The following is a 56,856-nucleotide window of genomic DNA, read 5'->3' as shown; positions in this document are numbered from 1 at the left end:
TTCGAGCCGCTGCCCCCGCCGGAGATCCCGCGCGCCGAGGTCATCGATGAGCTTCATGCCGCCGTGATGCATGGCCTGCCCCCGCTGCACAGCGGCGAATGGGGCCTGGCGACGGCCGAGATCTGCCTCGCATTGCTGGAATCCGCCCGAAGCGGGCGGGACGTGACGCTGAAGCATCAAGGGCCGGCACACACGGCCATGACACACTGGGAGGAAAGCTATGGCCATCGGAACCTGGAAGCGTCGTGACGCGCTCCGCCTCGCCGCCGCAGCGGCGCTGGGGCTGCCTGCCGCGGCCCAGGCCCAGGGCGGGCGGAGCGTCGCGCGGCTGATCGTGCCCTATGCGCCCGGTGGCACCACCGATGTCACCGCGCGCCTGCTGTCCAGCCGCATCGCGGAAGGGCTGGGCCAGACCTGGGTGATCGAGAACCGCTCCGGCGCCAATGGCGCGATCGGGGCGCAGGAAGTAGCGCGCTCGGCGCCGGACGGGCTAAACCTGCTTTATTCGAACGAGGTGCATCTCGTTCTGAAATTCGTGCAGCGCGGCGTGCCCTTCGATGCCCTGGCGGATTTCACCCCCATCGCCCGCACCGTCCGCATTCCCTATGTGCTGGTGGGCGGCGCCAACCATATCCGGCAGCCGGATGCGAAGGCGCTGCTGGCGGCGGTGAAGCAGGACCCCAACCGCTTCAGCTTCGCCGGTTCCACCCTCGGCTCCGTCGGCCAGCTCGGGGCCGCCGCCCTGGGGCAGAAGCTCGGCGCGGAATTCACCATCGTCGCGTATCGCGGCTCCGGCCCGGCGGTGAACGACCTGGTCTCGGGCGCCGTCAGCCTCATGTTCGCGCCGCTCGGCGCCGTGCAGCCGCTGATCGAGGGCGGGCAGCTCAAGGCCTTCGCGGTCACCGCCACAGAGCGCGTGCCGCTGCTGCCTGAGGCGCCGACCATGGTGGAGCTGGGCTACCCCGATATGGTCTTCGAGGGCTGGACCGGCATCTGGGGCCCGCGCGGCCTGCCGGCGGAGAAGGTGGCGGCGGTGCATGATGCCACGGCGAAAGCACTGCGCGACGACGAGGTCGTGCAACGCCTCGCGGCCCTCGGCTGCACGCCCATCCTGGAAAGCAGCGGGGACTTCGCGCGCCTCACGGAGAAAGAACAGGCGCGGAATGGCGAAATCGCCAAGGCCGCCGGCATCCGTCCCGAATAAGGAAGTTCAACCATGCCCCTGATCCGCATCGAGCCTGTACGGGACGAGCGCTCCGGCCGCTACTTCCTGGAGATCTACAATCCGCATGACGCCCCGGCTCCATATGTGACAACACAGCCGCGCTACCAATCCGCCGCGGCGGCCGAGAATGACCTGGTGGCAATTCTGGCAGCCGCCGCCAGCAGCGCCCGCAACAGCTAGGAGCCGCGTATCTTGTCCCTTCTGCCCTTGTCCCTCGCCATCGGCGATTACGACCGCATCCGCCCGCTGGTGGATGGCACCGTGCGCATCGATGGCGTCGACCCGGTCTTCTCGATCCTGGACCCGGAGGAGATCTTCTTCCGCGCCTTCAAGTATGCGGATTTCGATATCTGCGAGCTGTCGCTTTCCTCCTTCACGGTCAAGACGGCCAACGGGGACTGCCCCTACGTCGGCATCCCGGTCTTCCCCTCCCGCGCCTTCCGCCACACCTCCGTCTACATCCGCACCGATCGCGGCATCGCACGGCCGGAGGATCTGAAGGGGCGGCGCATCGGCCTGCCGGAATACCAGCTCACCGCCAATGTCTGGGTCCGGATGATCCTGGAGGAATACGGCGTCCATCCCTCCGACGTGACCTGGGTGCGGGGTGGCTACGAGGACCCGTCGCGGGAGGAGAAGATCACGCTGAAGCTGCCGCCCGATGTGCGGCTGGAAAGCCTGCCGCCCGGCGCCACGCTCTCCTCCGCCCTGGCGGATGGCACGATCGATGCCGTGGTCGGCCCGCGCGCGCCCTCCTGCTTCGACCGCGGGCATCCGCAGGTCGGGCGGCTCTGGCCTGACCCGGTCGCCGCTGCCTCCGAATGGTACGGCAAGCACCGCATGTTCCCGATCATGCATATCCTGGGCGTGCGCAAGGATGTGGTGGAGAAGCATCGCTACCTGCCCGGCGCGCTCGTCAAGGCTTTCGAGGAAGCCAAGGAGGTCGCGATGGCGAAGCTCTCCAACACTGCCGCCACCAAGGTGACGCTGCCCTTCGTCGAGGAGCGGTTGCAGCATGCGCGGCAGCTCATGGGCCACGACTTCTGGTCCTATGGTCTGGAAGGGAACCGGCATGTGCTGGAGGCCTTCCTGACGGCGCATCACCAGCAGGGGCTTTCCTCGCGGAAGCTGGCGCCGGAGGAACTGTTCCACCCGGCCTCGCTGGAAACCTTCAAGCTCTGAGATAAGAAAAAAGGGAAACGACCATGAAAGGCTTCCTCAACCAGGTTCCGGACATCATGGCCTCCTCCACCCGCCGCGGCCTGCCGCGGAAGGTGGAGCACAAGCCGGCGAGCACCGCCGACTACATGAAGGGCGTGGACAATTTCTGCCGCGTCATGGCGATCCGCCCTGGCGACCATGTGGTGATGCTGACCGACCCGCTGATCGACCCGCGCGTGGTGCAGGCGGTGCAGGGGCTGGCGCGCGGGCGCGGTGCCACCTTCATCTCCTACATGGGCGATTCCACGCGCTACGTCACGGTGCCCGAGGAAGCCAAGCCGCTGCTGGAGCGCGCGACCTTCGTGGTCTCCACCTGGTTCGCCTCGGTGCTGGACCCCTATTGCATCGGGCTGCGGCGCAACAAGGGGCAGCGCTGGGTCAAGATCACCTTCTTCCGCGACCTGGACCTGCTGCACACGCCGCAGGCGCAGTTCCCGGTGGAACTGCTGGGCGAGATCATCCGCGCCACCGGCCGCATGTTCCCCGAGGCCGGCGACTTCACGCTGCGCGTCACCGACCCGCGCGGCACCGATTTCCGCGTGCCCTTCAGCGAGAAGATGCTGCAGCACCTGCGCCGCCACAACCGCTGGCGCGGCCACAATGTGGCGGATGAGGATGGCTGCTACGTCCATTACCTGCCGACGCATGGCCCCAATCTCTTCGAGCCCAGCATGGTCGGCCTGCAGCCCGAGGAAAAGATCGGCGTCACCGGCACCATCTGGCCACAATGGGCCGTGGGTTTCGACGAGCCGTTCAAGGAGCCTGTCGGCGTCGAGTTCGAGCAGGACGTGGTGAAGGCCGTGCATGGCGACAGCTGGGAAGCGCAGGTGATGCGCGACTACCTGATCGGCGGCACGCTGGAAGAGGTGGGCTGCGGCCACAACCCCAAGGCGCCGCGCTTCGACATCTACCCCGCCGGCCCGAATTCCCCCGGCGCGCTGCATTTCGGCATCAATGCGCTGCAGCCCTCGGAATATCTGCGCCGGGTGATGCCGAACTGGGAGGAGCCGCATATCCACATGGACCTCGTCACCTTCGACAGCACCGTGGTGGCCGGCAACCGCACGCTGGTGGAGGATGGCTACCTGATGTCCCTGCGCGACCCCAAGGTCCGCGCCCTGGCCGAGACCTATGGCGATCCGGTCGAGCTGCTCGAAGCCTATCCGGTCTGACGCGCCGCGAGGGGAGGGGCGTCCATGAAGAACATAACAACCAAGCGGCGGAGCCTGTTGGCGGCGGCGGCGGCGCTGGCCGCCACCTCCGGCACCGCGCGGGCGCAGGGCTGGCCTGACCGGCCGATCCGGCTCGTCGTGCCCTTCGCCGCCGGCGGCGGGGGTGACACGCTGGGCCGGCTTTCCGCCCAGGCGGCGCAGGCGCATCTGAGCCAGCCGCTGGTGGTGGAGAACCGGGTGGGCGCGGGCGGCAATATCGGCGCCGAGGCCGTCGCCCGCGCGGTGCCCGATGGCTACACCCTGCTCTACGGCACCAACGGCACCCATGCGATCAACGAGGCGCTCTATCCGAAGCTGCCTTTCCGCCCCGATGCCGACTTCATCCCGGTCGCGGCCCTGTCCCGCATCGCCCTGGTGGTGGTGGTGCGCAAGGACCTGCCGGTGGAGACGGTGCCGGAGCTGATCCGGTTGCTGAAGGCGCAGCCCGGCAAGCTCACCTATGCTTCCGCCGGCAATGGCACCACGGGGCATATCGCCTCGGAGATGTTCCGGGGCGCGGCGGGGGTGGAGCTGGTCCATATCCCCTATCGTGGCAATGCGGCGGCGATGACCGACCTTGCCGCCGGGCGCGTGGATATGGCGATCGACCTGATCCCCGCCGCCGCGCCGCTGCTGCAGGGCGGCGCCGTGCGGGCCCTGGCGGTGACAAGCCGTGAGCGGCTGCCCACGCACCCGGACCTTCCCACCGTCGCCTCCGTGCTGCCCGGCTTCGAGGTCGCGGCCTGGGACGGCATCTTCGCACCGGCCGGCACGCCCGCGCCGGTGGTGGCGGCGGTCAATGCCGCCTTCCGGAAGGGCATGAGGGAAGAAGGGACTGTCGACCGGCTGCGCCAACGCGGCGCAGAGGTGGTGCCGCTCGAATCCCCCGGCGATTTCGCAGGCTTCGTCGCGGCGGAGCGGGAGAAATGGTCGGCCGCCGTGCGCGCCAGCGGCGCCCGGATGGACTGACGTTCTGGCGGAGGCTGCGGCAGCCTGGCCCGCATCCTCCTGCCTGCTACCTGGGGGCAATCAGGCCGCCGAGTCAGCCCGATGGCCTGCCCAGGGATTGGTCCCCTCCGCCAGCCAGGCCAGGCTATCCACCCAGAAGCTGCCTTCGAAGCGCGCGTGGAAGAGGCCGAAATGCCCGATCCCGGCCACGCCAAGATCCGCCGGGGCGATCACCACCTCCTGCCGCGGCGCGTTGCGGTAATAGCCCAGGCCACGGCGGATGGCCGGCGCCGTGCCCAGCGGGTCATCCGCGACAATGACGGCCAGAACCGGTGCCTTGACCGCCGCGAAGCGGGCCAGAACCGGCTGGCGCTGCTGCGGCGGCAGGCTGAGTTCCATGCGCGCGCGGCGGAAGCTCCATTCATGCGCCACCCCGGCCGGAAGGTCCTCCAGCCAGCCGAGACGGCGGCCGGGGAAGTAGCCGCAGAGCGCCGTCATCAGCGGCATGGCCAGGTGCCACTTCAGGAAAAGGCCGGCCCGCTCGGCGGCGCGGTAATCGCGCCAATAGGCATATTGCGCGCCCACGGTGAGGATGCGGCCGATGGCCCCCGCGCTGGCCGCGAAGCCCGGCAGGAAGCCGCCGATGCTGTGGCCCACCAGATGCAGCGGCAGGCCCGGCCGGTGCTGCCGCATGAAGCGCAGCGCTGCGTCGCAATCCAGCGTGCCCCATTGGTGCCAGCGATAGCCGCAGCCCCGCAGTCTGGCGGGCCGGGAAGCGCCGATGCCACGGTAGTCGTAGGTCAGCACCTCGAAGCCATGAGCGGCCAGGAAGCGGGCATAGCGGTGGTAGTAGCGCGCCAGCACCCCCGTGGCGGCATTCACCACCACCGCGCCGCGTGGCACGCCCCGCGCGGGCCAGACATGGCCGCCCAGCCGCACACCATCCGCGCAGGCGATCAGGACGGCCTGCTCCACGGTCGCGGCGCTTACCAAGGCATCCCGTCCTTGTGGCAGAAGCGCCAGGCGCCATCCTCTCGCAGGGCCATCAGGTCGTCGGCGGGGTAGGTCACGGTGTCTCCCTCCGTGCGGTCGCCGATCTCCAGGTATCGCACCGGCTTATCCGTGCGGTTCTCCAGGTGGTGCGCCGCGCCGCCGGCCGGGAAGCCGGCGCAGTCGCCCGGGCGCAACAGGCTTTCCACGCCGTCGCCGGTGACCAGCACGGGCTCGCCCTCCAGCACGAAGATGAACTCGTCCTGCCGGCTATGGGCGTGGTGCAGCGCGGAGCAGGCGCCGGGCCGCAGTTCCGTCAGGTTCACGCCGAAGTTGCGCAGGCCAAAGGCATCGCCCAGCACGCGCTTGATGCGCCCTTCCATACGTGCCGCGAAAACGGGTGGGTAGTTGGAAGGCCTACCGCGCGGCGCGGCCGCGGCGGCGGACAGGAAGACAGGATGGTCCATGGCGCTCTCCTTGCTGGCCATGCTGCTCACAACCCGCCCGTCACGCGCAGCACCGTTCCGGTGGCATAGGAGGCGGCGCCGGAGAGGAGCCAGGCGACCGCCTCGGCGATCTCCTCCGGCTCACCCACGCGGCCCATCGGCACACGGGGCGCGATACGGGCTGGGCGGCCGGGATCGCCAGCCAGGGCATGGATGCCGGTCTGCACCGTGCCCGGCGCCACGGCATTCACGCGGATGCCCTGCGCCGCCACCTCCCGCGCCAGCCCGATGGTCAAAGCCTCCACCGCAGCCTTGCTGGCGGCGTAATGCACGTATTCGCCCGGGCTGCCGCTCTGCGCCGCGACGGAGGAGATATTGACGATGGAGCGGCCCTCGCCCTCCGCCGCATCGAAGCAGCGCAGGGCCGCCTGGGCGCAGAGCATGGTGCCGATCAGGTTCACCTCGGTCACACGGCGCATCCAGCCGGGGTCCAGGTCGCGGAAGGCGCCGAGAGGGCCGGTGATGCCGGCATTGTTCACCAGTGCATGCAGCGGCCCCAGGCGCTGCTCCGCCGTGGCGAAGAAGGTGGCCACCATCTCCTCCCGTGTCACGTCCAGCGGCAGGGCCAGCGCCTCGCCGCCCTCCCGCGCGATGGCGGTGAGCAGCGGCGCGGCTTCCTCCACCTGCCGGCAGCCGATGGCGATGCGGAAGCCTTCCCGCGCCAGGCAGCGCGCGATGGCGGCGCCGATGCCGCGGCTGCCGCCGGTGACAATGACAAGACGCGATGCGGGCAAGGGCGGCCTCCGCTCATGGCTCCAGCATTGACGGCACCGCAGGATGCCCGATCCGGGCCGCGATGAAAGCCCGGGATGGGCAGCGGCCGGCGCTCACGACCACCAGATCGGCACCACCGTTGCCGCCAGCAGGGCACCGAGCAGGCCATTCGCCAGGGCCCATTGCCGCTCCGTCCGCAGCCGCCGCCCCATGGCGCCGCCGGCGGCGCACCAGGCGGAAAGGGCCAGCAGCGCGAAGCCGGTGAAGGTGCCGCCGAGCAGCAGCGCCAGCCCCAGGGGGCTCGTGGCCAGGCCGGAGAAGGAGGCCGCCGCGCCCAGGGTCACTGCCCAGGCCTTGGGGTTCTGGCAGGTGAAGAGCAGGCCCAGCACCAGCCCGCCGGGCGCTGCCGCCCCTCCCTGGCGCGGCGGGCCGCTGCGCGCGATGCGCCAGGCCAGCCAGAGCAGATAGGCCGTGCCCGCGACCCGCAACGCGACCTGGGCCGAGGGCAGCAGCAGCAGCACCGCGCCCAGGCCGCCCGCCGCCGCAGCAGCCATGGCGCCGAGGCCAAGGGCCAGCCCCGCCACCAGCGGCAGGGAGGGGGCGAAGCCGAAGCGCGCGCCGGAAGCCACCGCCATCACCGTGGCGCTGCCAGGCGTGGCGGTGGAGATCGCCGCGAAAAGCAGCAGCGGCCAGATGCCGTCCATGGCCGATCCTCCGGAACCGGCGCCTATCCTCCGCCCTCGCCATGCGGGCACGCCAGCCACGCCGCCCTCGAACTGTGCCGTTGTTTGGCCGGCACAGTTCATGGGCGCGCCAGTCATGCATGGCCTTGCCGCCCACCCCTCCGGCAGCCGATGCTCCGGCGGCACGCGATCCAGGGGAGGCGCCGCCATGGCCCAGAGTCCCGTTCCCGCCGCGCCCGGCCGGCCGGACCTCCGGCTTGTCCTGGGCGGGCATGCGCGCCTTTCCGTGGAGATCGACCGCCAGGCCCCGGTGCCGCTCGCCGACCAGATCGCCAGCCGGCTGGCGGAGCTGATCCGCGCCGGCACGCTGCCGCATGGCACCAGGCTTCCCTCCATCCGCGCCCTGGCTGGCCGCGCCGGCATCGGCGTGCACAGCGTGGTGGAGGCCTATGCGCGGCTCGCGGCCATGGGCCTCGCCGTGTCCCGCTCCGGCTCCGGCGTCTACGCCATCCGCCCGGCGGAGCTGCCGCCGGCGCCGCCGCTCCCCAGGCCCGACCCCACGGCGGCCGAGGGCATCGCCCTGGCCATGCTGGAAGCGCGGGAGGATGTGCTCTGCCCCGGCGGCGGCGTCCTGCCGGAAGCCTGGACGGAAAGCGCCTGGCAGGGCGGTGTGTTGTCCCGCTTCCACCGGGGCCTGCCGGCGCATCTGCGGCGCGTGGCGCCGCCGCAGGGCGGTGCGGCGGTGCGCGAGCATGTCTGCCAGCGCCTGGCGATGCGCGGCATCAGCGTGCCGCCGGACGGCGTGCTGATGACGGCGGGCGGCACCCAGGCGCTGCAACTGGTGGCGCAGACCTTTCTCTCGCCCGGGGACACGGTGCTGGTGGAGGACCCTGGCTATTTCATGCTCTTCCCCATGCTGGAGCAGCGCGGGCTGCATCTGGTGCCGGTGGAGCGGCGGCCGGACGGGCCCTGCCTGGAGGCGCTGGAGCGGGCCTGCCGCGGGGAGGCGCCCAAGGCCTTCTTCCTGCAGCCCGTGCTGCACAACCCGACGGGCTGGACCGCTTCCGCCGCCAATCTCCACCGCCTGCTCCGCATCGCCGAGCGCCACAACCTGCTGCTGGTGGAGGATGACGCGCATGGCGACCTGCATGGCGGGGAGCCGGTGCGGCTGATGCAGCTCGACGGCGGCGCCTCCGTCATCCATGTCGGCAGCTTCACCAAGCTGATCGGCCAGGGCACGCGGGTCGGCTTCCTGGCGGCCTCGGCGGAGCGCCTGCAGGCGCTGCTGCGCACCAAGGTCACCACCGCCCTGACCGGCTCGGGCGTGGAGGAGCAACTGGTGCTGGAGATGCTCTGCTCCGGCCAGTACCGCCGGCACCTGGAGACGCTGCGGGCGCGGCTTTCCGCCGCGCGCGGCCTGGTGGCGGGGCGGCTGCGCGTGCTCGGCTTCACCGTGGCGGGCGGGGAGGAAGGGATGTTCCTCTGGGCCGAGGCGCCGCCGGGGGCGCGGGAGGACCTTGTTCTCGCCGCGCGGGACCATGGGCTGGTCCTGGCGGGCGGCACGCTGTTCCGGCCTGGCCGGCAGCCCAGCCGGCATTTCCGCTTCAACATCGGGCACAGCACGGACCCGCGCATCGCGGAACTGCTGGGCCTGCTGCTGAAGGAAGACGGGGCATGACCTGGCGTAGCGGGCGCGCGATGCCCGTCATCCTGGCCGGCGGCGCCATCATGAGTGTGGCCATGGGCGCGCGGCAGAGCTTCGGCCTTTATCTCGACCCGCTGGCGAGCACCTATGGGCATTCCCTGGGCCTGATTGCCTTCGCCATCGCGCTGCACAACCTGGTTTGGGGCATCGCCCAGCCCTTCGCCGGCGCCGCCTCCGACCGCTTCGGGCCGGCGCCGGTGGTGATGGCGGGAGCGCTTCTCTACGCGGGCGGCCTGATGCTGGTCGCGCTTTCAGCCTCGGCCGCCGCGCTGGTCATCGGCATGGGCGTGCTGGTGGGGCTGGGCATGAGTTGCGCCAGCTTCGGCGTGGTGATGGCGGCGCTGGGGCGCGCCGTGCCCGCGGCCCAGCGCAGCATGGCCATGGGGCTGGCCAGCGCCGGCGGCTCACTGGGCCAGGCGCTTTGCGTGCCGCTGGCGCAGGGGGTGTCGCAGCATGCCGGCATGGCGGCCTCCCTGCTGGTCCTGGCCGGCTGCCTGCTGGCCGCCGCGCCGCTGGGGCTGCTGCTGCGCCACAGGCCCGACCCCGGCGCGCTGGCCGAGCCGCCCATGCCGCTGGGGCAGGCGCTGGAGCAGGCCTTCGCCCACCGTGGCTATTGCCTGCTGACGCTGGGCTTCTTCGCCTGCGGCTTCCAGCTCGCCTTCATCGCCACGCATCTTCCCGCCTATCTGCTGCTCTGCGGCATGCCGGCCGCCGCGGGCGCCTCGGCGCTGGCGCTGATCGGGCTGTTCAACATGATCGGCAGCGCGCTCTGCGGCTGGCTGGGCGGGCGCTTTCCCCAGCAATGGGCGCTGGGCTGGCTCTACCTGCTGCGCAGCGCCGTGATCCTGGCCTTCTTCCTGGCGCCGAAGACGGGACCGGTTCTCTTCGCCTTCTCGGCCGCCATGGGGCTGATGTGGCTGGGCACCGTGCCGCTGACCAGCGGGCTGGTGGCGAAGCTCTTCGGCACGCGGCATCTCGGCACGCTCTTCGGCCTGTGCTTCCTCAGCCACCAGATCGGCTCCTTTCTCGGGTCCTGGTCGGGCGGCATCGTCTTCGATCTCACCGGCTCCTACGGCGCCGTCTGGCTGGCCACCGCCCTGGTGGGCCTCATCGCCGCCGCGCTGCACTTTCCCATCGACACGGCGCCGCGCGGCGCCGGGGCGTTGGCGCCGCCGGCTTTCGCCACGCCGGAGCCGCTTGCCGCCCCGAGGAAGGCCCCGGAGGCATAGCGCGCCTCACGCCGCCAGCCGGCTCCGCAGGTCCAGGATCGCCGCCGCGAAGGCCTCGGGCATTTCCTGCGGCAGGTTGTGTCCGCCGTCCCGCAGCACCCGGTGCTCATGGGGCCCGGTGAAGCGCGGCGCGTGCTTCGCGGTGCCGCCCAGGGCGAGCACGCCATCCGCATCCCCATCAAGCGTGACGGTGGGCACGGTGATGGGCGGCTGCGCGGCCAGTTGGCGCTCGACCGGCGCCAGCGCCGGGTCCCCCGCCACCAGCCCGAAGCGGTGCCGATAGGAGTGGATGACAACCTCCACAAAGTCGGGATTGTCGAAGCTTTCGGCCGTTCTGTCGAAAGTGGCATCGTCGAAGCGCCATTTGGGCGACCAGAGGCGCCACAACAGGCGGCAGAACTCGCGCCGGTTTTCCGCCAGTCCGCTTCGGCCGCGTTCGGAATGGAAGTAATACTGGTACCAGAGGCGCATCTCGTTCTCCGGCTCCTGCGGCTGGCCGGACCGGGCGATGTCCTGGATATTGTAGCTGTTCTGCGAGACCAGCCCCTGTACGCGCTCCGGCCATAACGCGGAAACGACGCAGGCCGCCCGCCCGCCCCAGTCATACCCCGCCAGCAGGGCGGAGCGGATCTGGAGCGCATCCAGCAGATTGAGCAGGTCCTGGCCCAGCGCCGCCTGCTCGCCGGAGCGTGGCGTCTCCGGCGAGAGGAAGCGCGTGGGCCCATAGCCGCGCAGCCAGGGCACGATGACCCGGGCGCCGGCCGAGGCCAGGATCGGCGTCACCGCATCATAGGCCCGCACGTCATAGGGGAAGCCGTGCAACAGCAGCACGGGCCATCCATCCGGCTTCCCATGCTCCTCGAATGCGACATTCAGCACACCGGCATCGATGGATCTGAGCATCATGGCCCTCTGCTGCCCTGGTTCAGGCACTATAGCCCTGGCCGGACGTCACGTGAGCCGCGATGTGGTGAAGCCGCCGCAGCCCGTCACCGGGCTCCCATGGCACCGCGCGCCCGGGCGACCCGGGAGGCCGTCTCGCGTCCCAGGGCGGAGGAGATCATGGCCCCGGCCTCGCAGAGCCGGTCGAGGTCCAGCCCTGTCTCGATGCCCATGCCATGCAGCATGTAGACCACGTCCTCCGTCGCCACATTGCCCGTGGCGCCTTGCGCATAAGGGCAGCCGCCCAGGCCGGCCACCGCGCTATCGACCACGGAGACGCCGCGTTCGAGGCAAGACAGGATATTCGCCAGGGCCTGCCCATAGGTGTCATGGAAGTGCAGCGCCAGCCGCTCGACTGGCACTTCCGCGGCAACCATCTCCACCATCCGGCGGGCCTTCAGCGGCGTGCCCGTGCCGATGGTGTCGCCGAGCGAGATCTCGTAGCAGCCCATGCCCGCCAGGGCCGCCGCCACCCGCGTCACCGCGGCGGCATCCACCTCGCCCTCATAAGGGCAGCCCAGCACGCAGGAGACATAGCCGCGCACCCGCAGGCCATGTGCAAGTGCCTTCTCCACCCCCGGCGCGAAGCGCCGCAGGCTTTCGTCGATGGAGCAATTGATGTTCCGCTGCGAGAAGCTCTCCGAGGCGGCGCCGAAGACCGCGATCTCCGCCACCCGGCCGGTGGCCATGGCCTGTTCCAGCCCTCGCAGGTTCGGCACCAGCACGGGATAGCTGATGCCTTCCCGCGCCGGCAGCATGGCGAGCAGTTCCGCCGTATCCGCCATCTGCGGCACCCATTTGGGCGAGACGAAGCTGCCGGCCTCGACCGTGGTCAGCCCGGCCGCCACCAGCCGCTCCACCAGCGCCGCCTTGGCGGCGAGCAGAATGACCGCCTTCTCGTTCTGCAAGCCGTCGCGCGGCCCGACCTCGACCACGCGCACCCGTGCCGGATAGCTCATGGCGTGGCGGCCTCCATCTCGAAGGTGACGAGCTCCGTGCCTTCCTCGACCATCTCCTCGGCCTGGTGGGGCACGCTCTCGACACGCCCATCCATCGGGGCCCGTAGCGTCAGTTCCATCTTCATGGCCTCGATGACCACCAGCGGCGCGTTCTTGGCCACCACTTCGCCGGGGCGTACCAGCACGCGGCTGACTCGGCCGGGCACCGGCGCCCGGACGCGGTCATGGCCCGCCGTTTCCGTCCGGGGCGGCGCCAGCGGGTCGCTGCGATGCAGCAGGTGGTTGCGCCCAGCCAGCACCACCGTCAGCTCATCCCCCCGCCGCACCAGCCGCAGGCGGCGGGAGACGCCATCCAGCAGCAGGAGCGGGCCGGCCTCATCCTCCGCCAGCTCCCCTTCCACAAGGCCGCCGGGCAGGTCGAGCCGGAAGCGGCCTTCGCCCAGCGGGAAAGCGCGGATGGTGACCGGCTCACCCTCGCCATGGCGGAAGCGCAGGTCCTGGTAGCCTTCGCCATTCATGCGCCAGGCATCGGCCTGGGCCCAGGGGGACCAGCGGTCGCCTGTCTCCCGCGCCTGTGCCGCCGCCTGCTCCTGCTGTTCCCGCAGCGTCGACAGGGCCGCCGCGGCCCAGGCGACCGCTGCCTCGGCTTCCGCCGGGCTGCCCCCCATGAGGCTCCCGGCATGGCGGGCAATGAAGCCGGTATCCAGTTCCGCCGCCGCGAAGGCCGGGTGGCCGGCGATGGCGCGCAGCAGGTCGAGATTGGTCTGTGGCCCGACCACCTCGTATTCCGCCAGGGCGGCGGCGAGGCGCCGCACGGCGGCGGCGCGGTCCTCACCCCAGACGACCAGCTTGGCGATCATGGGGTCGTAGTTCGGCGTGATGGTGTCGCCCTGGCGGACGCCGGTATCCACCCGCACATAACCCGGCGCCTCCCGCGGCTGGCGCAGATGGACCAGGGTGCCCACGGCGGGCATGAAGTCGCGCGCCGGGTCCTCGGCATAGACGCGCGCCTCGATGGCATGGCCGTGGAGGGCGAGCTGTTCCTCCGGCACCGGCAGGGGCTCGCCGGCGGCGACGCGGAGCTGCCATTCCACCAGATCCAGCCCCGTGACCATCTCCGTCACGGGATGCTCGACCTGCAGGCGGGTGTTCATTTCCATGAAGTAGAAGGCATCGCCTTCCGCGATGAATTCCACCGTGCCGGCGCCGACATAGCCCACGGCCCGCGCGGCGGCGACGGCGGCCTCGCCCATGGCCTGGCGCCGCGCGGGGTCCATGCCGGGGGCGGGCGCTTCCTCGATCACCTTCTGGTGCCGCCGCTGGATGGAGCAATCGCGCTCGAACAGCGAGACGGTTTTGCCGAAGCCGTCGGCGAAGACCTGGATCTCGATATGCCGTGGCTTGGTCAGATACTTTTCGATCAGCACGCGGTCGTCGCCGAAGGAGGCGAGCGCCTCGCGCTTCGCGCCCTCGATCGCCGCCTCGATCTCCTCCGGCCCGCCGACCACGCGCATGCCCTTGCCGCCGCCCCCGGCCGAAGCCTTGATCAGCACGGGATAGCCGATCCGCGCCGCCTCCGCCGTCAGCAGCGGCAGGTCCTGCGCCTCGCCGTGGTAGCCCGGCACCAGCGGCACGCCGGAGCGTTCCATCAGCGCCTTGGATTCCGCCTTGGAGCCCATGGCGCGGATGGCCGAGGCCGGCGGGCCGATGAACACGATGCCCGCCGCCGCGCAGGCCGCCGCGAACTCGGCATTCTCCGAAAGGAAGCCATAGCCGGGATGGATGGCCTCCGCGCCGGCGCGGCGGGCGACCTCCAGGATGCGCTCGCCCACCAGATAGCTCTGGCGCGCGGGGGCCGGGCCGATGGGCCAGGCTTCGTCGGCCAGCCTTGTGTGGCGCGCGCCGGCATCGGCCTCGGAATAGACGGCCACCGTGGCGATGCCGAGACGCCTGGCCGTGCTGATCACACGGCAGGCGATCTCGCCCCGATTGGCCACCAGGATCTTGCGGAACATCCTGCTCTCCCTCAGCCCTGGTGCCGCCACGCGGGCGCGCGCTTGTCGAGAAAGGCGCCGATCCCTTCCTGCCCCTCGGTGGAGGCGCGCCGCTGCGCGATGCGCCGCCCTGTCTCGGCGGAAAGCGCCGCATCCACCGGCCGCCCTTCGCAAAGGAAGACCAGGTCCTTGGCATCGGCCTGGGCGCCCGGGGCGCCCTGCAGCAGGGCCTGGATGATTTCCTCGCCCCGCGCCGTGAGCCCTTCCGCCGGCATTACCTCATGCACCAGCCCGATCTCCCGCGCACGCGGCGCGTCGAAGACCTCTGCGGTCTGGAAGAGCCGGCGGGCCCAGCGTGGCCCGATGGCATTGACCACATAGGGACTGATGGCGGGGGGGGTGAGCCCGAGCTTCACCTCGCTGAGGCAGAAGCTGGCGCCCGCAGCGGCCAGGGCGATGTCGCAGCAGGCCACGAGCCCGACGCCGCCGCCATAAGCGGCGCCCTGCACCAGGGCGATGGTCGGCTTCGGCAGCCGGTCCAGCGTGTGCAGCAGGCCGGCCAGTCCCGCCGCGTCGGCGAGATTGTCCTCAAAGGAATGGCCGGCCATCCGCCGCATCCAGCCGAGATCGGCTCCTGCCGAGAAGGAACGGCCGTTGCTGGCCAGCACCACGGCCCGCACCGCGCCATTCCTGCCCAGCCGGTGCAGGGCGGCGGTCAGTTCCGCGATCAGGCTGTCATCGAAGGCATTGTGGCTGTCAGGCCGGTTCAGGGTGAGCGTGGCGATGCCGCGCGCGTCCACCGTCTCCAAGACATTGCTGCTCATCGGCCTGCCCTCACATCCGGAACACGCCGAAGCGTGTCTCCGGAATGGGTGCGTTCAGGCTGGCGGAGAGGCCGAGCGCAAGCACGCGCCGCGTATCCGCCGGGTCGATCACGCCGTCATCCCAGAGCCTGGCGCTGGAATAATAGGGATGGCCCTGCCGTTCATGCTGCTCCCGGATCGGCACCTTGAAGGCTTCCTCCTCCTCCGCCGGCCAGGTGCCGCCACGGCCCTCGATGCCATCGCGCCGCACGGTGGCCAGCACCGAGGCCGCCTGCTCCCCGCCCATCACGCCGATGCGGGCATTGGGCCACATCCAGAGGAAGCGCGGGGAATAGGCGCGGCCGCACATGCCGTAGTTGCCGGCACCGAAGCTGCCGCCGATGATGACGGTGAACTTCGGCACGGCGGCCGTGGCGACGGCCGTGACCATCTTGGCGCCATCCTTGGCGATGCCGCCCGCCTCGTACTTCTTGCCGACCATGAAGCCGGTGATGTTCTGCAGGAAGACCAGCGGAATGCCGCGCTGGGCGCAAAGCTCGATGAAATGCGCGCCCTTCTGCGCTGATTCCGAGAAGAGGATACCGTTATTGGCGACGATGCCGACCGGGTAGCCCCAGATATGCGCGAAGCCGCAAACCAGGGTGGGGCCGTAGAGGCGCTTGAATTCATCGAACTCGCTGCCATCCACCAGGCGCGCGATCACCTCCCGCACGTCATAGGGCGTGCGCGGGTTGGCAGGCACCACCGCGTAAAGATCCTCCGCGTCGTAGAGCGGCGGCACGGGCTGGCGGAGCGCCAGGGGCGGCTGCTTCACACCGTTCAGGCTGGCCACCACCCGGCGGGCGATGCCAAGGGCATGGGCGTCGTTCTCCGCGAAGTGGTCGGTGACGCCGGAGATGCGGCTATGCACATCGGCGCCGCCCAGTTCCTCAGCGGAGACAATCTCGCCCGTCGCGGCCTTCACCAGCGGCGGGCCGGCCAGGAAGATGGTGCCCTGGTTGCGGACAATGATGCTCTCGTCGCACATGGCCGGCACATAGGCGCCGCCGGCGGTGCAACTGCCCATCACCACCGCGACCTGGGGTATGCCCTTGGCGGATAGATTGGCCTGGTTGAAGAAGATGCGGCCAAAGTGGTCCCGGTCGGGAAAGACCTCATCCTGGTTCGGCAGATTGGCGCCGCCGGAATCCACGAGATAGATGCAGGGCAGGCGGTTCTGCTCGGCGATCTCCTGCGCGCGCAGATGCTTCTTCACCGTCAGCGGGAAATAGGTGCCGCCCTTCACCGTGGCATCATTCGCCACGATCATGCATTCCCGCCCCGAGACGCGGCCGATGCCGGTGATGATGCCCGCCGAGGGAACCTCGCCCCCGTACATCCCATGCGCGGCCAACTGCCCGACTTCCAGGAAGGGAGAGACAGGGTCGATCAGCGCCCGGATGCGGTCGCGCGGCAGCAGCTTGCCGCGCCCGACATGCCGTTCCCGCGAGGCCTGGCCACCGCCGAGGCGGACCGTCTCGGCCTGGGCGCGCAGGTCATCGACCAGCAGGCGCATCTCGGCCGCATTCCGCGCGGCCTCCGGCGAGCGGGCATCCAGGGCCGTTTGCAGCACCGCCATCAAATCTTCTCCGCCATGACCCACCAAGCCTTTCTCGCTTTCCCGTGCCGGGCGCGGCCATATGGGATCATCGCTTCGCGCCCCTGTCGATGACGCCCCGCTCGCCAAGCTCCCGGATCTTCTCGTCGGAATAATGCAATTCGCGCCGCAGGATCTCGGCCGTGTGCTGGCCGAGCACCGGTGGCGCTTCCAGCGGCACCTGGGCGCTGCCGGGGAACTTGATGGGCCGCCCCAGCACCTGAACCGGGCCCAGGCGCTCATGCCGCACCTCCACCACCATCTCCCGTGCCTGGGCATGCGGATGGGCCAGCGCCTCCCGCACGCCCAGCACCGGGGCATGCGGGATGTCATGCGCCTCCAGGATGCGCCGCCATTCCGCGACGCTGCGGCTGCGGGTGATGGCGGCGATGCGGGGCTCGATCTCCCCCCGTCTTTCCCGCCGCTGGGCCATGGTGGCGAGGCCAGGGTCGGCGCCGAGGTCGGGGCAGTCCAGCGCCGCGCAGAGGCGCGGCCAGAAATGATCCGCGAGGCAGGCGATGACAATGGAACCATCCGCGGCGGGGAAGGAATCATAGGGCACCACGCTGGGATGCGCCGAGCCCATCGGCTGCGGGTCCTGGCCCGTGATGAAGGCGAGCTGCGACAGATAGCCCAGCAGCGACATGGTGCCGTCATAAAGGCTGGCATCCACCAGCCGCCCGCGCCCTGTCACCGAACGCTCATGCAGGGCGGAGAGGATGCCGAGGGCGCCGAAGATGCCGCCGGACATGTCGCCGATCGGCAGCCCGAGCTTCACCGGCGGGCCGCCCATCGCGCCATTGACGCTCATGACCCCGGTCATGGCCTGGGTCACGATGTCGAAGGAGGGCGCGCCGGCCAGCGGCCCCGTGAGCCCGAAGCCGCTGATGGCGCAATAGATCAGCCGGGGGTTGATCGCCATCAGCGCCTCGGCGCCCAGGCCAAGGCGCTGCATCACGCCGGGGCGGAAGTTCTCGATCAGCACGTCAGCACCGGCCACCAGCCCGCGCAGGATCTCCGCCCCCTCGGGCTCGCGCAGATCCACCACCATGCTGCGCTTGCCGCGGTTCAGCGCCAGGAAATAATGGCTCTCCCCCTCCAGGAAGGGGGCGAAGCCACGGGTCTCGTCGCCACGTTCCGGCGCCTCCAGCTTCAGCACCTCGGCTCCCAGATCGGCCAGGAACTGCGTGGCCAGGGGGCCGGCCAGCACCCGCGTCAGGTCCAGCACCCGCAAGCCGGCCAGCGGCCCCTTCCAGGCGCCGGCCTCCGGCGCCGGAGTGGGCGATTGCTGCATCACTTGATCCATGGCGGCGTCCTCCCGGCCTCAGGCTACTGCGCGGTCAGCCCCAGGTCTCGCACAATGGGCTCCCAGATGGCCCGGTCGCGCCGCATCAGCGCCGCGAGGTCGGCGGGCGTCCCGCCCAGCGGATCGGCACCGTCCTGCACCATCCCGGCCCGGACCACCTCATCGCCCAGGGCCGCGTTGACGGCGCGGTTCAGCACCTGCACCACCGGGGCCGGCGTGTTGCGCGGGCCATAGAGCGCATTCCAGGCCTCCAGCGTCACATCCACGCCGGCTTCCTTGAGCGTCGGCACCTCCGGCAGGGACTCCGAGCGCCTGTCGGTGGAAATGGCGATGGCGCTCACCTGCCCCTGGCGGATTGGGCCAAGGGCGGCGGTGATGGTGTCGATCGAGGCCTGCACGTCGTTGCGCAGCAGGCCCGTCAGCGCCTGCCCGCTGCCATTATAGGGCACCGCCAGCAGGTCCACGCCCGCCTTCTCGCGGATCATCTGCACCAGCACGCGGGCCGTGGTGCTGGGGCAGCCCACCGAGACCTGCCCCGGCCGCTGCTTCGCGGCGGCGACCAGCTCGGCCACGCTGTTGTAGCGGCTGTTCCTGTTGGTGTTGAGCACCATGCCGAAGCGCAGCACGCCGGCGACGGGCTCGAAATCCTTGACCGGATCGAAGCCCAGCGAGGCATACATGAACTCATTGCCCGCATGGGTGCCATTGGTGCCCCACAGCAGCGAATAGCCATCCGGCTCCATCCGCGCCGCGGCGGCCGTGCCGATATTGCCCCCCGCACCGGCGCGGTTCTCGACCACGAAGGGCTGGCCGAGATGCTTCTGGAAATATTCGGCGAAGCGCCGGGCGAAGAGATCGGAGCCCTGGCCGGCGGCATAGGGCACGATGATCTTCACGGGGCGGCTGGGGAAATTCTGCGCGCTGGCCGCGCGCGTGATGACACTCGCTCCCGCCAAAAGTGCCAGCGGGCCAGCAAGCATGGTCCTCCTGCGCATGACGTGTCCTTCCCTGTGTTTTCTTCTGGTTCTTGGACGGTCGCGAGGCCGGGGGCGGTGTGCCGCCCCCGGCCGGTCATGGCTTGCGCCCCGCGCCGGGGCGCCGCCAGGTCAGGCGCCGCGGCTCGGCAGGGCCACGGTGCCGGTGCCCAGTACCGACAGCTCGCCATCCTGGTTGACGGCCTGCTGCTCGATATCCACGAGATGGCGGCCGCCTTCCTGGCGCTTGCCGGTCACCTTGCCATCGATGAAGAGCAGGTCGCCTTCCGGGTTGTGGCGGCGCAGCTTGCTGGTAGCGCGCACCAGGAAACCATCATCGCCCATCCAGTTGGTCATCTGATGGGTCAGCCAGGAACAGCGCTCCGGCCCGTAGTCATAGGCGCCGGGCGCGCCGACCATCAGCGCCATCTCCGGCTCCCAATGCACACGCTCGGGGCAATCGGGGATGCCGAAGCGGTTCTTGATGCCCAGGCCGGGATGGTTGCGGATCTGCCGCCAGGCCAGCTTGTTGGCGCGGATGTAAAGCCCGCCCCAGCCCTGGGCGAAGGCAACGAAGCCGGTGACGGTCATCGGGCCCTTGGCCATGGTCGGCAGGGCTTCGCCAACCTGCACGTCTTCCCAGTAGCGGGGCGTGGCGCCGCGCACTTCCTCGGCCTCATAGAGCTTGTAGACGCGCTGCAACTCTTCCTCGGTATAGACGCGGGGCGGCTTGTTCTTCACCTCGCGGTACTTGGTGCCCTGCTCGCGCGCGGCGTCGCGGTCAGTGCGGAAGCACCAGCTCTCGGCCTCGGCCACCTTGTCGCCACCATCGCCGTAGAAATCGACATGATAGACCTGGCGGATGGCGCGGCCGGCGAAGCCGGTCTCATGCTCCACGAGATCGGCGAGATGCGCCTCGGTGCGAATGGTCTCGTTGCGGCGCACCCAGCGGTGCCAGCGCCAGTCGGCACCAGACCACATGGCATGCACGCCCGGCAATCCGCCCACATAGCCGGAGATGATGCGGCTGGTGGTGAAGAGGAAGCTCGGCAAAGCGACGATGCCGCCCTGGCTGCTCCGCCCGGCATAGTCCGGGTCGCACCACAGCGGGTTGTCGTCGCCGATGCCATGGGCGTAGTGGCGGATATTGTCCCGCGTCGCCTCATGGTTCCAGGGCTCGACGGTGTTCTCGATGGGCTTGCCGATGCGGGCGCGCAGATCGTCGAGCGCCTGCTGGGTGATCTTGGGGAAGAGCCGGGTTCCCGGCTGCTCCAGCACTGAGGCGGACATGCGTGTTCCTCTCTAGGTCTTTGCTGTTCAGGCGGTCACGCGGCGCGCGGCTTCGGCGTCGCGGATGGCCTTGCGATTGATCTTGCCCGCGGGGGTCTTCGGCAGTTCCGCCGTGAAGGCGACCTGGCGCGGATATTCGTGCTGGCTGAGGCGGGCGCGGGTGAAATCCTGCAACTCCCGCGCGAAATCCTCGTCGCCCTGGCGCGGGCTGACCACGAAGGCCTTCACCACCTGGCCGCGCACCGGGTCCGGCACGCCGATGGCGGCGGCCTCTCGGACATCGGGGTGCTGCATCAGCACATCCTCGATCTCCACCGCGCTCATGGTCCAGCCGGCGGAGATGATGACATCGTCGGCGCGGCCGGCATGGTAGAAATAGCCTTCCTCGTCGATGCGCCCGAGATCCTTGGTGGGCACCCATTCGCCCCGGCGCAGCAGGCGGATCTCGCCGATCTCGCCGGGCGCGGCGGGGCTGCCATCCGGCCGCTGCACCTGCACCTCCAGCCCCGGCACCGCCTTGCCCAGCGAGCCGGGCTTGACCGTGAAGTCGCTGGCGCCTGGGTAGTTCACCAGGGCCACGCCAACCTCGGTGGTGCCGTACATGCTGCAGGCCGGCACGCCGAAGGTCTCGTCGATGAAGCGCAGCGTCTCGGCATCGATCGGCTCGCCGGTATAGGAGAGCTTGCGGATGGCGAAGCGGAAGCGGCTGGCGGCACCGCTGGTGCGCATCATGCGATAGTGGGTGGAGGCGGCCGAGAGATTGGTGATGCCGTAATCCTGCAACGCCTGCATCAGCCGCACGGGGTCGAAGCGGCCAGCATAGGTGCCGGTGGTGACGCCCATCGCCAACGGCGCCAGGGTGCCATGCGCCAGCCCGTGCCCCCAGGCGGGGGAGGAGGGGCAGAAGAACTCGTCGCCCGGCCGGATGCCCGTGCCATAGAGGGCCGCCAGCATCAGCACCACCACCGAGCGATGCGTGTGCTTCACCGCCGCCGGCAATTCCCGCGTGGTGCCCGAGGTATACTGGAACAACGCCAGGTCATCCGCCCCGGTGTCAGGCTCATAGGCCGTGGGGAAGGCTACCAGCGCCTCCATGAAGCCGGCATCGGCAATCACTGTCTCGGTGCCTTCGATGCCGGCGGCGGCCGGCGCCTTCTCGGCATTGGTCAGCAGCACGCGGGGGGAGCAGTCGGCGACCCGCAGCCGCACGCCATCCGGGCCGAAGAGGGTAAACAGCGGCACCGCGATGGCGCCGCATTTCATGGCGCCGAACATGGCGGCATAGAAGGGCAGGGAAGGGTCCAGCATCACCGCCACCCGGTCCCCGGGCCGGACGCCCCGCGCCCGCAGCCAATGCGCGATGCGGGAGGATGCCTCGGCGATGGCGCGGAAGGTGATGAACTCGTCGCGGCCATCGGCATGCGCCACGCGCACCGCCAGGCGCCGCGGGTCCGCCGCGTGCCGGTCTATGCATTCATGGGCGATGTTGAAGCGCGTGCGGTCACCATCAAAGAAATCCCACAGCCGCTGCGGCGTGTAATGGGCCTGCGCGAAGGCGTAGTCACAGCTATCGGCGAGCCGTGTCATCGGACGTGTCTCCCTCGGCTCTCTGGCCGTTGGGGCATTCAGGCGCGCCCACTCACGTGTTGTCAAATAGATTCATGCGTTGTATAGAGACAACATGAAGGCCCCCGCAGTTCCGCCCTCCGAATCATCCCGGCCGGATGCCATCCGGGCCGTGCCCGCCGTCACCCGGGCCGTGGCCATCCTGCGCATGCTGTCGCGGAGCGAGACGCCGCTGGGTGTGCAGGCCATCGCGCGGGCGCTGGGAATCGTGCCCAGTACCTGCCTGCATATCCTGCGGGCCCTGGTGGCGGAGGAGATGCTGATGGTGGACCCCGCCACCAAGCGCTACGCGCTGGCCAGCGGCGTTGTCGCCCTGGCGCGTGGGATGCTGCGGAACGACCCCTTCAGCAATCTCGCGCAGCCCGTGCTGGACCGGCTGGCGGCGGAATACGGCACCACGGCCATCGGCGTGGAGGCCGCGCGGCTGGACCATATCGTGGTCCTCGCCCTGGCCCGGCCCAGCCAGGCGCTGCGCCTGCAGGTGGATGTGGGAAGCCGCTACCCCGCGCTGATCAGCGCCACCGGCCGCTGCATCGCGGCCTTCGGTGGCCATCCCTGGCCGGAGATGGAGCGGCGCTTCCACATGCTGCGCTGGGAAGATCCGCCTTCCCTGGAGCAGTGGCGCGCCGATATCGAGGCAACACGGCAGAGTGGCTATGCCGTGGATGAAGGGCGCTATATCGCGGGGGTGACGGTGGTCGCGGCGCCGGTGATGCTGCGCGGCCGCGTCTCGCATTCCATCGTTCTTGTTGGTGTCAGCGAGCAGCTTCGCCGCCAGGGGCTGACGGAGGTCGGCACCGCATTGCGGAAGGAGGCCGCCGATCTGTCTCAGCGGCTTCAGGGCCTTTAGGCGGTTTTTGCCATCAACAGGAATGATGCCGCGGCGCCGGTCTGGCCCCGCGGCATCAGGCCGTCCTCAGCCCTGCTGCTCCATGCGGTCGTCATGCAGCACGGTGCTGGGGGTGGGCACGCTGGCTGCCTGGGCCACGGGCAAGCAGCCTGTCGGCATCATGGCAGGCTCCTGCGCCCAGACGTGGTTGTGCACCAGGCCGTCGTCGAAATTCTCTTCGGACATGGCTGCTCTCCTTACTTCGCCGGCGCCATCTCGGGCGCGGCAGGGGTGTCGTGGAACTGCGCTGTTTCGGTGCTATGGGCCATGGCAGTGGTGCTGGAGCGGCCGCCGGAGGCGGTGGTGGCCACCGCGTCGAAATAGCTGACGCCCACTTCTCGCTGGTGCCGTGTGGCGGTGTAGCCCTCGGCCTCGGCGGCGAATTCGGCTTGTTGCAGTTCGGAATAAGCCGCCATGCCGCGTTCCTTGTAGCCGCGCGCGAGCTGGAACATGGAATGGTTCAGGCTGTGGAAGCCAGCCAGGGTGATGAACTGGAACTTGTAGCCCATGGCGCCGATCTCACGCTGGAACTTCGCCGCGGCTTCCTCGCCCATCTTCCGCTTCCAGTTGAAGGAGGGCGAGCAGTTGTAGGCCAGCATCTTGCCCGGAAATTCCTTGTGGATCGCTTCCGCGAAGGCGCGGGCGTCATCCAGGTCAGGATCGGAGGTTTCCCACCACAGCAGGTCGGCATAGGGCGCGTAAGCCAGCCCGCGCGCGATGGCATATGGCTTGCCGACACCGGGCTTGATGCGGAAGAAGCCCTCGGGCGTGCGCTCGCCGCTGATGAAGGGATGGTCGCGTTCGTCCACGTCGCTGGTCAGCAGTTGCGCGCTTTCGGCATCGGTGCGGCAGAGCAGGAGGGTGGAGACACCTTCCACATCGGCGGCCAGTCGCGCGGCATTCAGCGTGCGGATATGCTGCGAGATCGGCACCAGGACCTTGCCGCCGAGATGGCCGCATTTCTTCTCGCTGGCGAGCTGGTCCTCGAAATGCACGCCGGCGGCACCGGCCTCGATCATGGCGCGCATCAGCTCATAGGCATTCAGCGGGCCGCCGAAACCGGCTTCGGCATCCGCAATGATCGGCGCCATCCAATGCGTGGTGTCACCGGCATTCTCCAGATGCGCGATCTGGTCGGCGCGGCGCAGCGCGGCATTGATGCGGGTGATGACCCTGGGCACCGAATCAACCGGGTAGAGCGACTGGTCCGGATACATCTGCCCGGCGGAATTGGCATCCGCCGCCACCTGCCAGCCGGAGAGATAGATGGCCTTCAGCCCCGCCTTGACCTGTTGCAGCGCCTGATTGCCGGTCAGCGCGCCCAGCGTATTCACATAGGGTTCGGTCTGCAGCAGGTGCCAGAGCCGGCGGGCGCCCATCTCGGCCAGGGTATGCTTCACGCGGAAGGACCCGGCGAGGCGCTCCACGTCCTCGGGCGCATAGTCGCGCCGGATGCCGGCGAAACGCTCGGGGCCCGGCCCGGCGGCGATCCCGTCAGGCAGCATGGTCGGGGTGGGGGCAGGGCGCATGGGACTCTCCTTTGGCGTTTCCACGAGTCAAATATTCACATTGCACCCGCGTTCTGCACGGCTCATTCTGCCTAAGTCATTGCAATGATGTGCATTCTTTGACAGCGGAGGCCGCCGATGTGTGAAGCTTGTAAATGTCCCGCCCGCTGATTGGCCGCACCATCCGCCGGTTTCGGCAGGACAAGGGAATGACCCAGCAGGCGCTGGCGCAGCGCCTCGGCATCTCCGCCAGCTACCTGAACCTGATCGAGGCCGATCAGCGCGGTGTCACGGCCTCCCTGCTGTTGAAGCTGACGGCCATCCTGCAGGTGGATCTCGCGGCGCTTTCGGGCCAGTCCGAGCGGCAGCTCGAAGCCGCCCTGCGGGAGGTGATGACCGATCCGGTGCTGGGGCTCGAAGCGGTGCCGGAGGCGGAGTTGCAGGCCATGGCCGGCAGCGCGCCCAATGCTTCGCGAGCCGTTCTCGCCCTCTACCGCGCCTGGCGGGTGGCGCGCGAGGATGCCAGCGGGCTGGCGCTGCCGAGCGGCCGCCGCCTGCAACTGCCGGCCGAGGAAGCGCGCGACTTCTTCCAGGACCGCGCCAATCATTTCCCGGCGCTGGAGGCCGTGGCCGAAGAGATCGGCGCCGGGCTGGCCGCCACGCCGGCGGAACTGAACCATGCCATCGCCCAGCGACTGCGACAGCGGCATGGCCTGGTGGTGCGGGTGGGGCCGCTGGAGGGCAGCCTGCGGCGCTTCGATCCGGCGGCCCGGCTGCTGGAACTATCGGAATCCCTGCCGCGCGGCAGCCGTGGCTTCCAGATGGCCTTCCAGCTCATGCTGCTGGAAGCACGGGGCGTGGTGGAGGAGGTGATGGCCCCCGCCGCGCCATCGTCACCCGAGGCCGCCGCATTGATCCGTATCGGTTTGCTGAACTACGGCGCCGCGGCGCTGCTGATGCCCTATGCGCCTTTCCTCGCTGCCGCCCGGGAGGTCCGCCACGACATCGACCGCCTCCGCGCCCGTTTCGGCCAGGGTTTCGAGCAGGTGGCGCACCGCCTTTGCACCTTGCAACGGGAAGGGACGCGGGGGCTGCCCTTCTTTTTCCTGCGCACGGACCCGGCGGGGAACGTGGACAAGCGCTTCTCGGCGGCCGGCTTTCCCTTCGCGCGCTTTGGCGGTTCCTGCCCGCGCTGGCTGCCGCATATCACCTTCGCCAGCCCGGAGCAGCTCCAGGTCCAGATCGCGGAACTGCCCGATGGCGCCAGCTTTCTTTGCTTCGCCCGCACGGTCACCGGCCCCGCGATGCGCTGGGGGGAGCCGCCGCCCCGGCATGTCGTCACGCTGGGCTGCGATATCTCGCATGCGGCGGAGGTGGTTTATGCGGATGGGATGGATCTGCAGGCCTGCCGCGTCGGCATCGGCCTGTCCTGCCGCCTTTGCGACCGCGCCGATTGCCGCAGCCGCGCCTTTCCGCCGCTGGAGCACCGGCTGGCCCTGGACCCGCATGAGGAACGCATGGCGCCCTGGACCTTCTCCGGCCCGCGGCAGGCCGACCCGCGATCTTGAAGCGCCGTGGCCCCGGCAGGGCCACGGCCAGTTCGGCTAGGTCGCGACCGCTTCCCGGACGATGGTGCCAGGGCGGTCCTTCAGCCCCGGCGCCAGCCGCGTGCCGAGGCCGGGGGCCTCCGGGGCCGCGATCATGCCCTGGCGCAAGGCCGGCAGGTCGGTGACGAGGTCGCGGTACCAGGTGCTGATCGCTGCCCGCACCACTTCCTGGAAGATCGCCGTGGGCGCGTGCAACGCCAGGTGCAGCCCGGCCCAGAGCGCGACGGGGCCGGTGCAGTCATGCGGCGCCAGCGGCTTGGCATGGGCCTCGGCCAGGGCGGCGATCTTGCGCGCCTCGGTCAGCCCGCCGCACCAGGACAGGTCTAGCATCACGATATCCGTCGCTTCAGCCGCCAGCAGGTCGCGGAAGGCGCGCTTACCGCCAAGCGTCTCGCTGGCGCAGATCGGCACGCGGGTGCGGCGGCGCAGCTCGGCCAGCGCCTTGATGTCGTCCATCTTCCCGATGGGGTCCTCGGCCCAGTAGATGCCGAAGGGCTCCAGCGCCTGGCAGATGCGCTCGGCGGCGGGGGCGGACCACATGGAATGCATCTCGCACATGATCTCGATGCGGCCGCCCACCGCCTTGCGAACCTTCTCGAAGGGCTCAAGGCCTTTCTTCAGTTCCTCCAGCCCGATCGACTGCCCCTGCGTAGCGGCGGCGAAGGGGTCGAAGGGCCAGATTTTCATGGCGCAATAGCCCTCCGAGAGGAGGGATTCGGCCAGCACGCCGGCATCGCGGTTGAAAGCCACCTGGTCGTCATAGGGGCCGGCCAGGGCGTCCCCGGCGCCGATGACGCGCTGGGCGCCACGGCTGTTGTAGTCATAGCCGGCGCAGGTGTTGTAGACGCGGATGGCATCGCGGCTGGCGCCCCCCAGCGCCTCGTGCAGCGGAATGCCGTGGCGCTGCCCGGCGAGGTCCCAGAGCGCGATATCCACTGCCGCCGCCGCCCGCGTCTCGGCCCCCGAGGCGCCGAAGCCGACATAAGGCGTCAGCAGGTGGCGCGAGACCTGCTCGATCCGCCGCGCGTCGCGGCCCAGCAGCCAGGGCGCCACCTGCTCGTGCAGCACGGCCTCGACCGCCTGGGCACCGCGGAAGGCCTCGCCCAGGCCGGTCAGCCCGTCCTCGGTCTCGATTTCCACCCAGATCAGGTTGGGGCGCTCCGGCAGCCGGATGGTGCGAAGCTTGGTGATGCGGCTCATGCTTGTCACTCCGCGCGGATGCCGTTCTGGCGGATCACCTCGGCCCAGCGAGCGATCTCCGCATGCATGTGGTCGGTGGCCTGTTGCGCGCTGCCGCCGAGCGGCGCCACGCCCAGTTCGGTGAAGCGGCGGCGCAGGGCCGGGTCGGCCAGCGCCTTGCCGAAGGCGGCGTTGAGATCGGCCAGGGTGCCCGAGGGAACCTGCGCCGGCGCGATCAGGCCGAACCAGCTTTCGATCACCACGCCCGGCACGCCCGCCTCGGCGAAGGTCGGCACCTCCGGCAGCTCTGGCGCGCGCTGTGCCGAGAGCACGGCGATGGGCCGCACGGCGCCGCTGCGCAGATGTGGCAGGATGGAAGGGACATTGTCGAAGAAGACATCCACATTGCCCGCGATCAGGTCCGTGGTGGCAGGTCCGGAGCCGCGATAGGGCACATGCACCCAGTCCAGCCCGAAGCGGCTGCGCAGCATCTCCGGCCCCAGGTGGTTGGAGGCGCCGACGCCGGAGGAGGCGAAGCTGATCGCCCCCGGGCGCGCCTTTACCAGCGCCAGCACATCCTGCAGCGTCGCCGCCGGCAGGCCGGGCCGCACGGTCATGACATTCTGCACCGATCCCACCAGGATCAGCCCGGCGAAGTCCTTCTTCAGGTCGAAGCCCTGCTGCGGATAGAGCGAGGGATTGGCGCCACAGGGGCCGAAGGCGCAGAGAAAGAGGGTGCTGCCATCGGGCGCCCCGCGCGCGGCCTCGGCCAGGGCGATATTGCCATTGGCGCCGGGCTTGTTGTCCACCACCACGCCCTTGGCCAGATGCGGCGCGGCGGTCTCCGCCAGCAGGCGGGCGACGATATCGGCCGTGCCACCGGGCGGCGATGGCAGGACGATGCGGACCGGCCGGTCAGGCAACTGGGCCTGGGCAACGCTGATCAGCCCGCAGAAGAGCAGGGCCGCGAGGCGCAGCATGGCGCGTTTCTCCCGTTTATTGTGCCTGGCAGGCTAGGCGAGGTCCTGCGGCCTGGGAAGATCTGCAATAGCAGATAGTGGCGGATGGCTTTGTCTGGCCGCTGGGTTCGGCATCAGCGCCTGGGGGCGCTTTTCTCTCGCCTGCGATGCACGTCGAAGCTCCGGCTCATCATGATCTGGCCTCCAGCAAAGCTCTGGAAGGCTACCTTCCTATCGATCACGAAACTGTGAGAATTTGGTTGACCCGTGTGTGCCCGGGTCCGTAAATCAGCCCGGCTGCCCCGGAGCAGGCCGCCATTGACCCTTGGGGCAGGGGTCGAGGAACTGTCTGTTGAACAACGTCGCTGTTGGCTTCGATACGCCTGAATTCCGCCTGCTGCAGAGCGGCCAGCTCCTGTCCCGGCCCGGACTTTCCACTGAGTGGTGGCGCGGGGCGGTGATTTATCAGGTCTACCCGCGCAGCTTCGCCGACGGGAATGGCGATGGCATCGGCGACCTGCCCGGCCTGCTCGCGAAGTTGGACTACATCGCCGGCCTGGGCGTCGATGCCATCTGGATCTCGCCCTTCCAGCGCTCGCCGCAGGAAGACTATGGCTACGACGTGTCCGATTATCGCGATGTCGATCCGCTCTTCGGCACGCTGGAGGATTTCGATCGCGTCCTGGCCCGGGCGCATCAGCTCGGGCTGAAGGTGCTGATGGATCAGGTCTGGTCGCATTCCAGCAACCAGCACCCCTGGTTCCTGGAAAGCCGCGCCTCCCGCCACAACCCCAGGGCCGACTGGTATGTCTGGGCCGACCCCGCGGCGGATGGCACGGCGCCGACCAACTGGCTTTCAGTCTTCGGCGGCCCAGCCTGGAGCTGGGAGCCCCGCCGCCGCCAATATTACCTGCACCATTTCCTCAGCAGCCAGCCTGCCTTCAACCTGCACAACCCCGCGGTGGTGGAGGCGCTGCTGGAAGCCGGCCGCTTCTGGCTGGACCGTGGCGTGGATGGCTTCCGCCTCGATGCCGTGGACTGGATGTGCCATGACCCGGAACTACGGAACAATCCCAGCGTCCATCAGGCGGGCCAGCCCATCCCCGCCAAGCCCTTCGGCATGCAGTTGCACCAGCACGACCTGCTGCACCCGCACACGCTGGAGGTCATCCGCAGCATCCGCGGCCTGCAGGACGAATATCCCGGCGTGACGACCCTGGCCGAGATCTCCAGCCAGGACGGCGCCTTCGACCGGCTGCGGCGCTATACCGGCGAGGGCATGCTGGACATGGCCTATACCCTGCGCTTCATGAAGGGCAACCTGAGCCACGAGACGGTGGCCTCGACCCTCCATTGGATGACGGAGCATCAGGAGGGCTGGCCCTGCTGGTCCTTCAGCAATCATGACGTGGAGCGGGTAGCCTCCCGCTGGAGCCCCGCCGGGGAAGAGCCGGGCCAGCCCCGCCCGGAATTCCTGCGCCTGCTGATGGCCCTGCTGCTGAGCCTCCGTGGCAGCATCTGCATCTACCAGGGCGAGGAGCTTGGCCTGCCGGAAGCGGAGCTGCGCCAGGAGGACCTGCGCGACCCGTTCGGCATTGCCTTCTGGCCGGACTACAAGGGCCGCGACGGCAGCCGCACCCCCATGCCCTGGCGGCAGCATGGCCCGCATCTCGGCTTCTCCGAGGCGCAGCCCTGGCTGCCGCTGCCGGAAACGCACCGCGCCCTGGCGGTCGAGGCCCAGGCGCGGGAGCCGGGCTCGACCCTGAACGCATGGAAGGATTTCCTCCGGTTCCGGCAGAACCATCCCGCCCTGGTGCATGGCATGTTGGAGCATGTCGGAACGCCCACGCCGCTGGTGTGCTTCCGGCGCCTGCTCGATGGAGAGGCGCTGCTCTGCGTCTTCAACCTCAGCGCGGTGCCGCAGGAACTCGGCAGGCCGGCGGGCGAGACGCTGGAGCCGCTCTGGAGCCATGCGGCGCGGCTGGAGGATGGCTTCGGCCGCATCCAGCTCGGGCCCTGCGGAGCGATGATCTGCCGCCTGAGCCAGCCCTCCGGGGGCTGAACGGGATCGCTCGACCGCACCGGCCGAGGGCACGGATGCCTCCTTGACGCAGGGCTGAGGCTTTCCTGAAGGCCGAGGCGCAGGGGAGGGAACGTCAGGCCCGGTTTCCGCCACGCCGGGCGCTGGTGCCCAGCCACCGACAAGATCGCTGCGCCGGCGGATGCCGCCGAAGCAGCCTCATCGCTGCCCTGCTTGACCTCTGTGACGCCCCCGGTTCTCATGGATGCAACGGCGTTCTGTACAATGGAACAGTACACCTCCACCCACCATGCCTAGTGCAGGGACCGAAGCGATGACCGAAGCCACCGTCCTGCCACTGTCCGGCATCCGTGTGCTGGACCTGACCAATGTGCTGGCCGGCCCTTTCTGCACCTACCTGCTCGCCCTGATGGGCGCGGAAGTGGTGAAGATCGAGCAGCCCGGCCGGGGCGACCTGGCGCGCCGCCTGGGCGCCGACCCGGAGGCCGCCGCGCGCGGCATGGGGGCCTCCTTTGTCGCGGTGAATGCCGGCAAGCAGTCGGTGACGCTCGACCTGAAGCACCCCGAGGGCAAGGAAGCCTTCCGGCGCCTTGTCGGCACCGCCGATGCGGTGGTGGAGAATTTCCGCCCTGGCGTCATGGACCGCCTGGGCCTGGGCTGGACCGTGCTGTCGGAATGGCGGCCCTCGCTGGTCTATTGCGCCATCTCCGGCTTCGGTGCCGATGGGCCGATGGCGGGGCGCCCGGCCTATGACCAGATCGTCCAGGGCATCGCAGGGGTGATGAGCGTCACCGGCGATGCGCATTCCGCGCCGCTGCGCGTCGGCTATCCCGTCAGCGACACGACCGGCGGGCTGACCGCCGCCTTCGCGCTGGCCTCGGCGCTCTTCGGCGCGCGTGCCACGGGGCAGGGCCGGTATCTGGATGTCTCGATGCTGGAGGCGACCCTGGCCAGCATGGGCTGGGTGGTCTCGAACCACCTGAATGCCGGTGTCGATCCGGTGCCTATGGGCAATGACAACTTCACCGCGGCGCCTTCCGGCACCTTCCGCACCGGCGACGGCCTGCTGAACATCGCCGCCAATGAGGACAGGCAATATGCCGCCCTGTGCCGCCTGATCGGGCGGGAGGATCTGGTCACCGACCCGCGCTTCGCCGCCCGCCAGGCGCGCAAGGTGAACCGCGCGGCCCTGACCGAGGCGGTGGAGGCCGCCCTGGCCGCCCGTGGCGCGGCGGAATGGGAAGCGCTGCTGGTCGCCGCCGGCGTGCCCGCCGGGCGCGTGCTGAGCGTGCCGGAGGTGATGCAACAGCCGCAGTTGCGGGACCGTGGCTTCGTGACAGAATTCCAGACGGAGGAGGGCGCGCAGCGCGTCACCCGCGCCGGCTTCCGCTTCGGCGATGGCAACCCGGCCCCCCGGGCGCCGGCGCCGCAACTCTCGGCCGATACCGACCGCTGGCTGTCCCGGCTGGGCTATGACGCGGCCGAGATCGCACGGATGCGCCGGGACGGGGTGGTCTAGGCGCCACCGGCTTCCCCCGCCATGCCGAGGAAATCGCAGCACCCTTCCCAGGCCGAAGCCAATGCCGCCCCCGGCGGCACTGCCGCGGTGGACCGCGCGCTCAGCCTCCTCTGTGCCTTCACGCCGGAGCGGCCGCAGCAGGGGCTGGCCGAGCTGGCCTCGCGCACCGGCCTCTACAAGAGCACCGCGCTGCGGCTCCTGGCCTCGCTGGAACACGCGCAATTCGTGCAGCGCCTGCCGGATGGCGTCTATTGCCTCGGGCCCGCCTTCAGCCGGCTCCAGGCCGCCTATGCCGCTTCCTTCCGGCTGGAGCGCGTGGTGCTGCCGGTGCTGGAGGAGCTGGTCCGGCGCACCGGGGAAAGCGCTGCCTACCATGTGCTGAAGGGCAGCGGCGCGGAGGCGGTGCGGATCTGCCTCTACCGGGTGGATTCGCCGCACCCCATCCGCGACCACATCCGGGCCGGCGACGTGCTGCCGCTGCGCAGCGGCACCGGTGGGCGGGTGCTGCTGGCCTTTTCCGAACCCTTCCTGCCACTGGCGCCGGAGGAGCAGGAATTGCTCGCGGAGATCCGCCACCGCGGCTACCACGCGGCGGTGGGGGACAGGCTCGCGGAAGTGGCCGGCATCTCCGCCCCCGTCTTCCGCGCCGATGGCACCCTGGCCGCCGCCGTGACGCTGACCATGCCCGGCAGCCGCTACCGGGAAGCCTTCATCGCGCCCGTGCTGGAAGCGGCGCGGGCGCTGGGCCGGGTTGTCTGACGCGCGGGCTCAGCCCGCCTCGCGCAGCACATAGCCCAGCACCGCATCCCCCAGCATCTGCTTGTGGCGGCGCTTGAGCCCGGCATCCTCCAGGTCGCGCCCGAAGAGGCGGCCAAAGGTGTGGCGGTTGGAGACGCGGTAGAAGCTCACCGCGCTCATCATCAGATGCACATCCACCGGGTCGATGCCCGGCTTGAACAGCCCTTCCCGCTCCCCGCGCCGCAGGATGGCCTCCAGCACCTCGATCACCGTGCTGTTGAGGTTCCGGATGATCTCGGACTGCGCGATGTAGCGGCCGTGGTGGATGTTCTCGATGCTGACGAGGCGGACGAAATCCGGGTGCTCGTCATGGTAGTCGAGGGTGAATTCGGCGATGCGCCGGATCGCGTCCAGTGGCGAGAGGGATTGCAGGTCCAGCTCCCGCTCCAGCGCCCGGATGCCGGCATAGGCCTGGCCCAGCACCTCCAGGTACAAGCCCTCCTTGCTGCCGAAGTAGTAGTAGATCATCCGCTTGGAGGTCTGCGTGCGCGCCGCGATGGCGTCCACGCGGGCGCCGCTGAGCCCGTGCTCGGCGAATTCCTCCCGCGCCACCCTCAGGATCTCCTGCCGCGTCCGCTCCGCATCCAGCTTGCGGGACCGTGGGGGAGGGGGCGCGGTGTCCTGGTTCGGCGGCAACTGGGGGTATCCTGCAGCGGGCACGAAGCCACAGGATACCACCGGCGGCGCGGGCTGTCGCGCCGGCGCCATCCTCCTACTCCGCGGTGATGCCGCGGGTGCGGATGACTTCACCCCACTTGGCACTCTCGGCCTCCAGATAGGCGGGGAAGTCCTCGGGCGCGCTGGGGGTCGGGAAGTTGGAGGCCTGGCGCAGGCGGCCCAGCACCCCTTCATCCTTCATCGCGGCGGTCAGGGCGGCGTGCAGCTTGCGCACGATGGGCTCCGGCGTGCCGGCCGGGGCCAGCAGCGCGAATTGCGAGGAACACTCGAAGCCCGGCAGGCCGGATTCCGCGATGGTCGGGATCTCCGGCACCAGCGGATTGCGCTGCAGGCTGCTGACGCCGATGGCCAGCGCCTCCTTGGACTGGATCAGCGGCAGCGCCGTCACGGCATCCACAAAGGCCATCTGCACATCGCCGGCCAGCAGCGCCTGCACGGCCGGCGCGCCGCCGCGGTAGGTGACGTTCATCACATTGATGTCCGCCATCTTCAGGAAAAGCTCGGTGGCCAGATGGGCGGAGGAGCCGGCGCCGGAGGAGGCATAGCTCAGCTTGCCCGGCTCCGCCTTGGCGCGGGCGATCAGCTCCTGCACCGTCTTGATGCCAAGCTGCGGGCGGACGCAAAGGAAGATCGGCGTCTCGGCGATGCGGCCGATCGGCGTGAAGCTCTTGGCGTCGTCATAGCCCTTCTGCGGGAAGAGATGCGTCGCCATGGCGTAGGTGCTGTTGACGCCCATCAGCAGCGTGTAGCCATCCGGCCGCGCGCGGGCGACATAAAGATGGCCGATGGTGCCGGAGGCGCCGGCGCGGTTCTCCACCACCACCTGCTGGCCGAGTTCCTTAGACATCTGCTGCGCCAGCAGGCGGCCCACGAAATCGGTGGAGCCGCCGGGGGCCCAGGAGACGACGATGGTCACGGGGCGGTCAGGATAGCTGCCGGCCCCCTGCGCCCGCGCCGCGCCGCGCGGCACCAGACCCGTGGAGGCGGCAAGGGCGGCCAGGGCGGCACCGCCAAGCTGACGTCGATTCATCGGAACGTTCCTTGTTTTCTCCCGGATGCGGCGTTGAGTCCGCATCGCGCCGCGATGCTTCAATCGCGTTGACGAGTACGTACTAGTTAGTTCATGAATTTGGCAAGCCAGAAATTCCGGACCCACGATCGTGTCAGCCAGCAGCCTCCAGCCCACCTCTGTCACGACCCGCGTCGCCCGCCCCCAGCTGCTGCTGGGGCTGATCGGCGCCGGCATCCAGCTCTCCCGCACGCCCGCGATGCATGAGGCTGAGGGCACCGCGCAGGGCTTCAACACACTCTACCGGCTGATCGACCTCGACCAGCTGCACCTGGGGCCGGATGCCTTGCCGGAGCTGCTGACGGCCGCCGAGCGGATGGGCTTCAACGGCCTCAACATCACCTATCCCTGCAAGCAGGCGGTGATCCCGCATCTGCATGAACTCTCGGAGGAAGCACGGGAACTGGGCGCGGTGAATACCGTGGTGCTGCGGGAAGGGCGGCGGATCGGCCATAACACCGATGCCTCCGGCTTCGCCGAAAGCTTCCGGCGGCAATTGCCGGGGGTGCCGCTGGGCCGCGCGGTGCAGCTTGGCGCCGGTGGGGCGGGCGCGGCCGTAGCGCATGCGGCGCTGCGGCTGGGTGCCGGGCAATTGCATCTCTTCGACCAGGACCCCGCGCGGGCGGAGGCCCTGGCGGCCAGTCTGGTCGCGCATTTCGGCCCCGGCCGCGCCCGGGCGGGCGGCGAACTGAAGGCCGCCCTCGCGGCGGCCGACGGGCTGATCCATGCCACCCCCACCGGCACCGCCGAGCATCCCGGCCTGCCGCTGCCGGCCGAATGGCTGCACCCGGCCCTTTGGGTGGCGGAGATCGTCTATTTCCCGCTGGAGACGCCGCTGCTGCGCGCCGCCCGCGCCCTGGGCTGCCGCACCGCGCATGGCGGCGGCATGGCGGTCTTCCAGGCCGCCGATGCCTTCCGCCACTTCACCGGCCGCGAGCCGGACGCGGCGCGCATGACCGAAACCTTTCTTTCCTTCGACCGATAGGCGGAACCGTCCCGATGCCCCATGCCGCGCGCCGCTTCCCCCGCTCCATCGCCACGGTCTGCCTCAGCGGCACATTGCTGGACAAGCTGGAAGCCGCCGCGGCGGCCGGCTTCGACGGGGTCGAGATCTTCGAGAACGACCTGCTGACCTTCGACGGCTCCCCCGCCGATGTGCGCCGCGTGGCGGAAGGGCTCGGCCTCGCCATCACGCTCTTCCAGCCCTTCCGCGACTTCGAGGCCATGCCGGAGCCGCAGCGCGCCCGCAACATGGACCGTGCCGAGCGCAAGTTCGACGTGATGCAGGCGCTGGGCACCGATCTCGTGCTGGTTTGCAGCAATGTGCAGGAAGCCGCGATCGACGACGACGCCCGCGCCGCCGCCGACCTGGCGGAAATGGCCGAGCGCGCGGCACGCCGGGGCCTGCGCGTCGGCTACGAGGCCCTGGCCTGGGGACGCCATGTGCGCCGCTGGGGCCATGCCTGGAAGATCGTGCGGGAAGCCGGGCATGATTCACTCGGCCTGATCGTGGACAGTTTCCACACCCTGTCCATTGGTGACGACCCCGCCGGCATCGCCGATATCCCGGCAGAAAAGCTCTTCTTCGTGCAACTGGCGGATGCGCCGCGCCTGAGCATGGATGTGCTCTCCTGGAGCCGGCACTTCCGCAACTTCCCTGGCCAGGGCGAGCTGGATGTCGGCGGCTTCCTCGGCGCCGTGGTGCGCTCCGGCTATCGCGGCCCCATTTCGCTCGAAGTCTTCAACGACGAGTTCCGCTCGGCGCCGGCGCGGTTGAACGCGCGCGACGGGCTGCGGTCCCTGGCGCTGGCGGAGGCGCAGGCTGGCGTGCTGGAGTTGCCGGCGCCGCCGCGCAGCAGCGGCTTCGCCTTCCTCGAATTCGCCGTGGACCCGACGGCGCGGGCCAAGCTGGCCGCCTTCCTGGAGACCCTGGGCTTCCGCCTGGAAGGGCAGCATCGCAGCAAGGATGTGCTGCTCTACCGCCAAGGCGATGTCAGCCTGGTGCTGAACAGCGAGCAGGACAGCGCCGCCGCCGAGCATTTCCAACTTCACGGCCCTTCCGTCTGTGCCATGGCGGTGCGGGTGGACGATGCCGCCCGCGCGCTGGAACGCGCCCGCGCGCTCTTCTGTTCCGAATGGCAGGAGCGGCGGCGGCCGGATGAATGGCCCCTGGCCGGCATCCGCGCCTCCGACGGCACGCTGGTGCTGCTGATCGACGAGGCCGAGGCCGCGACCTCCTGGGAAGACGACTTCCTGCCGCTGCCGCATGGCGCGGAAGGGCCGCTGACCCGGGTGGACCATGTCGCCCATGCCCTGCCCACCGGCAGCATGGACAGCTTCGTGCTCTTCTGGCGCGCCGTCTTCGGGCTGGAGCCGCAGCCGATCCTGGAGATCGCCGATCCGCAGGGGCTGATCCGCAGCCGCGCCATGGTCAGCGCCGATGGGGCGTTGCGGCTGCCGCTGAACATCTCCGAAAGCCGCAACACCACCACCGGCCGCTTCCTCACCGCCTTCGCCGGCGCGGGCGTGCACCACATCGCCTTCGAGACCACGGATATCTTCGACGCGGTGCGCCGGCTGCGGGAAGGCGGATTCGGCACCCTGCCGATCCCGCCCAATTATTACGACGACCTCGCCGCCCGCTGGGGCCTGGAGGAGGCGCTGCTGGAAGAACTCCGCCGGCACGACGTGCTCTATGACCGCGATGCCGGCGGCGAACTCTTCCACGTCTATTCGCGTGCTTTCGAGAGCCGCTTCTTCTTCGAGATCATCGAGCGGCGCGGCGCCACCGGCTTCGGCGCCGCCAATGCTGCGGTGCGGATGGCGGCGCAGGCGCGCTAAGCGCCGCCGTCACAACAACTGGTCGAGGCTCACCGGGAAGCGCCGCACCCGCTTGCCGGTGGCATGCCAGACCGCATTGGCGATGGCCCCGGCCGAGCCGGTGATGCCGATCTCCCCCACGCCCTTGATGCCGAGCGCATTGACATGCGGGTCGCGCTCCGCGACCAGGATGGCCTCGACCGAGGGCACATCGGCATTCACCGGCACATGGTACTCCGCCAGGTCGCCATTCATGACGCGGCCGCTGCGATGGTCCAGAGCCGCACCCTCCAGCAGGGCAAAGGACAGCCCCCAGATCATCCCGCCATAGTACTGGCTCTGCACCATGCGCGGATTGATGATGGTCCCGGCGGCGAAGGCGCCCACCAGCCGCGTCACCCGCACCTGCCCGAGTTCCGGGTCCACCTTCACCTCGGCGAAGGCGGCGCCATGCGCATGCATGGCATAGGTTGCCTGTGCCGCGGGGTCGGAGGCGCTGTTGCCGCGCCCTTCGATCTCGGCAAGGCCGGCGCGTTGCAGGATGTCCTGGTAGCTCTCGCTACGGCTTTCGTCGTCCCGCCGGTGCAGCCTCCCATCACGCGCCACCACCCCGGCATTGTCGGCGCCGAAGAGGGGCGAGCGCTCGTCTCCCGTCGCCAGCGCCGCCAGCTTCGCGACCACGTCAGCGCCGGCGCCATGGATGGCCATGCCCGCCGTGGCGGTATGGCCGGAACCGCCGGCGATGCCGGCATCCGGCAGGCGGGAGTCACCCGCGCGGAATTCCACCCGCTCCAGCGGCAGGCCGACCCCATCGGCGGCGATCTGCGCCAGGGCCGTCCAGGCACCCTGGCCCATGTCATGCGCGCCCGTCTCCATCAGGCCGCTGCCATCCTGCCGCAGCACGGCGCGCGCCTGCGCCTGGAACATCAGCGCCGGGAAGGTGGCGGTGCCGACACCCCAGCCCACTAGGAGGCCGGCCTCGTCCCGCATCTGCCGCGGCGCCAGCGGGCGGGAGGCCCAGCCGAAGCGCTCCGCCCCCTGCGCATAGCATTCCCGCAGCGCCTTGGAGGAGAAGGGCTTGCCCGAGATCGGCTCCACCTCAGCATAGTTCTTCAGCCGGAAGGCCAGCGGGTCCATGCCGCAGGCCCAGGCCATCTCGTCGATCGCGCTTTCCAGTGCGATGCTGCCGCTGGCCTCGCCGGGCGCACGCATGAACATCGGCGTGCCGACATCCAGCCGCACCGCCTCATGCCGCGTGCGGATGGCGGGGCTGGCATAGAGCGTGTGCGACACGGCCGCGGCGGGCTCGAAGAAATCGTCGAAGCGGCTGGAATGGGTCAGCACGTGATGGTCGATCGCCTGCAAGGCGCCACTCTCATCGGTGCCCAGCCGCAGTGTCTGCCGCGTCGCGGCGCGGTGGCCGACCGGGCCATACATCTGCGGCCGCTGCAGCACCAGCTTCACCGGCCGCCCCACCAGCCGCGCAGCCAGGATGCCCAGCATCTGCGGCCCCGCCAGCAAGCCCTTGGAGCCGAAGCCACCGCCGAGGAAGGGGCTGCGGATATGGATATTCTCCGGCGGGATGCCCAGCAGCTCGGCGGCACGCATCTGCGCCATCGCCAGCCCCTGGGTGGGCGTATCCAGCGTCAGCCGGTCGCCCTCCCAATGGGCGACGATGCCATGCGGCTCCATGGCGTTATGGAACTGGGATGGCGTGTCGTAGCGCGTCTCGATCTGCCGGGCGGCACCGGCCAGCGCGGCGGCGGCATCCCCTTTCTCCTCCTCTGCCGGGTAGCCAGGGCCGACGACCGCGGGCGTGAAAGGCTCACCATCCTCAAGGGCGACCTGCGGCTTCTCTTCCTCGTAGCGCGGCGCCAGCAGGCAGGCGCCTTCCGTCGCGGCCTCCAGCGTCTCGGCGATCACCACGGCAATGGGTTGGCCGGCATAGCGGACGCGGTCGTTCTGCAGCACATCCAGCTTGAAGGCGAAGGGGCTGGTCCGCTCATCCGGGTCTGTGGCCAGCGGCGGGCGGTTGGCGGGCGTCATCACCTCCACCACGCCGGGATGCGCCCTGGCCGCCGCGACATCCAGCCCCGCCACGCGGCCGCGCGCGATCTTGCTGCTGGCCAGCACAGCATGCAGCAGGCCGGGCGGGTGGTTGTCGGCGGCATAGCGCGCCGCGCCCGTGACCTTCAGGAAGCCATCCTGCCGCGTCAGCGGCTGGCCGATGCTGGAGCCGTGCCGGCGTTGCAGGGGCGCCGTATTGGAATCAGGCATGGAGCGGCACTCCGGCCGGATGGGAGAAGGGGGAGGCTGGCAGCGCCGGCAGGCGCTCCGGCGTGCCGGAGGCCGCCAGCAGCAGCACGCGCAAGGCGATGCGCCGGGCCAGCTCGATCTTGAAGCCATTGTCGCCGGAAGGGGTGGCGCCCTCCAGCGCCAGGGCGGCGGCGCGGCGGAAGACTTCCGGTCCCGGCACCTGGCCCGCCAGCAGCCGCTCCGCGCCATGCGCCCGCCAGGGCTTCAGCGCCACGGCACCCAGCGCCAGCCGCGCCTCGGCGATCACGCCGCCTTCCAGGCGCAGCGCGGCGGCGGCGGAGACCACGGCAAAGGCGTAGGAGGTCCTTTCCCGCAGCTTGATGTAGCGGGCATGGGCAGCGAAGCCCGCCGCATCGGCCGGCAGCCGCAGCGCGGTGACCAGCTCGCCGGGCTCCAGCACCGTCTCGCGCTCGGGCGTCTCGCCGGGCAGGCGGTGGAAATCCTCCAGCAACACCTCGCGCGTGCCGGCCGGGCCGGCGATCTCCACCACCGCGCCCAGCGCCGCGAGCGCGACGCAGAAGTCGGAGGGATGAGTAGCGATGCAATGCTCGCTCCAGCCCAGCACGGCATGCAGGCGGTTCTCGCCACCCCGGGCGTCGCAGCCGCTGCCGGGCTGGCGTTTGTTGCAGGCGCTGGCGGGGTCATAGAAATAGGCGCAGCGGGTGCGTTGCAGCAGGTTGCCACCCACCGTCGCCGCATTGCGCAACTGCGCGGAGGCGCCGGAGAGCAGGGCCTCCGCCACGGCGGGATAGGCGCGGGCGAAGCCAGGATCATGCGCCAGGGTGGCGTTGCGCACCAGGGCGCCGATCCGCAGCCCGCCATCGGCGCTGGGTTCCACGCGGTCCAGGCCGGGGAGGCGGGTGATATCCACCAGCCGGTCCGGCAGGCTGATACCGCCCTTCATCAGGTCCAGCAGATTGGTGCCGCCAGCGAGATAGGCGGCCCCCGGCGCGGCGCCAGCGGCCACGGCCTCGGCGATGCTGCCGGGGCGGAGATATTCGAAGGGCTTCATGCGGCTTGATCCCGCTGCTCGTTCTCCAGCCGGGCCTGGGCTTCCAGCACGGCGGCGGTGATGCCGGCATAGGCGCCACAGCGGCAGAGATTGCCGCTCATCGCCTCCCGCACCCGCTCAGGGTCATCTCCGGCCTGGGCTTCCTGGATCAGGCCGATGGCGCTCATGATCTGCCCTGACGTGCAATAGCCGCACTGGAAGGCGTCATGGGCGATAAAGGCCGCCTGCACAGGGTGCAGCGCCTGGCCTTCCGCCAGGCCTTCGATGGTCTGCACGGCGGCGCCGTCGCAACTGGCCGCCAGGGCCAGGCAGGAATTGATGCGCTGCCCGTCCAGCAGGACGGTGCAGGCGCCACATTGGCCGCGGTCGCAGCCCTTCTTGGTTCCGGTCAGGTGCAGGCGCTCGCGCAGCAGGTCGAGCAGGGTGACGCGGGGGTCATCCAGCGCGATCCGCCGGGGGGCGCCATTCACCTTCAGCGAGATGGACAGACTCATGCGGCGCTCCTGATAAGGGCGGTGGCAGGGCAGGTCTGAAAACGGGGTCTGGTGCTTTGCGAAGTTGCTGGCCGCTTCGGCGCGGACCAGATAAGGCAGGCCATGCGGGGGTTCTTACGCAGGGCCCGGCGCTATGTGATGATTTATACGGAGGGTCCCTCCGCTTAGCAAGCGGCACAGGGCAGTCGGGGAGACATGGCGGATCAACTCGTCAGGAGCGGCCGCAAGCCGCGGGCCGATGCGCAGCGGAACCGGGAGCGCCTGCTGGAAGCGGCCACCCAGGTCTTCAACCAGGGCGGGGCGGAAGCCAGCCTGGAAGCAGTAGCCCGGCAGGCGGAGGTCGGCATCGGCACCCTCTACCGCCACTTCCCGACACGGGAGGCCCTGTTCGAGGCAATCTACCGCCGTGAAGTGCAGCAACTGGCGGCACTGGCGGAGCAACTGGAAGGCGAGGCGTCACCGCCGGTGGAGGCGGTCCGCCGCTGGGTGCATGCGCTGATCGGCTTTGTGGCGGTGAAGAAGGGCATGTCGGCCGCCCTCGCCATCGTGGCGCAGAGTTCCTCCAATCTGGCGGCTTGCATGCTGGACCAGATGGTGGCCGCGCTGGACCGCCTGCTGCGGCGCGCGGTAGCGGCCAGGGAGATGCGCGGCGATATCGGCGCCGAGGAGGTCCTGCGGGCCCTGGTGGGCATGTGCTACATGCAGGATACGCCGGACTGGCGGCGGAATGTGCTGCGGACGGCCGATATCTTCATCGATGGGCTGCGCTATGCAGCACCGGGCCCGCAGCCGGCGGAGCGCTGACGCCACCTGCCTGCGGCCAAGCCCGCGCACCTGCGATGCCGGTTACGCTGAAAGGCGCGAAAAGGCCACCGAGGCAGCAGGCGGCTACCCGTCATGGCGCCGTCCATCCGCCCCGGGTGGCCTCCTGCGGAACCGCCATCCGCCCTCCCACTCCCTCCGCCATCGCGGATCGCAACCCGCGGGCCAGCGGCGCGCCGGCCTCCGCCTTCGCAAGCCGAGGCACCCGCGGCCCCGTCATGCGGGTAGCGAATCATTCCCGCGGCCAAGCTCAAGTCCCCTAGGCCGAAGCGGAATTTATCCCGTAATAAATCGTCAAGGCTCACCGATGGGGCCGATGGCCAGGAAAGCAGGAGAAGTCACTTCATGACGCCGAAACAGCCGCTCCGGATCGCCCTGACGGGCGACAGTATTCTCATGCGGCGCCTCGGCTCGCTGACGGATGCGGAGCTTCGCCCGCTGTTCGACCTCGTGCGTGACGCGGATGTGGCCTTCACCAATCTCGAATGCCTGCCCAATGGCTATCGCGGCGATCCGGCGCTGGAGAGCGGCGGCTCGCATTTCGCCGCGCCGCCCTGGGTGATCGACGAACTGGTCGATGCCGGCTTCGATCTTTTCGCCGCAGCGACCAACCATTGCCTGGACTACAGCATCTCCGGCCTGCTCGCGGCCCAGGAGGAACTGGACCGGCGCGGCGTCCTCCATGCCGGCATCGGCCGGCACCTGGGCGAGGCGCGGATGCCGGTCTATCGCGAACATCCGCATGGCACCGTCGCGATGCTCTCCTGCGCCTCCACCTTCGCCAAGGGCCAGGAAGCGGGGCTCCAGACCGCCGAGATGCAGGGCCGCCCCGGCCTCAACCCGCTCCGCTTCGATACCGTGCACCAGGTGACGCCCGCGCAGCTCGGGACCCTGCGAGAGGTCGTGGAGCAGCTCGGCCTGGAGAAGCAGCGGCAGAGCAAGATCCAGCTTGGCTTCGGCTTCCCCCTCGACGACCCCGATGCCGTGGCGCTGGGCGACCTGGTCTTCAGCGCCTCCGACAGCGTGGCCCTGCGGACCAAGGCCAAGGCCAAGGACCTCGACGCCATCGCCCGCTGGGTGCGGGAGGCGCGCCTCGTCTCCGATGTGGTGATGGTCAGCGTGCATGCGCATGAGCAGGGCGCCAGCAAGGAAGACCCGGCGGAATTCCTGGTCGCCTTCGCGCGGCAGATGATCGACGAAGGCGCCGACATGGTGGTGGGCCATGGCCCGCACCTGCTGCGCGGCATGGAGATCCATCGCGGCAAGCCGATCTTCTACAGCCTCGGCAATTTCATCGGGCAGAACGAGCTGGTGGCCCGGCTGCCGATGGATTCCTATGAGCGCTTCCGCGCCGACCCCGCGCTGACGCCCGCCGCCGTCTACCGCAAGCGCACCGATGACGACCGCAAGGGCTTCCCCTCCGACCGCCGCTTCTGGGAAACGGTGATGCCGGTCTGCACCTATGCGGAAGGGCGGCTGACCGGCATTGAGATCCACCCCGTTTCGCTGGGCCTGGGCGAGGCGCGGCATCTGCGCGGCCGCCCCCGCCTGGCCGGGGGCGAGGAAGGCCAGAGCATCCTGCGCCGTTTCGCCGCGCTGTCCGCGCCTTTCGGCGTCACCATGGACATCACCGGCGACAAGGCCAGCGTCACCCTCGCCTGAAACGCCAGCGGGACCAAAGGCCCCGGAAACTTCATAGGGAGAGAAACATGACCCGCATCACGAAGCCGCTCGCCGCGGCCGCCACCATCGCGCTGGCCCTCGCGGCCGGGCCGGTGGCCGCGCAGAAGCTGACCCTGGCCACCAAGCTTCAGCTCACCACCCTCGACCCGCATTTCTTCAACGGCTTTCCCACCGCCTCCGCCCATGCGCAGATCTGGGACGGCCTGGCGCAGATCAACGAGCGCCTGGAGCTGGAGCCGGCGCTCGCGGAATCCTGGAGCCTGATCGACAACCACACCTGGGAATTCAAGCTGCGCCGCGACGTGCGCTTCCATGACGGCACGCCCTTCACGGCGGATGACGTGGTGGCCACCATCGCACGCGTCCCGAATGTCCCGAACAGCCCCGCGCTCTTCACCTCCTTCATCCGCTCGGTGAAGGAGGTGGTGAAGGTCGACGACCACACGGTCCGCGTCATCACCAGCGCCCCGGCGCCGACGCAGCCCTTCGACCTCGCGCGGGTCTTCATCATCTCGGCGCGCGATGCCGGGGCCTCGACCACGGATTTCAACACCGGGCGGGTGAACGGCACCGGCCCCTACCGCTTCCTGCGCTGGGAGAACGGGATCTCCATGACCGTCTCCCGCAACGATGCCTGGTGGCAGGGCCGCGAGCCCTGGGAGCAGGTGGAACTCCGCACCGTAGCGAGCGATGCTTCCCGCGTCGCGGCGCTGCTGGCGGGCGAGGTGGACGGGATCGATCTGGTCCCCACGGCGGACAAGAAGCGCATCGCCTCCGACAGCCGCTTCCGCTCCATCAGCGGCACCGCCGGGGTCGTGCAATACATCGCCCTGGATGCGGCGCGCGAGCAGAGCCCCTTCGTGAGCGCGGCGCCCGGCCAGCCGGCCCTGCGCGGCAATCCGCTGATGGACAAGCGCGTCCGCCGCGCCCTTTCCCTCTCCATCAACCGCGAGGCGCTGACGGAGCGGCTGATGGAAGGCTCCGCCACCCCGGCCAGCCAGTTCCTGCCAAGCGAGTTCGAGGGCACCAGCCCCAATCTGCGGCCCGAGGCCTTCGACCCCGACCGCGCCAAGGCCCTGCTGCGGGAGGCCGGCTACCCGAACGGCTTCCGCCTGACGCTGCATGCCACCAACGACCGCTATCCCAAGGACGGCCAGATCGCCCAGGCCATCGGGCAGATGTGGACCCGCGCCGGGCTGAACGTGACGGTGGAGGGCGTTCCGGGCCAGGTCTTCTTCGCAGCGGCGACGCGGCAGGAATACAGCGCCTTCTCCGCCCAGTATGGCGTCAACCAGGCCAGCGACGGGCTGCGGGCGGTGATCCACACCAATGACGCCCAGGCGGGCCTGGGCGCCGCCAACCGCACCCGCTTCAGCAACCCGCAGGTGGATGCCCTGGTGACGGCCGCGCTGACCGAGATGGATGCCGGGAAGCGCCGCCAGGCGGAGCACAAGGCCATCGAGGCCGCGATGGAGGAGCAGGCCATCATCCCGCTCTTCCACCCGACCTGGGACTTCGCGGTGCGGCAGGGCCTGAATGTCGTCTCGCGCCCCGAGCGGCGCTTCAACGCCCTGATGGTGCGTCCGGCCCAATAAGGCCGGAAGGTGGGGCCTGCCCGGTGGCGGGCCCCGCCGTCAGCCCACCCCGCGCCGCTGGCTGCGCAGGCGCTGGGCATAAACGTTGATCACCAGCGCCATCAGCAGCACCAGCCCACGGATCAGGATTTTCAGGAAGCTGTCCATGCGGATGTGGTCCAGCCCGTTGTTCAGCACACCCAGCACCAGCACGCCGACAATGGTGTTTCCGATGCCTCCCTGGCCGCCGAAGAGGCTGGTGCCGCCCACCACCACGGCCGAGATGGCATCCAGCAGGTAATTGTCGAACTGGTTCTGCTGCGCGCTGCCGAAATAAGCGACGCCGAGCATGCCGGCGATGCCGGAGCAGAGGGCGGAGATCATCATCACCGCCGCCACCACGGCCTTCACGGCCACGCCGGAATGCTCCGCCGCCTCGCGGTTGCCGCCCACCATGTAGACGTAGCGGCCGAAGCGCGTGTAGGTCAGCACCAGGTGGCCCACCAGCAGCACCAGCGCCGCCACCAGCACGATCCAGGGCACCGGGCCGATCGAGCCGCTGCCCAGCGCCACGATCAGGTCCGGCACGTTATAGGCGATCTGCCCGCGCACCAGCAGCGCGCCGATGCCATTGCCGATCTGCAGCATGGCCAGCGTCATGATGAAGGAGGGGATGCCGATCCAGGTGACACCGAAGGCGGTCACGGCCCCCAACGCCATGGCCCCCGCAAGCGCCAGCAGCATGGCCAGCGGCCCCGGCAGCGGGATATTGGCGATGTTCACGCTGGCATCCTGCAGGGTGAAGAAGGCCAGCAGGATACCGGCGGCATTCGCCACGCTGGCGACGCTGAGGTCGATCTCGGCGCAAAGGATCACATAGGTCAGCCCCACCGCGATGATGGCGGTGATCGAGACCTGCTGCAGGATGTTGCTGAGATTGCCTAGGGTCGCGAAGGAAGGGCTGAGCAGGCTGAAGAGCAGGATCAGCGCGATCAGCGTGACAAAGGGCGCCAGGTTGCGGAGCTGCCCGCCGAGGCGGAGCCAGAGCGGCTGGCGCAGCGTGGCGGGATCGGTCAGCGGTGCGGACATCGGGCTTCCTCTTGGGACTCTTGCCTCAGGCGGCTTCCAGCAGGCGGTCCTTGCCCACGGCCTCTCCGGCGAATTCCTGCGCCAGATGGCCGCGCCGCATGACCAGGATGCGGTCGGCCAGCGCCAGCACCGTCTCGGGCTCGGAGGAAACGACGACGATGCCGATCCCCTGGTCCCGCAGCGCGCGCACGATGCGCACCACGTCGTCCTTGGCGCCGACATCCATCCCGCGCGTCGGCTCGCTCAGCAGCAGCACGCGGGGCAGGTGGGTCAGCCAGCGCGCCAGGGCAACCTTCTGCTGGTTGCCGCCGGAAAGCTGCCCCACCGGCAGATCCACCCGCCCCGGCCGCACGCCGAGGCGGCGCACATGCCCCTCGGCGATCTCACGCTCCCGGCGCGGGCGCAGCAGCAGGCGGTTGATGCGCTCCAGGATGGAGATGCTGATGTTGCGATAGACCGGCTCTGGCGCGAAGAGCATGGCGCGGCGGCTTTCCGGCACAAAGGCGATGCCCGCGCGCTTGGCCGCCGGCGTGCCGCCGCGGAGCCGCGCCGCGCGGCCATCTACCCGCACCGTGCCATGGTCCAGCGGCAGCTTGCCGGAGAGCGCCCGCGCCAGCTCCAGCTGCCCCGAGCCCATGAAGCCATAGATGCCCACCACCTCGCCGGCGTGGACGCGCAGCGAGGCGCCCTCGAACAGCCCGGCGACACCCAGTTCCTCGGCCTCCAGCACGGCGGGCGTGGAGGGGCGGGGGGGCAGCATGCGGGCATCGGTATAGCTTGCCTCCAGCCGCTCATGCCCGCCGCCGATCATGCGCTCGATCAGCCAGCCCTTGCTCACCTCGCGGGCCGGAGCGGCGCCGACGCGGTGGCCATTGCGAAAGACCGTGACATTGTCGGAGATGCGCAGCACGTCATCCAGGAAATGCGAGATGAAGATGACGCTGCGCCCCGATTGCCGCAGCCGCTCCAGCAGCGTGAAGAGCCGCTCCACCTCCGGCGGGGAAAGGGCGGAGGTCGGCTCGTCCAGGATCAGGATGCGGGCGCCGGAGAGCAGCACCCGCGCCAGCTCGATCATCTGCTGCAGGCCGATGGGCAGGGAGCCGGCCGGCGCCGCCGGGTCCACATCGATGCCGAGTTCATGCAGTTGCGCCCGCGCCTGCTCCCGCATCCGGCGCCAGGAGACCATGCCGAGGCGGTTCAGCGGCTGCCGGCCCAGCAGCACATTCTCGGCCACCGAGAGCGCCGGCACGATGGAGAGTTCCTGATGCACCATGCCGATGCCGGCATCGCGCGCGTCGCGCGGCGAGCGCAGCCGGACGGGGCGGCCGTCCAGCCGCATCTCGCCCTCGTAATCGCCGTGCACGCCGGCGATGATCTTCATCAGCGTGCTCTTGCCGGCGCCATTCTCGCCGACCAGGCCATGGATCTCGCCCCGGCCGAGGGTGAAATCCACGCCATCCAGCGCGGTGACACCGGCGAAACGCTTGGAAACGCCGCGCAACTCCAGCAGCGGCGGCGGATCGGCGGACATGCGGCGCGCCCCGCTAGATCAGGTAATGCTTCTGCATCCAGCTCATGCCAGCGGCATTGGCCTTGGTGACCACCGGGCCATCGGTGATGACGTGCTTCGGGATGCCCTCCGGGCCGGTCTTCTCGCCCGCCACCACGGCGGCGACGCCGGCCATGATGGCGCCGCCATGGATGCGGCAGGAGGGGTTGCGGACCGTGGCATGCATGCGCCCATCCGCCACGGCCGCGAGGGCCGGCGGCATGGCGTCGCAACCGCCGATCTTGATATCGGTGCGGCCCTTGGCGCGCATGACATTGTAGGCAGCCAACGCCATGTCGTCGTTGTGGAAATAGGCCGCGCTGATCTTGGGATACTTGGTCAGGTGCGTGTCCCAGATGCGGGCCACCTTGGTCACGTCCCAGTCGCCCGGCGTGGTGTCCAGCACCTCCACCTTGGGGTAGCGCTTGACCACGGAATCGAAGCCTCGCGCGCGCCCCTGGGCACCGGTATGGCCCAGCGCGCCCTGGGTCATGATGACCGTGCCCTCGCCGCCGATGGCCTGCATCAGCGCCTCGGTCACGGAAGCGCCCATGAACTCGTTGTCAGGGGCCAGAAAGCTGTGGACATTCACCTGGTCCAGCGGCGCGATCAGCGTGTCCATGTCGATCACCGGGATGCCGGCATCGATCATCCGCCGCACCGGGGCCGTCAGCGTGCCGATGCCGAAGGCCTGGATGGCCACGAAATCCCAGCGCTGCGAGGCCATGTTGTCGATGGCGCCGCGCTGCCGCGTGGCGTTCAGCTCCCCGTCGAACCAGGTGACATCGACATTGAACAGCTTGCCCCAGTATTCGGCGGCGGCCTTGCCCTGGGCGCACCATGTCGCCTGCAGCCCGGCATTCGAGAAAGCGGCGCGCAGCGGCTTTTCGGAACGGCCCATCTCGGCGGCGAGGGCGCTGGCGCTCAACCCGCCGAGCAGCGGCGCCGCGGCGGCGGCAGTCAAGAGGGCACGACGGCCACCGCGCGGTGGGTCTTGCTGATCCATGACGCTTCTCCCCTGCCCGGGGCGATCATGGGCGCCGCCGCTTCGGGCGGGTCCAGCTTGCACCAGCCAGGATGGCGATTGCAATCATTGCTGCAATGAAGCAAGCGCGCCGCGCTCCTGGCTCCGGCCTGCAGGATGGAGCAGAAATGGCTCAACATCCCGCCGCCCCTAAATCATGACGCGAAGCCCGGCTGCGCGCCCGACCCTTTCGAGGACGAAGCCGCCTACCCGGGCGTAAGGCACGGTGCGCGGGGTCGCACCGGGCCGGTCGGCCCCTTCTAGAGCTATGCCACCGGCATCATGGGGCTGCGGCCTTGCCCGTCGCCGCTCCAGCAGCCTACGGGAACCTTGCCGTTTTCGTTGCGAGATTGGGACGGAAAAGGCGGCGCGCCACCAGGGCGATGCCTCGCCCGCAAGGGCTCAGGCGGGCCGGGCGGCCGCCTGCCACTCCCGCCGCGCCAGCGCGGCGCGCAGCGCCTGCACGACACTGACCCAGTCGCCCGGCGCGGGCTGGCGGAACAGCCGCAGGCCGGGATACCAGGGGCTGTCGTCCCGGCCTTCTTGCCAGCGCCAGCAGGAGTCATGCCGGTTCAGCAGCCAGACCGGCTGGCCCAGCCCGCCGGCCAGATGCAGCACGGCAGTGTCGACGCTGATCACCAGATCCAGCGCCATGACCAGGGCGGCGGTATCCTCGAAGCCATCGCCCTCCATGGCCGGCCGCTCCATGGGCAGGCGGGAGGCCGCCTCGCCCGCCGGGCCCCGTTGCAAGGAGACGAAGCTGAGGCCGGCAAGCCCGGCCAGCGGCTCCAGCAGGGGCAGGGGCATGGAGCGGCGCGAATCCGCCGCCATGCCGGGGCTGCCGGCCCAGGCCAGCCCGATCCTGGCGCCGGGCAGATGCGCCAGCCGCTCCCGCCAGCGGGCGACACGGGATGGTTCCGCGGAAAGATAGGGCACCGCCGGTGCCGCCAGGTGCTGGAAGCGGTGCGGCAGGCTCAGCAGGGAAGAATGCCAGTCCGCGGGCGGCGGCGGCTCCTCCATGGACTGCACGCGGGCGATGCCGGGCATTCCTTGCAGCAGCCGGACCAGCGGCGCCTGCACCCGCAGCACTACGTGGGCCTGCGGCGGAAACAGCGTGGCGTAGCGCACGAATTGCAGCGTGTCGCCCAGCCCCTGCTCCGCCTGCAGCAGGATGCTCCGGCCGGCCAGGTCCTCGCCCCGCCAGGGCCGCCCCGGCAGGTCCTGCGGCTGGTGCACCCAGGGCGCCGCCTGCCAGCGATGCTCATAGGCCGCCCATCCTTCTGCCTGCCGCCCGGTCTGCAGCAGGGTGAAGGCCAGGTTCACCTGCGCTTCCGCCAGGTCCGGGGCCAGTTGCAGGGCCTGGCGGAGGCTGGCCTCGGCCTCGCCAAAGGCCTTGCGGTTGCGCAGCGTATCGCCCAGCGAGTTATGCGCGGCCGCCAGGCCGGGCTTCAGCGCCAGCGCCGCCCGGAAATGCTGCTCGGCTTCCGCGTAGTGCCCTTCGGCCGCCGCGGCGATGCCGAGCCCCAGATATGCTTCCGGCCACCGTGGCTCGCGCTCCAGTGCCGAGCGGAAGCAGGGAAGGGCCTCCGCCGGGCGCGCGGTGGCGAGCAGGATATTCCCCAGCTCCACCCAGGCCGCGCCGGAATCCGGCCGCAGCCGCAGGGCCTCGCGCAGATGGGCTTCCGCTTCCTGGTGGCGGCCCTGACGGCGCAGGCTTTCGCCCAGCCCGGCCAGGATCGTGGCATCGCGCGGAAAGGTGCGCAGCAGCAGCCGGTAGTGCCATTCCGCTGCCGCCGGCTGGTGCTGTTGCAGCAGCAGTTGCGCGAGATTGACGCGCGCGAGGTGAAAGTCGGGCCTTTGCGCCAGCGCGGCCTGGAAGGCCTGCGCGGCTCCGGCATGGTCGCCCTGGTCGCGCCGCACGGCGCCGAGGTTGTTGAGGGCCTCCGGGTATCGCGGCCGCAGGCGCAAGGCCTCGCGCAGGCAGGCTTCCGCTTCCTCCAGGCGCCCCAGGTCCCGCAGCAGATTGCCGAGGTTGCCATGCGCATCCGCCGAAGCGGGGCACGCGCGCAGGGCGCGGCGCAGATGGGGCTCGGCTTCCCGCAGGCGGCCCAGCGCGCCCAGGAGCGCCCCCAGCGTGGCATTGGCTTCCGGCAGGTCGGGATGGCGCGCGATCACGGCCCGGAACAGCGGCTCGGCTTCCTCCAGCCGCCCCTGCCGCAGCAGGCTGGCGCCTTCGTGGAAGTGGCGTGAAGCCTCGTCGGAAAGCGGCTGCACGATGCGGTTCGGCTCCTGGCTGACGAGGCCAGGGTAGCCCAGGCCAGGCGCTTCGGGGATGGGTGAAGCAGATTGTGCCGGTATGTAAACTTTCAGTGATGTATCTTTAACGGAACAAAAAACTTTCGCGGAAGCCTGGACCGAATGAAATTTTTTTAGTCAGAATGTAATTCGCGGCGATATTTACAAATCGCCGCCAGAGCAGGCCTGCCCCCAATCATCCGGTCCGGAGGAATCATGGCTCTCACTGCGCTAAAGCCCGAAAGCGGCAATGTATTTGTCGACGCGTTTATTAATAACGGTCGGCATTACGTCAATGCTCCGAACGAAGATGGGACGGCGAATAACGCCCCCTTCGTGATCAATTACTACTTCGACAAGCTACCTGGCCCGACCAACCCGGCAACCGGTGCCGGCACGCCCTACGACTGGCGCCCCTTCGAGATGCAGGCTTGGCAGAAGTCGGTGCAGGGCTGGGCCAATGTGGCCAATGTAACCTTCAAGCAGGTCTTCACGGCTGAGGAAGCCCTCTTCCGGGAGCGCCTGCAGGACCAAGCCACGGCCGGCGGCACCGTCTCCGCCTCCCATAACCTGCCCAGCGCCAATCCCAATGCGCAGTCCTTCGGCACCTACAATTTCGAGGCCGTGAACGTGCGGCAATGGACTCCGGACCAGTTGGAGCCGGGCGGCAATTTCTACCGCACCATGATCCATGAGGTCGGCCACGGCCTGGGGCTGAAGCATCCGCATGACGGCGGCAGCGGCGAATACGCGGGCAACTATTTCCCCGGCATCGATTCCACCATGACCTCGGCGGAGCGGCAGCGCAGCCTCGGTGTGTTGGAACTGAACCACATGTTCGGCTCGGTCATGTCCTATATCCATGGCTATGAGTTCGACGAGCAGGGCCATGTGCAGCTGGTGCCGACGCGCCAGCGCCCGGTGGCCGAAGACTTCTTCCTCGACCATGGCTTCGCTGCGGCGCCGATGGCCTACGACATCGCTGCCATCCAGTATCTCTATGGCGCCAACATGAACTACCGGACGGGGAACAACGTCTACATCCTCCCCGATTCGAACGACCCGCGTCCCTTCGTACGCGGCGAGCCGAACGAGGCGGGCGTTCCGGAATCGATCATCTACCAGCCCGACACGGCCTACTGGGAATCCATCTGGGATGCCGGCGGCATCGACGAGATCCGCTATGACGTGATGGACGCCGATGGCAATGCCGTCGCCGGCAAGCGCAACGTCATCATCGACCTCACCGCCGCCACGCTCGACATGAGCGAGACGGGCTATGGCGTGCTGAGCCACGCGGCCTTCGTGGGCGGTGGCTATACCATCGCCAACGGCGTGGTCATTGAGAATGCCACCGGCGGCGACGGCAACGACACGCTGAAGGGCAACTCCGCCAACAACGTCATCCTCGGCCGCGGCGGCGACGACGCCATCACCGCGACCGGCGGCATGGATACCGTCGATGGCGGCGCGGGCTTCGACCGGCTGGTCTTCTCCGGCCTCGGCCGTGGCGACGTGACGATCTCGCTGGGCCTCGCCGAAGGCCGCTCCAGCATCGGCTGGAGTGCTGCGGACGTGACCACCTTCACCGGCATCGAGCGTGCCGAGATGGTGGATGCGCGCGTCGACTACACCGCCTCCAGCGATGCCGCGCTGGTGGACCGCCTCTACAACGCCCTGCTGGGCCGGGAGGGCGATGGCCTGGGCGCCGCGCGCTGGACCGCGATGGTGGAGCAGGGGATGTCCAAGGCCGTGCTGGCCGAAGGTTTCCTGAATTCGGCGGAAGGCTCGGCGGTGCTGGGCGGCCTCGACGATGCCGGCTTCGTGCGCAAGATTTATTCCTCGGTTCTGGGCCGCGAGGCCGGCGATGGCGAAGTCTCCGCCCGCGTGCAGTCGCTCGCCGCCGGCACCACGCGCGGTGAGCTGGCGGCCGAAGTGGCCGGCGCGGCCGAGGCGCTGTCCGCCGATATCGGCGGTGCGGCGAATGGCCTGGTGGTCGCCAACTACAATGTGCTGCTGGCCGCGCGGGGCTACGAGGCGGCCCTGGGCCGCACCGGGGATGTCGCCGGACTGCAGTTCCATGCCCAGAACATCGGCAGCGGCCTCTTCAACGAAAGGTCCTATGCCGATGCCTTCGTGAATTCCGCTGAGTTCACGCAGCTCTATGGCAGCCAGAGCAACAACGACTTCATCCTGAGCCTCTACAACAATGCCTTTGGCCGCGACGCCGATGCCGATGGTGCGGCCTTCTGGAACAGCTTCCTGAACAGCGGCGGCAGCCGTGGCCAGGTGGTGCAGGGCTTCCTGGACGCGCAGGAATCTCAGGTGCTCCTGGCCGAGCTCGCCGACAACGGCCTCTCGCTGCGCCAGGATCTCGTCCTGGCCTGAACTGCCACGGCCCGGCGCATTGTTGCGCCGGGCCTTTCCGCAGGCGCGGCATGCCCCGGGCCCTGCCGGGCCCCCACGCTCCTTTTGCCAGCGCGCCCTCTGCCACCGGCACTTCCCGCCTCATGGCACCACCCGGCAGCACCGTTCCTTCCTGACAGTCTCACAAAAGACGTTGACAGACCGTATCCGACCCGCATTCTTGTAAACTGGTTTACTAAAGCGATTCACAGGAATGCTGCGCAAGTCCACTTATCGCCCGGCGCGGGTCAAGGATGTCGCCGCCCTGGCCGAGGTTTCGGTCACGACGGTCTCGCGCTACCTGAATGCCGGCCTTACGCTGCCGCCCGCCACGGCGGCACGCATCGATGCCGCTGTGCGCAAGCTGGACTACCAGCCGAACAGGCTGGCCCGCAGCCTCAGTCTCGGCCGCTCCAACACCATCGGCCTGGTGGTGCCGGAGATCGCCAATCCCTTCTTCGCGCATCTCGCCGCCGCGGTGGAAAGCGCCGCCGAGGCGGAAGGCATGGGCCTGCTGCTCTGCGCCACGCTCAACCGCCTGGACCGCGAACTGGATTACCTGGAACGGCTGCGCAGCCACCAGGTCGATGGCCTGATTTTCCTCACTAACCATGGCGATGACGGCACGCTGGCGCGGCGCATCGCGGCACTGGAATCCATCGTGCTGCTGGATGAGGATGTGGACGGCACAGGCGTCCCAAAGCTCTTCTGCGACAACATCCAGGGCGGCCGATTGGCCGGCGAGCATCTGCTGGCGGCGGGGCACCGCCGGCTTGGCTTCATCGGCGGCCCGCAGGGGCTGATGAGCAGCGCGGAGCGTTTGGAAGGACTGCGCGCCGCCGTGGCCGGCGTGCCCGGCGCCAGCGTCGCCTGGACCAGCAGCGGGCCGCATATGCCGGAGCAGGGGCATGCCGCCGCGGCGGAATGGCTGGCCCTGCCGGACCGGCCCACCGCGCTCTTTCTCGGCAGCGGCGCGCTGCTGCAGGGGTTTCTCGAGGCGGTGCAGGAAGCGGGGCTTTCCGTGCCTGCCGACGTGTCGCTGGTGGCCTTCGACGATATCGGGCCGCTGCATCTCTTCAACCCGCCCATCACCGCCATCCGCCAGCCGGTGGCCGAATTCGGCCGCCGCAGCGTCGCCCTGCTTTGCGCGCGGCTGCGCGGAGAACCGCCAGGGATGCCGGTCCGCCTGCCCGTGGAACTGGTGGAGCGGTGTTCCGTCGCGCCACTGGCCGGCCGCCGCAGGCATCCGGCCCCAGGCTCAAAACAGAAAGCCAATCACGCATGATCAAGACGAAGGTTCTGCTCGTCGGCGAAAGCTGGGCGACCTCCGCCACCCACTACAAGGGCTTCGACCAGTTCGGCAGCGTCACCTTCCACCTGGGCGCCGAGCCCCTGGTGGCGGCGCTGCGCGACAGCCCCTTCGAGCTGACCTACATGCCGGCGCATGAAACGGCGGAGGGCTTTCCCTTCACCCTGGAGGGGCTGGCGCAATACGATGTCATCCTGCTCTCCGACATCGGCGCCAATACGCTGCTGCTGCCGCCCTCCGTCTGGCTGCATGGCCGCCCGGTGCCCAACCGCCTGAAGCTGATCCGCGACTGGACGGCCAATGGCGGTGGGCTCGCGATGATCGGCGGCTATTTCAGCTTCCAGGGCATCGACGGCCGAGCCCGCTGGCGCCGCACCCCGGTGGAGGAGGTGCTGCCGGTGGAATGCCTGCCCTATGACGACCGCATCGAGGTGCCGGAAGGCTTCGTGGCCGAGCTGGCCCCGGGCGCCGAGGCGCATCCGATCTTCAAGGGCCTGGAGCTGCCGCTGCCGCTGCTGCTCGGCGCCAATGAGGTGGTGGCCAAGCCGGGCGCCGAGGTGCTGGCCAGCCTGCCGGCCAGTGAGGGCGGCCACCCGCTGCTGGTCACCGGCGTGCATGGCAAGGGCCGCACCCTGGCCTGGACTTCCGATGTCGGCCCGCACTGGCTGCCGCAGCCTTTCGTGGACTGGCCCGGCTACGCGCCCCTCTGGCGCAACATGCTGGGCTGGCTGGCGGGGCGCGAGGCCTGATGCCCGCCAAACCCGTCTTCCGTGCCCGCCCCAATGCCATCGAGGCGCTGTTCGGCCGCCGCAAGGCGGTGATCGGCGTCATCCATTCGCTGCCCCTGCCGGGCTCCCCCGGCTATGAGGGGCAGCCGATGACGGAGATCGTCGATTTCGCCGTGGCCGAGGCCGAGCGCTACCGCGCCGGCGGCGTCGATGGCCTGATCGTCGAGAACCATGGCGACATCCCCTTCAGCAAGCCCGAGCACCTGGGCCCCGAAACCGCCGCCGGTATGGCGGTGATGACGGATGCCGTGCGCCGCGCCAGCGGGCTGACGGTGGGCGTCAATGTGCTGGCCAATGGCGCCATCCAGGCGCTGGCGGTCGCGAAGGCCGCTGGCGCCGCCTTTATCCGTGTCAATCAATGGGCCAATGCCTATGTGGCCAATGAGGGCTTCGTGGAAGGCCCCGCCGCCGCCGCCACGCGCTACCGCGCCTGGCTGCAGGCGCGCGAGGTGAAGATCTTCGCCGATGTCCATGTGAAGCACGGCGCCCATGCCATCACCGCTGATCGCTCGATCCCCGAGCTGGCGCGGGATGTCGAGTTCTTCGACGCCGATGTCGCCATCGCCACCGGCCAGCGCACCGGCGATTCCGCGACCATGGAGGAACTCTCCACCATCGCCGGCGGCACGGCGCTGCCGGTGGCCGTGGGTTCCGGCGTCACGCCGGAGAATGTGGGCGATATCCTGACGGTGGCCGATGCCGTGATCGTCGCCAGCTACCTGAAGCGCGATGGCGTCTGGTGGAACCCGGTGGACCCCGAGCGGCTGCGGACCTTCATGGCGGCGGTGGAGCGCGCCCGCGCATGAGCCGCCTCCTCGTCCTCGGCAATGCCGGCATCGACTTGCTTTGTCCGGTGCCGCATCTGCCGCGGGCGGGGGAAACGCTGGTGGCCGATGGCCAGACGCGTGCGCCCGGCGGCAAGGGGCTGAACCAGGCGGTGGTGGCCGCCCGCGCCGGCGCCGCCGTGCATTTTGCAGCGCCCGTGGGCCAGGATGGGGCGGCGGATGAGTTGCGCGCCATCCTGGGTGCCGAGCCCTTCGCGGGCCTCTCCCTGCTGCCGCAGGATGCGCCCACCGATCTCTCCCTGCTGATGGTCGCGCGCGATGCCGAGAATTGCATCCTCACCCTCGGCGCCGCCGCCGATGCGCTTTCGGTGCGGGAGGCCGATAAGGCGGTTGCGGAACTCGGCCCCCGGGACATGCTGCTGCTGCAAGGCAATCTCTCCTTCGCGGCCACCGAGGCCGCCATGCATGCGGCACTGGCGCGAGGCGCGCAGGTGATGCTGAACACCGCGCCGCTACGATGGGATATGGCGCCGCTGCTGCCGCTCTGCGCCCTGGTGGTCGCCAATGCCGGGGAGGCAGAATCCCTGACCGGCCGCCGCGCCGCCGCCGCCGAGGCGCTGCACCAGGCCGGCGCCGCCCGCGCGGTGGTGACGCTCGGCG

General features: G+C 69.7%; 49 protein-coding genes (1 of these 49 only partly in view). 23 read left to right on the top strand and 26 right to left on the bottom strand.

The genetic code is table 11. From position 1 onward, the window contains the following. The 6 genes in view from IBL25_RS01405 to IBL25_RS01380 are tightly spaced (at most 24 nt apart) and all read left to right on the top strand, a layout consistent with a single transcriptional unit that may run on beyond the window. On the top strand, positions 1-249 hold the end of the coding sequence (locus tag IBL25_RS01405) for a Gfo/Idh/MocA family protein (RefSeq protein WP_187776767.1). It extends 999 nt beyond the left edge of the window; the window shows 249 of its 1,248 coding nt (coding positions 1,000-1,248); its start codon lies beyond the left edge, outside the window; its stop codon occupies positions 247-249. Continuing rightward, positions 221-1,204, top strand: a complete 984-nt coding sequence (locus IBL25_RS01400; protein WP_187776766.1) for a Bug family tripartite tricarboxylate transporter substrate binding protein — start codon at positions 221-223, stop codon at positions 1,202-1,204. The genes IBL25_RS01405 and IBL25_RS01400 overlap by 29 nt, the downstream gene beginning before the upstream one ends. A 12-nt stretch (positions 1,205-1,216) precedes the next feature. Further along, positions 1,217-1,405 carry a hypothetical protein gene (locus IBL25_RS01395; protein WP_187776765.1) on the top strand — a complete coding sequence of 63 codons (189 nt, stop codon included), beginning with the start codon at positions 1,217-1,219 and terminating at the stop codon, positions 1,403-1,405. A gap of 12 nt (positions 1,406-1,417) precedes the next feature. Beyond that, the gene (locus IBL25_RS01390; RefSeq protein WP_187776764.1) at positions 1,418-2,407 is read left to right on the top strand and encodes an ABC transporter substrate-binding protein; all 990 of its coding nucleotides are present in this window, start codon (positions 1,418-1,420) and stop codon (positions 2,405-2,407) included. 23 nt (positions 2,408-2,430) lie between these two features. Then, positions 2,431-3,618, top strand: coding sequence for a hypothetical protein (locus IBL25_RS01385; RefSeq protein ID WP_187776763.1), 1,188 nt, complete (start codon positions 2,431-2,433; stop codon positions 3,616-3,618). 24 nt (positions 3,619-3,642) lie between these two features. After that, positions 3,643-4,626 (top strand): Bug family tripartite tricarboxylate transporter substrate binding protein, encoded by a 984-nt coding sequence (locus IBL25_RS01380; RefSeq protein ID WP_187776762.1) that lies wholly within the window; start codon positions 3,643-3,645, stop codon positions 4,624-4,626. Between the two features lie 60 nt (positions 4,627-4,686). Here IBL25_RS01380 and IBL25_RS01375 read toward each other — a convergent pair whose 3' ends face one another. From IBL25_RS01375 to IBL25_RS01360, 4 genes are all read right to left on the bottom strand, one after another. After that, complete coding sequence (locus tag IBL25_RS01375; RefSeq protein ID WP_202986631.1) at positions 4,687-5,598, bottom strand: alpha/beta hydrolase family protein; 912 nt, start codon at positions 5,596-5,598, stop codon at positions 4,687-4,689. Continuing rightward, positions 5,592-6,062, bottom strand: coding sequence for a cupin domain-containing protein (locus IBL25_RS01370; RefSeq protein ID WP_187776761.1), 471 nt, complete (start codon positions 6,060-6,062; stop codon positions 5,592-5,594). The genes IBL25_RS01375 and IBL25_RS01370 overlap by 7 nt, the downstream gene beginning before the upstream one ends. A gap of 26 nt (positions 6,063-6,088) precedes the next feature. Continuing rightward, positions 6,089-6,835 carry an SDR family NAD(P)-dependent oxidoreductase gene (locus IBL25_RS01365; RefSeq protein ID WP_187776760.1) on the bottom strand — a complete coding sequence of 249 codons (747 nt, stop codon included), beginning with the start codon at positions 6,833-6,835 and terminating at the stop codon, positions 6,089-6,091. 93 nt (positions 6,836-6,928) lie between these two features. Then, positions 6,929-7,519 (bottom strand): LysE family translocator, encoded by a 591-nt coding sequence (locus tag IBL25_RS01360; RefSeq protein ID WP_187776759.1) that lies wholly within the window; start codon positions 7,517-7,519, stop codon positions 6,929-6,931. Positions 7,520-7,706: 187 nt separating this feature from the next. Between IBL25_RS01360 and IBL25_RS01355 the strand changes: the two genes are divergently transcribed. Together IBL25_RS01355 and IBL25_RS01350 are read left to right on the top strand one after the other, a co-directional pair. After that, positions 7,707-9,176 carry an aminotransferase-like domain-containing protein gene (locus IBL25_RS01355; RefSeq protein WP_187776758.1) on the top strand — a complete coding sequence of 490 codons (1,470 nt, stop codon included), beginning with the start codon at positions 7,707-7,709 and terminating at the stop codon, positions 9,174-9,176. Then, entirely contained in the window at positions 9,173-10,432 is a 1,260-nt protein-coding gene (locus tag IBL25_RS01350; protein ID WP_202986630.1) for an MFS transporter, read from the top strand. The genes IBL25_RS01355 and IBL25_RS01350 overlap by 4 nt, the downstream gene beginning before the upstream one ends. A gap of 6 nt (positions 10,433-10,438) precedes the next feature. Here IBL25_RS01350 and IBL25_RS01345 read toward each other — a convergent pair whose 3' ends face one another. The 9 genes from IBL25_RS01345 to IBL25_RS01305 all read right to left on the bottom strand — a co-directional run bounded on the left by IBL25_RS01345 (position 10,439) and on the right by IBL25_RS01305 (position 21,944). Then, complete coding sequence (locus tag IBL25_RS01345; protein ID WP_238940133.1) at positions 10,439-11,338, bottom strand: alpha/beta fold hydrolase; 900 nt, start codon at positions 11,336-11,338, stop codon at positions 10,439-10,441. Between the two features lie 83 nt (positions 11,339-11,421). Beyond that, the gene (locus IBL25_RS01340) at positions 11,422-12,333 is read right to left on the bottom strand and encodes a hydroxymethylglutaryl-CoA lyase (protein ID WP_187776757.1); all 912 of its coding nucleotides are present in this window, start codon (positions 12,331-12,333) and stop codon (positions 11,422-11,424) included. Further along, the gene (locus IBL25_RS01335) at positions 12,330-14,348 is read right to left on the bottom strand and encodes an acetyl/propionyl/methylcrotonyl-CoA carboxylase subunit alpha (protein WP_187776756.1); all 2,019 of its coding nucleotides are present in this window, start codon (positions 14,346-14,348) and stop codon (positions 12,330-12,332) included. Before IBL25_RS01335 ends, IBL25_RS01340 begins: the two co-directional genes overlap by 4 nt. Before the next feature lie 11 nt (positions 14,349-14,359). After that, positions 14,360-15,151, bottom strand: coding sequence for an enoyl-CoA hydratase/isomerase family protein (locus IBL25_RS01330; RefSeq protein WP_187776755.1), 792 nt, complete (start codon positions 15,149-15,151; stop codon positions 14,360-14,362). A 10-nt stretch (positions 15,152-15,161) separates the two neighbouring features. Further along, a complete protein-coding gene (locus tag IBL25_RS01325; RefSeq protein WP_187776754.1) occupies positions 15,162-16,769 on the bottom strand; it encodes a carboxyl transferase domain-containing protein in 1,608 nt (535 codons plus the stop codon). Positions 16,770-16,836: 67 nt separating this feature from the next. Beyond that, positions 16,837-18,093 (bottom strand): CaiB/BaiF CoA transferase family protein, encoded by a 1,257-nt coding sequence (locus IBL25_RS01320; RefSeq protein ID WP_187776753.1) that lies wholly within the window; start codon positions 18,091-18,093, stop codon positions 16,837-16,839. 23 nt (positions 18,094-18,116) lie between these two features. Next, positions 18,117-19,073: a Bug family tripartite tricarboxylate transporter substrate binding protein gene (locus tag IBL25_RS01315; RefSeq protein WP_187776752.1), complete on the bottom strand. Its 957-nt coding sequence runs from the start codon at positions 19,071-19,073 to the stop codon at positions 18,117-18,119. 126 nt (positions 19,074-19,199) lie between these two features. Next, positions 19,200-20,357: an FAS1-like dehydratase domain-containing protein gene (locus IBL25_RS01310; RefSeq protein ID WP_187776751.1), complete on the bottom strand. Its 1,158-nt coding sequence runs from the start codon at positions 20,355-20,357 to the stop codon at positions 19,200-19,202. A 27-nt stretch (positions 20,358-20,384) separates the two neighbouring features. Then, the gene (locus tag IBL25_RS01305) at positions 20,385-21,944 is read right to left on the bottom strand and encodes an acyl-CoA synthetase (RefSeq protein WP_187776750.1); all 1,560 of its coding nucleotides are present in this window, start codon (positions 21,942-21,944) and stop codon (positions 20,385-20,387) included. 151 nt (positions 21,945-22,095) lie between these two features. Here IBL25_RS01305 and IBL25_RS01300 point away from each other — a divergent pair, with 151 nt between their 5' ends. Next, positions 22,096-22,833, top strand: coding sequence for an IclR family transcriptional regulator (locus IBL25_RS01300; protein ID WP_239416604.1), 738 nt, complete (start codon positions 22,096-22,098; stop codon positions 22,831-22,833). 66 nt (positions 22,834-22,899) lie between these two features. On the opposite strand, the gene IBL25_RS01295 is transcribed toward IBL25_RS01300, so the two are convergent. Together IBL25_RS01295 and aceA are read right to left on the bottom strand one after the other, a co-directional pair. Further along, positions 22,900-23,058, bottom strand: a complete 159-nt coding sequence (locus IBL25_RS01295) for a hypothetical protein (RefSeq protein ID WP_187776748.1) — start codon at positions 23,056-23,058, stop codon at positions 22,900-22,902. 11 nt (positions 23,059-23,069) lie between these two features. After that, complete coding sequence (gene aceA, locus IBL25_RS01290; protein ID WP_456315844.1) at positions 23,070-24,401, bottom strand: isocitrate lyase; 1,332 nt, start codon at positions 24,399-24,401, stop codon at positions 23,070-23,072. 134 nt (positions 24,402-24,535) lie between these two features. Between aceA and IBL25_RS01285 the strand changes: the two genes are divergently transcribed. Further along, the gene (locus tag IBL25_RS01285; protein WP_187776747.1) at positions 24,536-25,948 is read left to right on the top strand and encodes a helix-turn-helix domain-containing protein; all 1,413 of its coding nucleotides are present in this window, start codon (positions 24,536-24,538) and stop codon (positions 25,946-25,948) included. A gap of 36 nt (positions 25,949-25,984) precedes the next feature. Here IBL25_RS01285 and IBL25_RS01280 read toward each other — a convergent pair whose 3' ends face one another. Together IBL25_RS01280 and IBL25_RS01275 are read right to left on the bottom strand one after the other, a co-directional pair. Then, complete coding sequence (locus tag IBL25_RS01280) at positions 25,985-27,187, bottom strand: mandelate racemase/muconate lactonizing enzyme family protein (RefSeq protein WP_187776746.1); 1,203 nt, start codon at positions 27,185-27,187, stop codon at positions 25,985-25,987. A 5-nt stretch (positions 27,188-27,192) separates the two neighbouring features. After that, the gene (locus IBL25_RS01275; RefSeq protein ID WP_187776745.1) at positions 27,193-28,146 is read right to left on the bottom strand and encodes a Bug family tripartite tricarboxylate transporter substrate binding protein; all 954 of its coding nucleotides are present in this window, start codon (positions 28,144-28,146) and stop codon (positions 27,193-27,195) included. Positions 28,147-28,477: 331 nt separating this feature from the next. On the opposite strand from IBL25_RS01275, the gene IBL25_RS01270 reads away from it, so the two are divergent. The 3 genes from IBL25_RS01270 to IBL25_RS01260 all read left to right on the top strand — a co-directional run bounded on the left by IBL25_RS01270 (position 28,478) and on the right by IBL25_RS01260 (position 32,444). After that, positions 28,478-30,187, top strand: coding sequence for an alpha-amylase family glycosyl hydrolase (locus IBL25_RS01270; protein WP_238940132.1), 1,710 nt, complete (start codon positions 28,478-28,480; stop codon positions 30,185-30,187). 292 nt (positions 30,188-30,479) lie between these two features. After that, positions 30,480-31,685 carry a CaiB/BaiF CoA transferase family protein gene (locus tag IBL25_RS01265; protein WP_187776744.1) on the top strand — a complete coding sequence of 402 codons (1,206 nt, stop codon included), beginning with the start codon at positions 30,480-30,482 and terminating at the stop codon, positions 31,683-31,685. A gap of 21 nt (positions 31,686-31,706) precedes the next feature. Further along, a complete protein-coding gene (locus IBL25_RS01260) occupies positions 31,707-32,444 on the top strand; it encodes an IclR family transcriptional regulator (RefSeq protein WP_187776743.1) in 738 nt (245 codons plus the stop codon). Positions 32,445-32,453: 9 nt separating this feature from the next. Here the strand turns inward: IBL25_RS01260 and IBL25_RS01255 are convergent, their stop codons facing one another. Continuing rightward, a complete protein-coding gene (locus IBL25_RS01255) occupies positions 32,454-33,119 on the bottom strand; it encodes a TetR/AcrR family transcriptional regulator (protein ID WP_238940131.1) in 666 nt (221 codons plus the stop codon). A 76-nt stretch (positions 33,120-33,195) separates the two neighbouring features. After that, the gene (locus tag IBL25_RS01250; RefSeq protein ID WP_187776741.1) at positions 33,196-34,191 is read right to left on the bottom strand and encodes a Bug family tripartite tricarboxylate transporter substrate binding protein; all 996 of its coding nucleotides are present in this window, start codon (positions 34,189-34,191) and stop codon (positions 33,196-33,198) included. 130 nt (positions 34,192-34,321) lie between these two features. On the opposite strand from IBL25_RS01250, the gene IBL25_RS01245 reads away from it, so the two are divergent. After that, positions 34,322-35,215 (top strand): shikimate dehydrogenase, encoded by an 894-nt coding sequence (locus IBL25_RS01245; protein ID WP_187776740.1) that lies wholly within the window; start codon positions 34,322-34,324, stop codon positions 35,213-35,215. Positions 35,216-35,229: 14 nt separating this feature from the next. Continuing rightward, positions 35,230-37,071 carry a bifunctional sugar phosphate isomerase/epimerase/4-hydroxyphenylpyruvate dioxygenase family protein gene (locus IBL25_RS01240; protein ID WP_187776739.1) on the top strand — a complete coding sequence of 614 codons (1,842 nt, stop codon included), beginning with the start codon at positions 35,230-35,232 and terminating at the stop codon, positions 37,069-37,071. 9 nt (positions 37,072-37,080) lie between these two features. Here the strand turns inward: IBL25_RS01240 and IBL25_RS01235 are convergent, their stop codons facing one another. Genes IBL25_RS01235 through IBL25_RS01225 form a run of 3 tightly spaced genes read right to left on the bottom strand, consistent with a single transcriptional unit; the run spans position 37,081 to position 40,872 of the window. Next, positions 37,081-39,327, bottom strand: a complete 2,247-nt coding sequence (locus IBL25_RS01235; protein ID WP_187776738.1) for a xanthine dehydrogenase family protein molybdopterin-binding subunit — start codon at positions 39,325-39,327, stop codon at positions 37,081-37,083. Then, positions 39,320-40,378 (bottom strand): FAD binding domain-containing protein, encoded by a 1,059-nt coding sequence (locus IBL25_RS01230; protein ID WP_187776737.1) that lies wholly within the window; start codon positions 40,376-40,378, stop codon positions 39,320-39,322. Before IBL25_RS01230 ends, IBL25_RS01235 begins: the two co-directional genes overlap by 8 nt. Then, positions 40,375-40,872: a (2Fe-2S)-binding protein gene (locus IBL25_RS01225; protein ID WP_187776736.1), complete on the bottom strand. Its 498-nt coding sequence runs from the start codon at positions 40,870-40,872 to the stop codon at positions 40,375-40,377. Before IBL25_RS01225 ends, IBL25_RS01230 begins: the two co-directional genes overlap by 4 nt. Before the next feature lie 195 nt (positions 40,873-41,067). Between IBL25_RS01225 and IBL25_RS01220 the strand changes: the two genes are divergently transcribed. From IBL25_RS01220 to IBL25_RS01210, 3 genes are all read left to right on the top strand, one after another. Further along, positions 41,068-41,676: a TetR/AcrR family transcriptional regulator gene (locus IBL25_RS01220; protein WP_187776735.1), complete on the top strand. Its 609-nt coding sequence runs from the start codon at positions 41,068-41,070 to the stop codon at positions 41,674-41,676. A 363-nt stretch (positions 41,677-42,039) separates the two neighbouring features. Beyond that, positions 42,040-43,356, top strand: coding sequence for a CapA family protein (locus tag IBL25_RS01215; protein WP_187776734.1), 1,317 nt, complete (start codon positions 42,040-42,042; stop codon positions 43,354-43,356). Between the two features lie 47 nt (positions 43,357-43,403). Continuing rightward, positions 43,404-44,972, top strand: coding sequence for an ABC transporter substrate-binding protein (locus IBL25_RS01210; RefSeq protein WP_187776733.1), 1,569 nt, complete (start codon positions 43,404-43,406; stop codon positions 44,970-44,972). A 39-nt stretch (positions 44,973-45,011) separates the two neighbouring features. Here the strand turns inward: IBL25_RS01210 and IBL25_RS01205 are convergent, their stop codons facing one another. The 4 genes from IBL25_RS01205 to IBL25_RS01190 all read right to left on the bottom strand — a co-directional run bounded on the left by IBL25_RS01205 (position 45,012) and on the right by IBL25_RS01190 (position 50,887). Beyond that, positions 45,012-46,040 carry an ABC transporter permease gene (locus IBL25_RS01205; protein WP_187776732.1) on the bottom strand — a complete coding sequence of 343 codons (1,029 nt, stop codon included), beginning with the start codon at positions 46,038-46,040 and terminating at the stop codon, positions 45,012-45,014. A 25-nt stretch (positions 46,041-46,065) separates the two neighbouring features. Then, a complete protein-coding gene (locus IBL25_RS01200) occupies positions 46,066-47,571 on the bottom strand; it encodes a sugar ABC transporter ATP-binding protein (RefSeq protein WP_187776731.1) in 1,506 nt (501 codons plus the stop codon). Positions 47,572-47,584: 13 nt separating this feature from the next. Beyond that, the gene (locus IBL25_RS01195; protein ID WP_187776730.1) at positions 47,585-48,595 is read right to left on the bottom strand and encodes a sugar ABC transporter substrate-binding protein; all 1,011 of its coding nucleotides are present in this window, start codon (positions 48,593-48,595) and stop codon (positions 47,585-47,587) included. Between the two features lie 420 nt (positions 48,596-49,015). Then, positions 49,016-50,887: a tetratricopeptide repeat protein gene (locus IBL25_RS01190; protein ID WP_187776729.1), complete on the bottom strand. Its 1,872-nt coding sequence runs from the start codon at positions 50,885-50,887 to the stop codon at positions 49,016-49,018. Between the two features lie 357 nt (positions 50,888-51,244). Here IBL25_RS01190 and IBL25_RS01185 point away from each other — a divergent pair, with 357 nt between their 5' ends. The 5 genes from IBL25_RS01185 to IBL25_RS01165 all read left to right on the top strand — a co-directional run. Then, positions 51,245-53,296, top strand: coding sequence for a DUF4214 domain-containing protein (locus tag IBL25_RS01185; protein ID WP_187776728.1), 2,052 nt, complete (start codon positions 51,245-51,247; stop codon positions 53,294-53,296). A 232-nt stretch (positions 53,297-53,528) separates the two neighbouring features. Continuing rightward, the gene (locus IBL25_RS01180) at positions 53,529-54,599 is read left to right on the top strand and encodes a LacI family DNA-binding transcriptional regulator (RefSeq protein WP_187776727.1); all 1,071 of its coding nucleotides are present in this window, start codon (positions 53,529-53,531) and stop codon (positions 54,597-54,599) included. Next, positions 54,596-55,372, top strand: a complete 777-nt coding sequence (locus IBL25_RS01175) for a glutamine amidotransferase (protein ID WP_194433572.1) — start codon at positions 54,596-54,598, stop codon at positions 55,370-55,372. The genes IBL25_RS01180 and IBL25_RS01175 overlap by 4 nt, the downstream gene beginning before the upstream one ends. Continuing rightward, complete coding sequence (locus tag IBL25_RS01170) at positions 55,372-56,217, top strand: BtpA/SgcQ family protein (protein ID WP_187776726.1); 846 nt, start codon at positions 55,372-55,374, stop codon at positions 56,215-56,217. The genes IBL25_RS01175 and IBL25_RS01170 overlap by 1 nt, the downstream gene beginning before the upstream one ends. Next, a partial coding sequence (locus IBL25_RS01165) for a PfkB family carbohydrate kinase (protein ID WP_187776725.1) occupies positions 56,214-56,856 on the top strand: 643 nt, incomplete at its 3' end. The genes IBL25_RS01170 and IBL25_RS01165, both read left to right, overlap by 4 nt.

The organism is Pseudoroseomonas ludipueritiae, from assembly GCF_014490445.1.
In the GTDB taxonomy this organism is placed as follows: Bacteria; Pseudomonadota; Alphaproteobacteria; order Acetobacterales; family Acetobacteraceae; genus Pseudoroseomonas; species Pseudoroseomonas ludipueritiae.
This window is presented reverse-complemented; position numbering and strand designations above follow the sequence as displayed.

Coding starts and splice junctions, on each gene's coding strand:
- IBL25_RS01340 (WP_187776757.1), bottom strand. CDS start 12,333: ATGAGCTATCCGGCACGGGTGCGCGTGGTCGAGGTCGGGCCGCGCGAC.
- IBL25_RS01380 (WP_187776762.1), top strand. CDS start 3,643: ATGAAGAACATAACAACCAAGCGGCGGAGCCTGTTGGCGGCGGCGGCG.
- IBL25_RS01210 (WP_187776733.1), top strand. CDS start 43,404: ATGACCCGCATCACGAAGCCGCTCGCCGCGGCCGCCACCATCGCGCTG.
- IBL25_RS01215 (WP_187776734.1), top strand. CDS start 42,040: ATGACGCCGAAACAGCCGCTCCGGATCGCCCTGACGGGCGACAGTATT.
- aceA (WP_456315844.1), bottom strand. CDS start 24,401: ATGCGCCCTGCCCCCACCCCGACCATGCTGCCTGACGGGATCGCCGCC.
- IBL25_RS01220 (WP_187776735.1), top strand. CDS start 41,068: ATGGCGGATCAACTCGTCAGGAGCGGCCGCAAGCCGCGGGCCGATGCG.
- IBL25_RS01235 (WP_187776738.1), bottom strand. CDS start 39,327: ATGCCTGATTCCAATACGGCGCCCCTGCAACGCCGGCACGGCTCCAGC.
- IBL25_RS01315 (WP_187776752.1), bottom strand. CDS start 19,073: ATGCTTGCTGGCCCGCTGGCACTTTTGGCGGGAGCGAGTGTCATCACG.
- IBL25_RS01295 (WP_187776748.1), bottom strand. CDS start 23,058: ATGTCCGAAGAGAATTTCGACGACGGCCTGGTGCACAACCACGTCTGG.
- IBL25_RS01335 (WP_187776756.1), bottom strand. CDS start 14,348: ATGTTCCGCAAGATCCTGGTGGCCAATCGGGGCGAGATCGCCTGCCGT.
- IBL25_RS01200 (WP_187776731.1), bottom strand. CDS start 47,571: ATGTCCGCCGATCCGCCGCCGCTGCTGGAGTTGCGCGGCGTTTCCAAG.
- IBL25_RS01230 (WP_187776737.1), bottom strand. CDS start 40,378: ATGAAGCCCTTCGAATATCTCCGCCCCGGCAGCATCGCCGAGGCCGTG.
- IBL25_RS01170 (WP_187776726.1), top strand. CDS start 55,372: ATGCCCGCCAAACCCGTCTTCCGTGCCCGCCCCAATGCCATCGAGGCG.
- IBL25_RS01260 (WP_187776743.1), top strand. CDS start 31,707: ATGCCGAGGAAATCGCAGCACCCTTCCCAGGCCGAAGCCAATGCCGCC.
- IBL25_RS01385 (WP_187776763.1), top strand. CDS start 2,431: ATGAAAGGCTTCCTCAACCAGGTTCCGGACATCATGGCCTCCTCCACC.
- IBL25_RS01345 (WP_238940133.1), bottom strand. CDS start 11,338: ATGATGCTCAGATCCATCGATGCCGGTGTGCTGAATGTCGCATTCGAG.
- IBL25_RS01355 (WP_187776758.1), top strand. CDS start 7,707: ATGGCCCAGAGTCCCGTTCCCGCCGCGCCCGGCCGGCCGGACCTCCGG.
- IBL25_RS01175 (WP_194433572.1), top strand. CDS start 54,596: ATGATCAAGACGAAGGTTCTGCTCGTCGGCGAAAGCTGGGCGACCTCC.
- IBL25_RS01350 (WP_202986630.1), top strand. CDS start 9,173: ATGACCTGGCGTAGCGGGCGCGCGATGCCCGTCATCCTGGCCGGCGGC.
- IBL25_RS01310 (WP_187776751.1), bottom strand. CDS start 20,357: ATGTCCGCCTCAGTGCTGGAGCAGCCGGGAACCCGGCTCTTCCCCAAG.
- IBL25_RS01330 (WP_187776755.1), bottom strand. CDS start 15,151: ATGAGCAGCAATGTCTTGGAGACGGTGGACGCGCGCGGCATCGCCACG.
- IBL25_RS01285 (WP_187776747.1), top strand. CDS start 24,536: ATGTCCCGCCCGCTGATTGGCCGCACCATCCGCCGGTTTCGGCAGGAC.
- IBL25_RS01265 (WP_187776744.1), top strand. CDS start 30,480: ATGACCGAAGCCACCGTCCTGCCACTGTCCGGCATCCGTGTGCTGGAC.
- IBL25_RS01240 (WP_187776739.1), top strand. CDS start 35,230: ATGCCCCATGCCGCGCGCCGCTTCCCCCGCTCCATCGCCACGGTCTGC.
- IBL25_RS01180 (WP_187776727.1), top strand. CDS start 53,529: ATGCTGCGCAAGTCCACTTATCGCCCGGCGCGGGTCAAGGATGTCGCC.
- IBL25_RS01360 (WP_187776759.1), bottom strand. CDS start 7,519: ATGGACGGCATCTGGCCGCTGCTGCTTTTCGCGGCGATCTCCACCGCC.
- IBL25_RS01275 (WP_187776745.1), bottom strand. CDS start 28,146: ATGCTGCGCCTCGCGGCCCTGCTCTTCTGCGGGCTGATCAGCGTTGCC.
- IBL25_RS01280 (WP_187776746.1), bottom strand. CDS start 27,187: ATGAGCCGCATCACCAAGCTTCGCACCATCCGGCTGCCGGAGCGCCCC.
- IBL25_RS01400 (WP_187776766.1), top strand. CDS start 221: ATGGCCATCGGAACCTGGAAGCGTCGTGACGCGCTCCGCCTCGCCGCC.
- IBL25_RS01370 (WP_187776761.1), bottom strand. CDS start 6,062: ATGGACCATCCTGTCTTCCTGTCCGCCGCCGCGGCCGCGCCGCGCGGT.
- IBL25_RS01320 (WP_187776753.1), bottom strand. CDS start 18,093: ATGGATCAAGTGATGCAGCAATCGCCCACTCCGGCGCCGGAGGCCGGC.
- IBL25_RS01195 (WP_187776730.1), bottom strand. CDS start 48,595: ATGGATCAGCAAGACCCACCGCGCGGTGGCCGTCGTGCCCTCTTGACT.
- IBL25_RS01395 (WP_187776765.1), top strand. CDS start 1,217: ATGCCCCTGATCCGCATCGAGCCTGTACGGGACGAGCGCTCCGGCCGC.
- IBL25_RS01305 (WP_187776750.1), bottom strand. CDS start 21,944: ATGACACGGCTCGCCGATAGCTGTGACTACGCCTTCGCGCAGGCCCAT.
- IBL25_RS01225 (WP_187776736.1), bottom strand. CDS start 40,872: ATGAGTCTGTCCATCTCGCTGAAGGTGAATGGCGCCCCCCGGCGGATC.
- IBL25_RS01205 (WP_187776732.1), bottom strand. CDS start 46,040: ATGTCCGCACCGCTGACCGATCCCGCCACGCTGCGCCAGCCGCTCTGG.
- IBL25_RS01325 (WP_187776754.1), bottom strand. CDS start 16,769: ATGGCGGTGCTGCAAACGGCCCTGGATGCCCGCTCGCCGGAGGCCGCG.
- IBL25_RS01250 (WP_187776741.1), bottom strand. CDS start 34,191: ATGAATCGACGTCAGCTTGGCGGTGCCGCCCTGGCCGCCCTTGCCGCC.